At 60.3% G+C, this 54,715-nt stretch carries 57 protein-coding genes, 1 tRNA gene and 2 pseudogenes (1 of these 60 running past the window's edge); 25 read left to right on the top strand and 35 right to left on the bottom strand.

Annotation, left to right across the window (positions count from 1 at the left end; translation table 11 throughout):
- Positions 1-933, bottom strand: partial view of a LysR family transcriptional regulator gene (locus ACK83U_RS00575; RefSeq protein ID WP_112607983.1) — the 5' portion only. It extends 294 nt beyond the left edge of the window; the window shows 933 of its 1,227 coding nt (coding positions 1-933); it begins with the start codon at positions 931-933; the stop codon falls past the left edge of the window.
- 442 nt (positions 934-1,375) lie between these two features.
- Here ACK83U_RS00575 and ACK83U_RS00570 point away from each other — a divergent pair, with 442 nt between their 5' ends.
- From ACK83U_RS00570 to ACK83U_RS00555, 4 genes are all read left to right on the top strand, one after another.
- Positions 1,376-2,284 (top strand): ABC transporter substrate-binding protein, encoded by a 909-nt coding sequence (locus tag ACK83U_RS00570; protein ID WP_112607981.1) that lies wholly within the window; start codon positions 1,376-1,378, stop codon positions 2,282-2,284.
- 121 nt (positions 2,285-2,405) lie between these two features.
- Positions 2,406-3,572, top strand: a complete 1,167-nt coding sequence (locus ACK83U_RS00565) for an ABC transporter permease (protein ID WP_112607979.1) — start codon at positions 2,406-2,408, stop codon at positions 3,570-3,572.
- Positions 3,569-4,516, top strand: a complete 948-nt coding sequence (locus ACK83U_RS00560; RefSeq protein WP_112336612.1) for an ABC transporter ATP-binding protein — start codon at positions 3,569-3,571, stop codon at positions 4,514-4,516. Before ACK83U_RS00565 ends, ACK83U_RS00560 begins: the two co-directional genes overlap by 4 nt.
- Complete coding sequence (locus ACK83U_RS00555) at positions 4,513-5,268, top strand: ABC transporter permease (protein ID WP_112607977.1); 756 nt, start codon at positions 4,513-4,515, stop codon at positions 5,266-5,268. Before ACK83U_RS00560 ends, ACK83U_RS00555 begins: the two co-directional genes overlap by 4 nt.
- Positions 5,269-5,286: 18 nt before the next feature.
- Here ACK83U_RS00555 and ACK83U_RS00550 read toward each other — a convergent pair whose 3' ends face one another.
- Positions 5,287-5,670 (bottom strand): YciI family protein, encoded by a 384-nt coding sequence (locus ACK83U_RS00550; RefSeq protein WP_112607975.1) that lies wholly within the window; start codon positions 5,668-5,670, stop codon positions 5,287-5,289.
- 178 nt (positions 5,671-5,848) lie between these two features.
- Between ACK83U_RS00550 and ACK83U_RS00545 the strand changes: the two genes are divergently transcribed.
- The gene (locus ACK83U_RS00545) at positions 5,849-6,244 is read left to right on the top strand and encodes a VOC family protein (protein ID WP_112607973.1); all 396 of its coding nucleotides are present in this window, start codon (positions 5,849-5,851) and stop codon (positions 6,242-6,244) included.
- 57 nt (positions 6,245-6,301) lie between these two features.
- Here the strand turns inward: ACK83U_RS00545 and ACK83U_RS00540 are convergent, their stop codons facing one another.
- Positions 6,302-6,694, bottom strand: coding sequence for a PRC-barrel domain-containing protein (locus ACK83U_RS00540; protein ID WP_015338697.1), 393 nt, complete (start codon positions 6,692-6,694; stop codon positions 6,302-6,304).
- Between the two features lie 346 nt (positions 6,695-7,040).
- Between ACK83U_RS00540 and ACK83U_RS00535 the strand changes: the two genes are divergently transcribed.
- On the top strand, positions 7,041-8,738 hold the full coding sequence (locus ACK83U_RS00535) for a long-chain fatty acid--CoA ligase (protein WP_112607971.1): 1,698 nt from the start codon (positions 7,041-7,043) through the stop codon (positions 8,736-8,738).
- Between the two features lie 175 nt (positions 8,739-8,913).
- Positions 8,914-10,539 (top strand): glucose-6-phosphate isomerase, encoded by a 1,626-nt coding sequence (gene pgi, locus ACK83U_RS00530; RefSeq protein ID WP_112607969.1) that lies wholly within the window; start codon positions 8,914-8,916, stop codon positions 10,537-10,539.
- A gap of 146 nt (positions 10,540-10,685) precedes the next feature.
- Here the strand turns inward: pgi and ACK83U_RS00525 are convergent, their stop codons facing one another.
- From ACK83U_RS00525 to ACK83U_RS00515, 3 genes are all read right to left on the bottom strand, one after another.
- Complete coding sequence (locus ACK83U_RS00525; protein WP_112336619.1) at positions 10,686-11,612, bottom strand: carbohydrate kinase family protein; 927 nt, start codon at positions 11,610-11,612, stop codon at positions 10,686-10,688.
- 76 nt (positions 11,613-11,688) lie between these two features.
- Positions 11,689-12,387: an orotate phosphoribosyltransferase gene (locus tag ACK83U_RS00520; RefSeq protein WP_112609453.1), complete on the bottom strand. Its 699-nt coding sequence runs from the start codon at positions 12,385-12,387 to the stop codon at positions 11,689-11,691.
- Positions 12,388-12,512: 125 nt separating this feature from the next.
- Positions 12,513-13,163, bottom strand: a complete 651-nt coding sequence (locus ACK83U_RS00515; protein ID WP_112336621.1) for a TetR/AcrR family transcriptional regulator — start codon at positions 13,161-13,163, stop codon at positions 12,513-12,515.
- Between the two features lie 97 nt (positions 13,164-13,260).
- Here ACK83U_RS00515 and ACK83U_RS00510 point away from each other — a divergent pair, with 97 nt between their 5' ends.
- Positions 13,261-13,449 carry a hypothetical protein gene (locus tag ACK83U_RS00510; protein ID WP_112609452.1) on the top strand — a complete coding sequence of 63 codons (189 nt, stop codon included), beginning with the start codon at positions 13,261-13,263 and terminating at the stop codon, positions 13,447-13,449.
- On the top strand, positions 13,446-13,925 hold the full coding sequence (locus tag ACK83U_RS00505; protein ID WP_112609451.1) for an anthrone oxygenase family protein: 480 nt from the start codon (positions 13,446-13,448) through the stop codon (positions 13,923-13,925). Before ACK83U_RS00510 ends, ACK83U_RS00505 begins: the two co-directional genes overlap by 4 nt.
- 38 nt (positions 13,926-13,963) lie before the next feature.
- Here ACK83U_RS00505 and ACK83U_RS00500 read toward each other — a convergent pair.
- From ACK83U_RS00500 to ACK83U_RS00475, 6 genes and pseudogenes are all read right to left on the bottom strand, one after another.
- Positions 13,964-15,114, bottom strand: a pseudogene (locus ACK83U_RS00500) (GGDEF domain-containing protein).
- A 193-nt stretch (positions 15,115-15,307) separates the two neighbouring features.
- On the bottom strand, positions 15,308-16,348 hold the full coding sequence (pyrC, locus tag ACK83U_RS00495; protein ID WP_112609450.1) for a dihydroorotase: 1,041 nt from the start codon (positions 16,346-16,348) through the stop codon (positions 15,308-15,310).
- A 144-nt stretch (positions 16,349-16,492) separates the two neighbouring features.
- Entirely contained in the window at positions 16,493-17,125 is a 633-nt protein-coding gene (locus ACK83U_RS00490; protein ID WP_112609449.1) for a nucleoside triphosphate hydrolase, read from the bottom strand.
- The gene (locus tag ACK83U_RS00485) at positions 17,122-17,931 is read right to left on the bottom strand and encodes an ATP-binding cassette domain-containing protein (RefSeq protein WP_181476231.1); all 810 of its coding nucleotides are present in this window, start codon (positions 17,929-17,931) and stop codon (positions 17,122-17,124) included. Before ACK83U_RS00485 ends, ACK83U_RS00490 begins: the two co-directional genes overlap by 4 nt.
- Complete coding sequence (locus tag ACK83U_RS00480; RefSeq protein WP_015338686.1) at positions 17,907-18,971, bottom strand: ABC transporter permease; 1,065 nt, start codon at positions 18,969-18,971, stop codon at positions 17,907-17,909. The genes ACK83U_RS00485 and ACK83U_RS00480 overlap by 25 nt, the downstream gene beginning before the upstream one ends.
- Before the next feature lie 178 nt (positions 18,972-19,149).
- Positions 19,150-20,175 (bottom strand): sugar ABC transporter substrate-binding protein, encoded by a 1,026-nt coding sequence (locus ACK83U_RS00475; protein ID WP_112609448.1) that lies wholly within the window; start codon positions 20,173-20,175, stop codon positions 19,150-19,152.
- A gap of 251 nt (positions 20,176-20,426) precedes the next feature.
- Here ACK83U_RS00475 and ACK83U_RS00470 point away from each other — a divergent pair, with 251 nt between their 5' ends.
- Both ACK83U_RS00470 and ACK83U_RS00465 read left to right on the top strand, forming a co-directional pair.
- A complete protein-coding gene (locus tag ACK83U_RS00470) occupies positions 20,427-21,674 on the top strand; it encodes an ROK family transcriptional regulator (RefSeq protein WP_112609447.1) in 1,248 nt (415 codons plus the stop codon).
- Entirely contained in the window at positions 21,658-22,092 is a 435-nt protein-coding gene (locus ACK83U_RS00465; RefSeq protein ID WP_112609446.1) for an RbsD/FucU family protein, read from the top strand. The genes ACK83U_RS00470 and ACK83U_RS00465 overlap by 17 nt, the downstream gene beginning before the upstream one ends.
- A gap of 184 nt (positions 22,093-22,276) precedes the next feature.
- Here the strand turns inward: ACK83U_RS00465 and ACK83U_RS00460 are convergent, their stop codons facing one another.
- The 5 genes from ACK83U_RS00460 to ACK83U_RS00440 form a co-directional block, all read right to left on the bottom strand.
- The gene (locus ACK83U_RS00460; protein ID WP_112609445.1) at positions 22,277-23,314 is read right to left on the bottom strand and encodes a 4-hydroxyproline epimerase; all 1,038 of its coding nucleotides are present in this window, start codon (positions 23,312-23,314) and stop codon (positions 22,277-22,279) included.
- Between the two features lie 177 nt (positions 23,315-23,491).
- The gene (locus ACK83U_RS00455) at positions 23,492-24,784 is read right to left on the bottom strand and encodes an alpha/beta hydrolase (protein ID WP_412474874.1); all 1,293 of its coding nucleotides are present in this window, start codon (positions 24,782-24,784) and stop codon (positions 23,492-23,494) included.
- Positions 24,785-25,347: 563 nt separating this feature from the next.
- Positions 25,348-26,229 (bottom strand): aldo/keto reductase, encoded by an 882-nt coding sequence (locus ACK83U_RS00450; protein WP_112609443.1) that lies wholly within the window; start codon positions 26,227-26,229, stop codon positions 25,348-25,350.
- A 196-nt stretch (positions 26,230-26,425) separates the two neighbouring features.
- Positions 26,426-27,070, bottom strand: coding sequence for a TetR/AcrR family transcriptional regulator (locus ACK83U_RS00445; RefSeq protein WP_112609442.1), 645 nt, complete (start codon positions 27,068-27,070; stop codon positions 26,426-26,428).
- Positions 27,071-27,127: 57 nt separating this feature from the next.
- Positions 27,128-27,775 (bottom strand): methyltransferase domain-containing protein, encoded by a 648-nt coding sequence (locus tag ACK83U_RS00440; protein ID WP_112609441.1) that lies wholly within the window; start codon positions 27,773-27,775, stop codon positions 27,128-27,130.
- Positions 27,776-27,989: 214 nt separating this feature from the next.
- Between ACK83U_RS00440 and ACK83U_RS00435 the strand changes: the two genes are divergently transcribed.
- Positions 27,990-28,910, top strand: coding sequence for an oxidoreductase (locus ACK83U_RS00435; RefSeq protein WP_112609440.1), 921 nt, complete (start codon positions 27,990-27,992; stop codon positions 28,908-28,910).
- 74 nt (positions 28,911-28,984) lie between these two features.
- Here ACK83U_RS00435 and ACK83U_RS00430 read toward each other — a convergent pair whose 3' ends face one another.
- Positions 28,985-29,317: a BA14K family protein gene (locus tag ACK83U_RS00430; protein ID WP_246698926.1), complete on the bottom strand. Its 333-nt coding sequence runs from the start codon at positions 29,315-29,317 to the stop codon at positions 28,985-28,987.
- Between the two features lie 286 nt (positions 29,318-29,603).
- Here ACK83U_RS00430 and ACK83U_RS00425 point away from each other — a divergent pair, with 286 nt between their 5' ends.
- Positions 29,604-30,053, top strand: a complete 450-nt coding sequence (locus ACK83U_RS00425; RefSeq protein ID WP_112609438.1) for a MarR family transcriptional regulator — start codon at positions 29,604-29,606, stop codon at positions 30,051-30,053.
- Positions 30,050-31,600, top strand: coding sequence for an MDR family MFS transporter (locus ACK83U_RS00420; protein ID WP_112609437.1), 1,551 nt, complete (start codon positions 30,050-30,052; stop codon positions 31,598-31,600). The genes ACK83U_RS00425 and ACK83U_RS00420 overlap by 4 nt, the downstream gene beginning before the upstream one ends.
- 113 nt (positions 31,601-31,713) lie before the next feature.
- Here ACK83U_RS00420 and ACK83U_RS00415 read toward each other — a convergent pair.
- From ACK83U_RS00415 to ACK83U_RS00405, 3 genes are all read right to left on the bottom strand, one after another.
- Positions 31,714-31,790 (bottom strand) — tRNA-Arg (locus ACK83U_RS00415).
- Between the two features lie 125 nt (positions 31,791-31,915).
- The gene (locus ACK83U_RS00410; RefSeq protein ID WP_112336637.1) at positions 31,916-33,436 is read right to left on the bottom strand and encodes a sensor histidine kinase; all 1,521 of its coding nucleotides are present in this window, start codon (positions 33,434-33,436) and stop codon (positions 31,916-31,918) included.
- A gap of 160 nt (positions 33,437-33,596) precedes the next feature.
- Positions 33,597-35,603: a methyl-accepting chemotaxis protein gene (locus ACK83U_RS00405; protein WP_112609436.1), complete on the bottom strand. Its 2,007-nt coding sequence runs from the start codon at positions 35,601-35,603 to the stop codon at positions 33,597-33,599.
- A 415-nt stretch (positions 35,604-36,018) separates the two neighbouring features.
- On the opposite strand from ACK83U_RS00405, the gene rpmH reads away from it, so the two are divergent.
- Genes rpmH through yidC form a run of 3 tightly spaced genes read left to right on the top strand, consistent with a single transcriptional unit; the run spans position 36,019 to position 38,382 of the window.
- Entirely contained in the window at positions 36,019-36,153 is a 135-nt protein-coding gene (gene rpmH / locus ACK83U_RS00400; protein WP_041677194.1) for a 50S ribosomal protein L34, read from the top strand.
- Between the two features lie 25 nt (positions 36,154-36,178).
- On the top strand, positions 36,179-36,580 hold the full coding sequence (rnpA, locus tag ACK83U_RS00395) for a ribonuclease P protein component (protein WP_015338668.1): 402 nt from the start codon (positions 36,179-36,181) through the stop codon (positions 36,578-36,580).
- Positions 36,580-38,382, top strand: a complete 1,803-nt coding sequence (gene yidC, locus ACK83U_RS00390) for a membrane protein insertase YidC (protein WP_112609435.1) — start codon at positions 36,580-36,582, stop codon at positions 38,380-38,382. Before rnpA ends, yidC begins: the two co-directional genes overlap by 1 nt.
- Before the next feature lie 89 nt (positions 38,383-38,471).
- Here yidC and arsK read toward each other — a convergent pair whose 3' ends face one another.
- Genes arsK through ACK83U_RS00370 form a run of 4 tightly spaced genes read right to left on the bottom strand, consistent with a single transcriptional unit; the run spans position 38,472 to position 41,145 of the window.
- On the bottom strand, positions 38,472-39,683 hold the full coding sequence (gene arsK, locus ACK83U_RS00385; protein ID WP_162708067.1) for an arsenite efflux MFS transporter ArsK: 1,212 nt from the start codon (positions 39,681-39,683) through the stop codon (positions 38,472-38,474).
- Positions 39,640-40,068 carry an arsenate reductase (glutaredoxin) gene (gene arsC / locus ACK83U_RS00380; protein WP_112609434.1) on the bottom strand — a complete coding sequence of 143 codons (429 nt, stop codon included), beginning with the start codon at positions 40,066-40,068 and terminating at the stop codon, positions 39,640-39,642. Before arsC ends, arsK begins: the two co-directional genes overlap by 44 nt.
- The gene (locus ACK83U_RS00375) at positions 40,065-40,766 is read right to left on the bottom strand and encodes an aquaporin (RefSeq protein WP_112609433.1); all 702 of its coding nucleotides are present in this window, start codon (positions 40,764-40,766) and stop codon (positions 40,065-40,067) included. Before ACK83U_RS00375 ends, arsC begins: the two co-directional genes overlap by 4 nt.
- A gap of 25 nt (positions 40,767-40,791) precedes the next feature.
- Positions 40,792-41,145 (bottom strand): metalloregulator ArsR/SmtB family transcription factor, encoded by a 354-nt coding sequence (locus ACK83U_RS00370; RefSeq protein WP_112609432.1) that lies wholly within the window; start codon positions 41,143-41,145, stop codon positions 40,792-40,794.
- Positions 41,146-41,187: 42 nt separating this feature from the next.
- Between ACK83U_RS00370 and ACK83U_RS00365 the strand changes: the two genes are divergently transcribed.
- Together ACK83U_RS00365 and yihA are read left to right on the top strand one after the other, a co-directional pair.
- Positions 41,188-41,700, top strand: a complete 513-nt coding sequence (locus tag ACK83U_RS00365) for a DUF6428 family protein (RefSeq protein WP_112609431.1) — start codon at positions 41,188-41,190, stop codon at positions 41,698-41,700.
- A 122-nt stretch (positions 41,701-41,822) separates the two neighbouring features.
- Positions 41,823-42,482, top strand: coding sequence for a ribosome biogenesis GTP-binding protein YihA/YsxC (gene yihA / locus ACK83U_RS00360; RefSeq protein WP_015338661.1), 660 nt, complete (start codon positions 41,823-41,825; stop codon positions 42,480-42,482).
- Positions 42,483-42,555: 73 nt separating this feature from the next.
- Here yihA and ACK83U_RS00355 read toward each other — a convergent pair whose 3' ends face one another.
- From ACK83U_RS00355 to ACK83U_RS00340, 4 genes are all read right to left on the bottom strand, one after another.
- Positions 42,556-43,113: a fasciclin domain-containing protein gene (locus ACK83U_RS00355; protein WP_112609430.1), complete on the bottom strand. Its 558-nt coding sequence runs from the start codon at positions 43,111-43,113 to the stop codon at positions 42,556-42,558.
- 109 nt (positions 43,114-43,222) lie between these two features.
- On the bottom strand, positions 43,223-43,936 hold the full coding sequence (locus ACK83U_RS00350) for an anti-sigma factor domain-containing protein (protein ID WP_112336646.1): 714 nt from the start codon (positions 43,934-43,936) through the stop codon (positions 43,223-43,225).
- The gene (locus ACK83U_RS00345; RefSeq protein WP_112609429.1) at positions 43,933-44,472 is read right to left on the bottom strand and encodes a sigma-70 family RNA polymerase sigma factor; all 540 of its coding nucleotides are present in this window, start codon (positions 44,470-44,472) and stop codon (positions 43,933-43,935) included. Before ACK83U_RS00345 ends, ACK83U_RS00350 begins: the two co-directional genes overlap by 4 nt.
- The gene (locus tag ACK83U_RS00340; RefSeq protein WP_162708066.1) at positions 44,445-44,678 is read right to left on the bottom strand and encodes a hypothetical protein; all 234 of its coding nucleotides are present in this window, start codon (positions 44,676-44,678) and stop codon (positions 44,445-44,447) included. The genes ACK83U_RS00345 and ACK83U_RS00340 overlap by 28 nt, the downstream gene beginning before the upstream one ends.
- 78 nt (positions 44,679-44,756) lie before the next feature.
- Here ACK83U_RS00340 and argB point away from each other — a divergent pair, with 78 nt between their 5' ends.
- On the top strand, positions 44,757-45,644 hold the full coding sequence (gene argB, locus ACK83U_RS00335; RefSeq protein WP_095433831.1) for an acetylglutamate kinase: 888 nt from the start codon (positions 44,757-44,759) through the stop codon (positions 45,642-45,644).
- 66 nt (positions 45,645-45,710) lie between these two features.
- On the opposite strand, the gene ACK83U_RS00330 is transcribed toward argB, so the two are convergent.
- Positions 45,711-46,481: an isocitrate lyase/PEP mutase family protein gene (locus tag ACK83U_RS00330; RefSeq protein WP_112609428.1), complete on the bottom strand. Its 771-nt coding sequence runs from the start codon at positions 46,479-46,481 to the stop codon at positions 45,711-45,713.
- Between the two features lie 216 nt (positions 46,482-46,697).
- Between ACK83U_RS00330 and ACK83U_RS00325 the strand changes: the two are divergent.
- Both ACK83U_RS00325 and ACK83U_RS00320 read left to right on the top strand, forming a co-directional pair.
- Positions 46,698-47,401: pseudogene (locus ACK83U_RS00325) on the top strand (pyrimidine 5'-nucleotidase).
- 113 nt (positions 47,402-47,514) lie between these two features.
- The gene (locus ACK83U_RS00320; RefSeq protein ID WP_112609427.1) at positions 47,515-48,195 is read left to right on the top strand and encodes a calcium-binding protein; all 681 of its coding nucleotides are present in this window, start codon (positions 47,515-47,517) and stop codon (positions 48,193-48,195) included.
- Positions 48,196-48,266: 71 nt separating this feature from the next.
- Here ACK83U_RS00320 and ACK83U_RS00315 read toward each other — a convergent pair whose 3' ends face one another.
- Positions 48,267-49,154: an LOG family protein gene (locus tag ACK83U_RS00315; protein WP_112336651.1), complete on the bottom strand. Its 888-nt coding sequence runs from the start codon at positions 49,152-49,154 to the stop codon at positions 48,267-48,269.
- A gap of 216 nt (positions 49,155-49,370) precedes the next feature.
- On the opposite strand from ACK83U_RS00315, the gene dapD reads away from it, so the two are divergent.
- The 3 genes from dapD (at position 49,371) to ACK83U_RS00300 (ending at position 52,166) form a co-directional block, all read left to right on the top strand.
- Positions 49,371-50,228, top strand: a complete 858-nt coding sequence (gene dapD, locus ACK83U_RS00310; protein ID WP_112336652.1) for a 2,3,4,5-tetrahydropyridine-2,6-dicarboxylate N-succinyltransferase — start codon at positions 49,371-49,373, stop codon at positions 50,226-50,228.
- A 158-nt stretch (positions 50,229-50,386) separates the two neighbouring features.
- Positions 50,387-51,580: a succinyl-diaminopimelate desuccinylase gene (gene dapE, locus ACK83U_RS00305; protein WP_112609426.1), complete on the top strand. Its 1,194-nt coding sequence runs from the start codon at positions 50,387-50,389 to the stop codon at positions 51,578-51,580.
- Complete coding sequence (locus ACK83U_RS00300; protein WP_112609424.1) at positions 51,567-52,166, top strand: hypothetical protein; 600 nt, start codon at positions 51,567-51,569, stop codon at positions 52,164-52,166. The genes dapE and ACK83U_RS00300 overlap by 14 nt, the downstream gene beginning before the upstream one ends.
- 16 nt (positions 52,167-52,182) lie before the next feature.
- Here ACK83U_RS00300 and truA read toward each other — a convergent pair whose 3' ends face one another.
- From truA to ACK83U_RS00280, 4 genes are all read right to left on the bottom strand, one after another.
- Positions 52,183-52,986 (bottom strand): tRNA pseudouridine(38-40) synthase TruA, encoded by an 804-nt coding sequence (truA, locus tag ACK83U_RS00295; protein ID WP_112609422.1) that lies wholly within the window; start codon positions 52,984-52,986, stop codon positions 52,183-52,185.
- On the bottom strand, positions 52,986-53,933 hold the full coding sequence (gene fmt, locus ACK83U_RS00290; RefSeq protein WP_112609421.1) for a methionyl-tRNA formyltransferase: 948 nt from the start codon (positions 53,931-53,933) through the stop codon (positions 52,986-52,988). The genes truA and fmt overlap by 1 nt, the downstream gene beginning before the upstream one ends.
- A gap of 71 nt (positions 53,934-54,004) precedes the next feature.
- On the bottom strand, positions 54,005-54,427 hold the full coding sequence (locus ACK83U_RS00285) for a type II toxin-antitoxin system VapC family toxin (protein WP_112609419.1): 423 nt from the start codon (positions 54,425-54,427) through the stop codon (positions 54,005-54,007).
- Entirely contained in the window at positions 54,424-54,705 is a 282-nt protein-coding gene (locus ACK83U_RS00280) for a hypothetical protein (protein WP_112609417.1), read from the bottom strand. Before ACK83U_RS00280 ends, ACK83U_RS00285 begins: the two co-directional genes overlap by 4 nt.
- Between the last annotated feature and the right edge of the window lie 10 nt (positions 54,706-54,715).

The raw sequence follows: 54,715 nt of genomic DNA, 5'->3' as shown, positions 1-54,715 counted from the left end.
GCTGTCGTAACCGAAGGCTGTCGCGGCATTGCCAATGCCGGTGCGCGGGCTTGGCACGCAGAGCGGATGGTTTTCCATGAGCGCGGCGAAGGTCTGCTCAGTGCTACCCGGCGGGGCGATCGCCACCATGTCCGTGGCGACCAGTTCCACATGTTCGAAGGCGTCGAGGCCGAAGACGGAATCGACAATGGCGACATCGATGCGGCCGGAACGGAGCGCCTCGCGCAGATCATCCGCCGTCATCAGCAGCAGCGATAGCATGTTGCTGTTACCGCCGATGTTCCAGCGCGATACCAGGCTTGCAAGCGAGCGCGCAACCCAGCTTTCCGAACCGGTTGGAATGATCGAGCCGATGCGCACGGCGCGGGCGGTTCGCTGGAAGCGCTCGTCGGCTGCCGCTTTCATCTCGTCCCAGGCCTGCGCTATGGCGGAGAGGATAGCATGAACCTCTTGTCCGGCCGCCGTCAGCACGGAACCCTGCGCCTGCCGGGCGAACAGGCGGCAGCCGAACAGTTCCTCCAGATTGGCAATCTGCAAGGAGAGTTGCGGCTGGCCCAGCCTAAGACGGCGGGCGGCGCGATTGATGCTGCCTTGATCGGCAACCTCAAGGAAGCGTTCGATGGTGGCGATCTTCAGCGGCAGGCGTGCGGCCCATTGGTCGTAGTCCTTTGGAGCCGGCGGTTCCTTCATCAGGGTCGAAAGCTGGCGCATGCCACTGAGAATGGGCTGCAGCCCCTTCTGAACCTTGGAACTCGCCAGAAGGGTCGCAAGCTCACCGGAGGCACGCTCGACAAGCTTCATGGCAAGCTCCGTTTCGAGCCGGCGCAGGGCACCGGAGACGGTCGACGCGGAAAAAGACAGCCGCCGCGCGGTCTCCCTCACCGAGCCGACGGAGAACACCATGTCGGCTACGAACAAAGCACCGAGATACAAAACCCATCCCCTTATCCGCAGCACGCATCCTGGCGCGGCCGCAAGAAGATCAATGATATCCCGACGATATGCCGTGTTCTCGAAAAAAGATATCCCTAAGCTGAAAAGCGGCGACTATCGTTTCCTTGCCGCCTCACCGACCCAGCCGCAAAAATGAGATCGGAATAGCGTCAAACGGGTAAGGGGAACAAAAACAAACGCACTTGCCCTCGAAAAAAGAAATCCAATTTCGCGCGAATGTCGAGTACGCTCATCATAATCGCGCGACTGCAACGGGTATCCGAAGCGCATCGACTTTTCCGCGATGAGCGCTACGTCCCTGAAGCAGCCACGAATTCGCCGTGGGCCGCCGGCCCGCTCCAAGCGGCCTGTCCGGACTGCGGCCCTTTAAGGCGGCGCGGGCAAGCCGAAGAACGATTTAACGGGGTACGAAGGAAACATCATGTTCAAGAAGCTTGCACTTGCCGCCACGCTGACGGCTCTCCTTGCCAGTGGCGCCAGCGCCGCCGACGTCGTCGTCTCCTCCAAGATCGATACCGAAGGCACTCTGCTCGGCAACATCATCCTCGCAGCACTCAATGCCAACGGCATCAAGGCGCAGGATCGCATCGCTCTCGGTACGACGCCTGTCGTGCGCAAGGCGATTACCGCGGGCGAAATCGACATCTATGCCGAATATACCGGCAATGCCGGCTTCTTCTTCAACAAGGCCGACGATGCCGCCTGGAAGAACCTGCAGCAGGGCTACGATCTGGCCAAGAAGCTCGATTATGACGCCAACAAGATCGTCTGGCTGACACCCTCGCCCGCCAACAATACCTGGGCGATTGCTGTGCGCAACGATGTCGCCGGCCCAGCCAAGCTGAAGACCATGTCGGACTTCGGCAAGTGGGTCGCCGGCGGCGGCCCGATCAAGATCGCGGCTTCTTCGGAGTTCGTCAATTCGCCGGCGGCCCTGCCTGCCTTCGAAACCACCTACAGCTTCAAGCTGAAGCCGGATCAGGAAGTCGTACTTTCGGGCGGCGATACGGCGGCGACCATCAAAGCTGCGGCCGACCAGACCAACGGCGTCAACACGGCGATGGTCTACGGTACCGACGGCGCCATCGAAGCCGCCGAACTGACTGTCCTTGAGGACGACAAGAGCGTGCAGCCAGTCTACGCGCCGACGCCGATCATCCGTGAGGCCGTGCTGAAGGCCAATCCGAAGATCGAAGAAGTACTGGCACCGATCTTCAAGGGCCTGACTGCCGACGTGCTGCGCAAGCTCAACGGCCGCATCCAGGTCGATGGTGAGCCGGCGAAGGCTGTTGCCGAATCCTACCTCAAGGACAATGGCTTTCTGAAGTAAGGCATTGACGCTGCTCTGGCGGCTCCATTTTGATAAAGTGGAGCCACGGGGTTTCAATTGGGCATGATCTTGTCCGAACCCGCCTTGAATTCTGGGCTCATGCGCTGACGGAGCTTGCCTGATGGAAGATGCGCTAGCGGTCCGCAGAGTGGACCGTCTCGGAGTGGTATTGGTGGCCGGCGGCGGGCTGGCAATGGCCTGGATGCCGTTCATCATCGTCAAGGCAAACCGCATCGCCGCCGGCAAGCCGCAACTGCTGACGCAGCTCATTGCCCAGCCGGCAGCATTGGTGCTGATCGCCCTTCTCGCTGCGGCGGCGCTTTCCGCACTCTTCCTCCACAATCAGCTCATTCGTCTCGGCGTGGCGACCCTTGCGATCGCTGCATTGATCGTCACGCTTGGCCTCGTCTCGACGGCTGCAACGCCGGCAGGCAGCACCGTGGCACGAATTACGCCCGGCGGTTCCTTCTGGGTGCTGCTCGGGGTCGTCGGGTTGATGATTTCGGACGCGCTGGTCAAGCTGCGGCTGACGCCCTGGCTACGGGTGGCGGCGCTTGCTGCCTATGCCGTACTGCTCGTCCTCGTCCTGCGCTCCGGCCTGCTCAACAATCTCTCAATCATGAAGGAATACGCCAACAACGCCGACAAGTTCTGGCATGAAGCGCTGCGTCACGTCTTCCTTTCTCTCGGCTCCGTCGCCATCGCCATCGTGCTTGCATTGCCGCTCGGTATCTTTTGCTATTGGCAGCCGCGCCTCCGCGCCGTGGTGCTGCGGGCACTGAGCCTGGTGCAGACCATCCCCAGCCTGGCGCTGTTTGGCATTCTCATGCTGCCGCTCGGCTATATCGCCGCCCACGTGCCGCTTGCTGCCGCGATCGGTATCCAGGGAATCGGCGTGGCGCCGGCGCTGGTGGCGCTTATCATCTATTCGCTGCTGCCGATCGTCGCCAATACCGTCGTCGGCCTTGCCGGCGTCGATCCTTCCGTGCGCGATTCCGCCGCCGGCATGGGGCTAACGCGCCGGCAGATCCTGACCGGCATCGACCTGCCGCTTGCCTTTCCAGTCATCCTCACCGGCATCCGGATAGTGCTGGTGCAGGCGATCGGGCTGGTGACGGTCGCAGCCCTCATCGGCGGCGGCGGCTTCGGCCTCTTCATCTTCCAGGGCATCGGCCAGACGGCCAATGACCTCGTTCTGCTCGGCGCCGTGCCGACGGTCTTTCTCGCCTTCTCATCGGCCGTCATCCTCGATGCGGTCATCGACAGCATCCGGGGACAACGCGCATGACCAGCATGATCGAGCTCAAGGGCGTCACCAAGCGGTATGGCAACGCCACCGTGGTCGATAATGTCAGCATGAACATAGAGAAGGGCACGATCACCGTCATCGTCGGTACGTCCGGCTCCGGCAAATCGACCTTGATGCGGATGATCAACCGGCTGGTGCCGATATCGGCAGGTCACATCTCCGTTGCCGGTGAGGACATCATGAATGTGCCGGCGACCGAGCTTCGCCGCCGCATCGGCTATGCCATCCAGGGGCACGGGCTCTTTCCGCATCGCACAGTCGCGCAGAATATCGCCACGGTCCCTGAGCTGCTGAGCTGGGAAAAGACGCGCATTGACAGCCGTGTCGAAGAACTCCTCAACCTCTTCCATCTCGACCCCGGCACCTTTGCAGGCAAATATCCAAGCCAGCTTTCCGGTGGCCAGCAGCAGCGCGTCGGCGTCGCGCGGGCTCTTGCTGCCGAACCGGAATTGCTGCTGATGGACGAGCCCTTCGGGGCGCTCGACCCTGTCATCCGCGGCAAGGCACAGGACGACCTGCTTGCCATTCAGAAGCAGTTCGGAACGACCATCGTCCTCGTCACCCACGATATGGACGAAGCCTTCCATCTCGGCGACCAGATCGCCGTCATGAGCGAAGGCAAGCTTCTGCAATGCTCCGAGCCCGAGAAGATCCTGACCGAGCCGGCCGATCCCTTCGTGCAGCAGCTGACCGGCACCTCCGACCGCGCCTTGAAGCTGATGTCGCTGCTGCCGCTGAAGGAAAGCATGCAGCCGCCGCGGCCTGGCCTCGGGCACCGCCTGCCGCAGACCCTCAATCTGCGCGACGCCTTGGCGGAATTGATCTGGCAGGGTGCGGACGAGGCGACGGTCGAAGACGAGCGCAAGGTGCCTGTCGGCTCGATCTCGATCCAGCACCTGATCGAGCTGGGCCGCAAGGCATGAGATTTCTCGCCGCCAATCTCTTTCGCCTCCTGGCGCTGGCATTGCTGCTGGTGATGCTCTTCAGTCCGGAATGGCTGACGCCCGTTCTGACGCCGCTGACCAAATTCGGTGCGTCGCCGATCTATACGCAAAACAGCCTGCCGAGCCTGGCGCTCAGCCATCTCGAGCTGATCCTCGTCTCGATCGCGGCAAGCGGCATCCTGGCGGTGCTCGGCGGGATCTTCGTCACGCGGCCGATCGGCGCCGACTTCCTGCCGCTGTCGCGGGCAATCGCCAATGCCGGCCAGACCTTTCCGCCGGTTGCCGTGCTGGCGCTAGCCATCTCGACCACGGGCTTCGGCGCTGTCCCGACGTTCATCGCGCTGTTTCTCTACGCGCTGCTGCCAATCTTCGAGAACACGGTTGCCGGTCTGCAGCAGGTGCCCGCCTCCGTGCTCGATGCCGCCGACGGCATGGGCATGAACGGCTGGCAGCGGCTCTTCCGCGTCGAGCTACCGCTCGCCCTGCCGCTCATCATCGAAGGGCTGAAGATCGCAACCGTCATCAATATCGGCACGGCGACGATCGGCTCCACCGTCGCCGCCAAGGGGCTTGGCGAAGTCATCATCGCCGGGCTTATCAACGACAACACCGCTTTCATCCTCCAAGGCGGCCTGATCGTCGGCTTGATGGCGGTGCTGATCTATGACGGCATGGAGATGATCGAGCGGTCAGTCACCGGCAGGATCGGCCTCCAATCCCATGGAGATTGAGGCGATCACAGCCTGCCATCAATTGCCTTTGCCTGGCGGCAAGGATGCACCGGGCAGGTAAAGCGAAATCGGCCTGACTTCATAAACGGCGGTAGGATTGACGCGACGCAATTCGCGCGCTGCCGCAACTGCCTCCTCAATCGTCGGAAAATCGACGATGTAGAAGCCGAGCAGCTGTTCCTTGGTTTCTGCAAATGGCCCGTCGATGACCATGCCCACACCCGTCCCCCGCAAGGTGACGGCGTTTTGGGTCGATCCGAGACGTGCAGCCGGCCCCAGCGATTTCTGCGCGACCAGGCGGTCATTGATCTCCAAAAGGTCCGTCATGAGTGCGGCATCCTCCTCCTTGCTCCAGGATTCGACGATATCTTCCTCGTGATAGGCCAGAATGGCGTAGTACATGGATTCTCCCCCTTGAGCCGTATACTTGAGCGCCGGGGAGTTAAGCAGACCGATCGCAATTCGGGAACCCTGGATCTATACTCGACTGGAGATATGGCGAGTTTCCCCATGCTTGCCTTCACCGGCTGCCGATGGCATTGGCTGCAATGACATGCCCTGACCATTTATGGAGACGCCGATGGCCAAGATGATCCACTCGATGATCCGCGTGCTGGACGAGGCGCGCTCGATCGAATTCTACGACAAGGCTTTCGGCCTGAAAGTTGCCGACCGGGTTTCCTTCGAGACCTTCACCCTGATCTATCTGAGCAATGCCGAGATCGGATTCGAACTGGAGTTGACTATCAATCAAGGCCGCATCGAGCCCTATGCGCAAGGAGACGCCTATGGCCACCTCGCGGTTTCGGTTTCAGAACTGAAGGACGAGCATGCGCGCATGATCCAACTCGGGCTCAACCCGGGCAAGATCATCGAACTCAATCGTGATGGGAAGCTTTTTGCATTGCTGTTCTTCGTCACCGACCCCGATGGTTACAAGATCGAGGTCGTGCAAAGGCTTGGGCGGTTCAAATAGCCCAAACAAGACACCGGCCCCGCCTCGGCGGGGCATCCGGCAGTTCCGCCAGCACGTTCACATCCAATAGGGCGGCACGCCAAAATAATCGTGGCTCTTGTGGCCATGATTCTTATGGTCGTGATCGTCCTTGGCCGCGAAGCGGCACGCCTTTTCGATGTCGTTCTTGGTCATGCTGACGCGATAGCCGTCAATGCGGGCATCGTAGCGCAGCTTCTCCCATGGCAGCCGGTAGTGCTCCTGGCCGATGCCGAAGAAACCGCCGAAGCTCAGAATGACGAAAGCGATGCGTCCATCACTTTTTTCCATCATCAGCCGCTCGATATGACCAATCTGCTTGCCGTCCGAGCCGTATACCCTGGACCCTTCGACGCGGTCGCAAGCGACCAGCATCGACATGTCCTTGATGTAAAGGTCACGACCCGAGAAATCGGCACTCTCTTTATGCATATGCGCACCTCCTTTTGGATACGCGTCACATAAACTATGGAGCGTCCGATCTGCTGTTAAGGCAGCACGATGCTCCGATGGGTTTAAACCCATGGCGCTATTAACGCTCCGTTGTCATAAAAGTTCCAGTACTTTTTTCAGGATTGTAAAAAAACGTGAGTGCGGGACAAATGTTGACGTTTACGTCAAGGTTATTGTAGCTTCGGTTGTGCTCTGGTGATTTATCTGAGAGCAAGATTACGGCGATGCGAAAAGCGGGAGACTTTTTGATCGTCCAATGACACTCTGCATAGCCGCCGCATATGACGGCCGGGCGTGGTGATGGTGCGTAGAGGAGGAAATGCGCATGAATTCAGTCTCCGCTCCTTCGGATAAACCGCAGGTCAAGAAAATATGGCTCGCTTCTTACCCGGATATCGTACCGGCAGAGCTGCCGCCGCTGGAGCATGCCTCGCTCGCCGAACTGCTGGAGGAGAGCTGCGCGCGCTACGCCGACAGACCCGCCTTCACCAGCATGGGCAAATCCATCACCTATCGCGATCTCGACCTGCAGACGCGCAAGATCGCCGCCTGGCTGCAGAGCCTCGACCTGCAGAAGGGCGATCGCGTTGCCGTCATGATGCCGAACGTGCTGCAAAACCCGATCGCGGTTTACGGCATTCTTCGCGCGGGGCTCGTCGTGGTCAACGTCAACCCGCTCTACACGCCGCGCGAACTCGAACATCAGCTGCGCGATTGCGGCGCCAAGGCGATCTTCGTTCTGGAAAATTTCGCCCATACGGTCGAGCAGGTCCTGGCCCATACGGATGTGCGCCATGTGGTCGTCACCGCGCTTGGCGACATGCTCGGCGTCAAGGGCCACATCGTCAACCTGATCGTCCGTAAGGTGAAGAAGCTCGTGCCAGCCTGGTCCATTCCCGGCCACCGCAGCTTCAAGAGCGTGATCGCCGAGGGCTCGCGTCTGCCCCTGAAGCTATCGGAGCTGACAGGCAGCGACATTGCCTTCCTGCAATATACCGGCGGCACGACCGGCGTTGCCAAGGGCGCGATCCTCACGCATTCCAATCTGCTCGCCAACCAGCTGCAATTGCTGCTCTGGCTGCAATCCGCCTATATCAACAAGCCGCGACCGGAACAGCTGACCTTCGTCTGCGCGCTGCCGCTCTATCATATCTTCGCGCTGACGGTGAATTCGCTGATGGGCATGTCGCTCGGCGGCCACAATGTGCTCATCGCCAATCCGCGCGACATACCCGCCTTCATCAAGGAATTGGGCAAATACAAGTTCGACATGTTCCCCGGCCTGAACACGCTGTTCAACGCGCTGATGAACAATCCGGAGTTCACCAAGCTTGACCTGTCCAATACTGCAACGCTTGCCGGCGGCATGGCGGTGCAGCGGCCTGTCGCCGAGCGGTGGCAGAAGATGACTGGCGCCTGGATCACCGAAGGCTATGGCCTTTCCGAGACCTCGCCGGTCGCAAGCGCCAATCGTTTCGACAGTTCCGAATTCTCCGGCACGATCGGCCTGCCGATCACGGGCACCGATTTCGATATTCGCGACGAGAACGGTAATTCCCTGCCGCTCGGCGAAGTCGGCGAAATCTGCATCCGTGGACCCCAGGTCATGGCAGGCTATTGGAAGCAGCCGGCCGAAACTGCACGCGTCATGACGGAGGACGGCTTCTTCCGCAGCGGCGACATGGGCTTCATGGACGAGCGCGGCTACACAAAGATCGTCGACCGCAAGAAGGACATGATCCTGGTCTCGGGCTTCAACGTCTATCCGAACGAGATCGAGGAAGTCGCCGTCATGCATCCGGGCGTTCTGGAAGCAGCTGCGATCGGCGTAGCCGATCCGCATTCCGGCGAGGCGGTGAAGCTCTTCATCGTCAAGAAGGACCCGGCTTTGACCGAGGCCGACGTCAAGGCTCACTGCGCGGAAAATCTTACTAACTACAAGCGCCCGCGCTTCATCGAGTTCCGCACCGAATTGCCGAAATCGAATGTCGGCAAGATCCTGCGCAAGGAGTTGCGCGGCTGACATAATTCCGTGTCATTCAGGAAGCCGCTCGTGCTTGTTTCACGAGCGGCTTTTTTCGTTTTGGGCGATAGGTGAACTTGATTTACGCCCTACATAGGGAATAGTTTTCGCGACCAAACTCAAAGCGCTTGGCCCGGTTTTGAAGGCCAGCAGCGCGAACCGCAAGGAGCCTCCCATGAACGCCCTCGTCGATCAACTGAAGAGCACCGCATCGGCAACGAAGGCCACGGATATTCGCGCCGCCTTCGCCGCCGATCCGAAACGCTTTTCTCGCTTCAGCGCCTCGTTCGACGACCTGCTGATGGATTACTCCAAGACAGCTGTTAACGACGATATCCTCGCCCTTCTCGAGAAGCTCGCAGCCGAAGGCGGCGTCGCCGCCAAGCGCGAGGAAATGTTCTCCGGTGTCGCCATCAACTTCACCGAAAACCGCGCCGTTCTGCACACCGCGCTGCGCAACCGCTCGAACAAGCCCGTGCTGGTCGATGGCAAGGATGTCATGCCTGACGTCAACGCTGTTCTCGCCGCCATGGGCAAATTTGCCGACGGCATCCGCTCGGGCGCGCTGAAGGGCTCGACGGGCAAGGCGATCACCGATGTCATCAACATCGGCATCGGCGGCTCCGATCTCGGCCCGGTCATGGCGACGCTGGCGCTGGCGCCTTTCCACGACGGCCCGCGCTCGCACTTCATCTCCAATATCGACGGCGCCCATATCGCCGATATCCTGAAACTCGTTAAGCCGGAAACGACGCTCTTCATCGTGGCTTCCAAGACCTTCACGACGATCGAAACGATGACCAATGCCCAGACGGCGCGCAAGTTTATCGCCGATGCGCTCGGCGAAGCTGCCGTACAGCACCACTTCGCGGCCGTTTCGACGGCGCTCGACAAGGTCGCCGCCTTCGGCATCGACAGCGAGCGCGTCTTCGGCTTCTGGGATTGGGTCGGTGGCCGCTACTCGATCTGGTCTGCCATCGGCCTGCCGCTGATGATCGCGATCGGCCCGGAAAACTTCGGCGAGTTCCTCGATGGCGCGCATGCGATGGACAACCATTTCCGGCAGGCGCCCTTCAAGGAAAACCTGCCGATGCTGCTCGGCCTCATCGGCTTCTATCATCGCAACGTGCTCGGCTATCCCACGCGCGCGATCCTGCCCTATGACCAGCGCCTGTCGCGCTTCCCGGCCTATCTGCAGCAGCTGGATATGGAATCGAACGGCAAGGGCGTGACCATCGACGGCACGCCGGTCGAAGGCAATTCCGGCCCGGTCGTCTGGGGCGAGCCCGGCACCAACGGCCAGCACGCCTTCTACCAGCTCATCCACCAGGGCACGAGCATCATCCCGGCCGAATTCATGATCGCCGCCAACGGCTTCGAACCGGAGCTGCGCCACCAGCACGACCTGCTGATGGCCAATTGCCTGGCGCAGTCGGAAGCACTGATGAAGGGCCGCACCTTCGAGGAAGCCAAGGCTCAGCTCACCTCCAAGGGCATGGACGACAAGAAGGCCGATTTCATCGCGCCGCACCGCGTCTTCACCGGCAATCGTCCGTCGATCACCTTCGTCTACGACAAGCTGACGCCCTTTGCGCTCGGCCGCCTGATCGCGCTCTACGAACACCGCGTCTTCGTCGAAGGCGTGCTCTTCCGCATCAACTCCTTCGACCAGTGGGGCGTCGAACTCGGCAAGGAACTGGCAACCGGCCTGCTCCCGGTCATCGAAGGCAAGGAAAGCGCTGCCGGCCACGATTCCTCGACACAGGGGCTGGTGGCTGCGCTGGCAAGCCGCGCGAAGTAAAGCATTTCATCTACCTCCCCCTTGAGGGGGAGGTCGCCGCGAAGCGGCGGGTGGGGGGTGATTAAGCTCTCCCGCATTGGAAGGAATAAAGGATCACCCCACCCCGGCACTGCGTGCCCACCCTCCCCCTCAAGGGGAGGGTTGGGTCAAAGCCCGATCTCATGCGCCCAGGGCGGATTGGCTCCAGCGCGGGAGACCGTGACCGCCGCAGCCTTCGCGCCCAGAGCCAGCGCATCCTGCAGCGCCTTTTCGTTCAGCGATGCCACCTGCGCCTTGGTCAGCAGGTTGTTCATCTTCAGCGATGCCAGAATGCCGGCATCGAAGGTATCGCCCGCGCCGACCGTATCGACAACCGTGACACGCTCGCTCGGCACCGAGACTTTCAGCGACTTGGTATAGCCGGTTGCGCCTTCCGCACCCTTGGTGATGACGACGAGTTTGGCGCCCTGGTTCAGCCAATGAGTGGCGAGTTCGTCGTGATTGCCCGCAATGCCGAACCATTCCAGATCCTCATCGGAGAATTTGAGAATGTCGGACATGGCGGCCATCCGGCTGATGCGGCCCATGTGAGCTGTTTTGTCCTTGATGAATCCCGGGCGGATGTTCGGGTCGAGCGAGATGACCCGGCGCTGGTACTCGCGCTTCATCAGCGCCTCGTAGGTTCCGCCACACGGATTGGGGATCAGGCTGATCGCACCGAAGTGCAGCGCCTCGCAATCATCGCCGAGCGTCGGGAGATCCGCTTCGGTGATCATGCGGCCAGCCGTGCCTTCGTCATAGAAGGCATAGGTTGCCTGGCCGTTGACGAGCTTGACGAAGGCGATCGTGCTCGGACGGGGGGTGATGGCGCAATAGCTGAAATCGACCTTGGAGGCCGATAGCGTATCGCGCAGGATTTCACCCATCATGTCGTCGGCGATGCCGGTGAAGAAGCCCGTGGGAATGCCGAGACGGCCGAGCGCGATCGCGGTGTTGAAGATCGCGCCGCCGGCGTAGGGGGCAAAGCCCTTTTCACCCAGCGTCGTATCCCGCGGCAGCATGTCGATCAAAGCTTCGCCACAGCACAAAATCATTCCGGCCTCCCAAAGAGCGCGTCCATCGTGTCCATTACATAAATCGATTAGATAGATTCAGTGCAAAAGCAAAGCGTCAGTTTGTTGGCAGCTCCGAAATACCACCGTTCCGGCCGGACCAGGCGAGCGGCGCATTGAGAAAGGCTTCGACTTCCTCCAGCGTCTTGTCGTCGAACAGCTTCTGTTCCTTGGCAACGGCGAGCACTTCGCGCCAGGTCGTAATGTATTGCAGGCTCACCTTCCGATTGGCAAAGCGTTCGACCGCCTCGGGGAAGATGCCGTAATAGAACAGCGCCATGCCATGATCGACAATGCCGCCGGCTGCTCGGATCGCGTCGATGAAGGTGAACATGCTGCCGCCGGCCGTCGTCAGATCCTCGATGACGAGCACGCGGGCGCCGTCTTTCATATCGCCTTCGATCTGGGCGTTGCGGCCATGGCCCTTCGGTTGCTTGCGTACATAGATCATCGGCAGGTTCAGGCGCTCGGCCAGGAAGGCGGCGAAAGGAATGCCCGCCGTCTCGCCGCCGGCGACGCAATCGAACTGCTCGAAGCCGACATTGCGCACGATGATGCTGGCGGCGAAGTCCATGACCGTCGAGCGGATGCGCGGATAGGAGATCAGCTTTCGGCAATCGATATAGACCGGGCTCGCCATGCCGGACGCGAACTTGTAGGGCTTGTCGGCATTGAAGTGGACCGCCTTGATCTCCCAAAGCATCCTAGCCATCAGCTCAGCCATGACGGTGCGATCGGTGAATATCATCTGGGTCATGCAAGGCCTCCTTGGCGAGCGCTAATGTTCCAGCGGCAATAGCAGCAAGCGGGCCGAGTTTCCAGACATATGAAAGCTTTTGCGGGCATCCCCTCGGTCGCCCTCTGCAGGGCGACCGGAAGCAATCAGTGCAGTGCTCCAAGATCGGCAGGGAGCATCGCCTTGAACAGTTCGATGACCTTGTCGCCTTCTTCCCGTTCGATCGAAATCGCATAGCGCACCGCAGCCGCGACAAGCTGCATAGTCAACCGGGCTGTTCTCGCAAGTTCGGAGTCGTCGCGCGCCGGCCATAGGCGTTTTAGAACGGTCAGAAACGCCTGCGAATGCCATTCCATATCCTCGGCATCGACCTGCTGCAGCAGTTTGTCGGCATGGGTCGCGTGCCATATGTCGCGCATGACAGGCTCTTCCAGAAACATAGCGTAGTAGCCATCGACAATGCGGCCGAGAGCGGACTGCAGCTGATCGCGGCTTTTGATCGCCACCAGTTCGTCTTCGACGCATTGCCGGCCCTGCTCGTTGAAGCGCTCGGCCAGCACGCGGATGATCGCCGTCTTGTCAGGGAAATATTGGTAGAGCGAGCCGAAGGAAACGCCCGCCTTTTCGACGATCTCGCCCATGCGCAGCGCATCGCTGCCGTTTTTCGCAATCAGCTCGGATGCCACCGAAAGGATCAGATCCACGCGTTCGCGACCGCGTTGCTGACTGGGTATGCGCCGCGGCGTCCCCGCCTCGTCCTTGCTGCGCCTGCGTCTCGCGATCGGTTCCCGTGCCATTCCATTCCCTGCCTACACTTGTTGACAAGCAATATAAGAGAGTTTATCACATTTGCAAATGAGAGAATTTATCACATTTGTGCTGGAGGAGCTTGAAATGCAGATCTCGACAATTGCCGTCATCGGCGGATTGGGAAAAATTGGCGACCGCGTCGTCGAGCGTCTCGACGGCCGCAACTCGCCTGTCATGAACGGCATTAGCCGGATCCTCTGCAGGCAGCCGAAAGATTTTTTCGATTATGCCCGACAAACCGCCGCAACCGGCATCTGGAGTTTCCAGTCATGACCTTTCCGATCACGAATATCGCTCTCATCATTGCCGCGCTCAGCAGCGGGCTTCTCGCCGGCGTCTATTTCGCCTTCTCGACGTTCATCATGCAGGCTTTCGCTCGCCTCCCCGTCGATCAGGGGATTGCCGCGATGCAATCGATCAACACGACGATCGTGCGCTCGCCCTTCATCGTGCTGTTCCTGCTGACGGCGGCGCTCTCGATCTTCATCGCAGTGATGGCCATCCTTTATTGGCGAGGCGGCACCAGCGTTCTGATGCTGGCGGGTGCCGCGCTCTATATCGTCGCGAGCTTTCTTTCGACCATGGTCTTCAATGTGCCCCTGAACGACGCACTCGATAAAGTGAACGGCCATTCCGCTGAGTCGGTGCAGCTATGGTCCACCTATATCAGCGACTGGACGCGCTGGAACCATGTGCGCACGGTCGCCTCGCTACTGGCCGCATGCGCCTTCGTGAAGGCCCTGTTCTGACGGCCTGTGACGAGAGATGGTCAGCCGAAAACGCCCGGCTAGACAGCCCGCAGATAGGCCGCGACCTCTACACGGTTGCGGCCGTTTCGCTTTGCCTCATAAAGCGCTTTGTCGGCGGCGCGAAGCACATCATCGAAGCCGAGCCCTTTGGCAGTACCGGTCGCAATGCCGGCGCTGACGGTGCGGCGAAAGATTTGCCTTCGATGCTGATCGCCCGTGCCGCAAAGGCATCACGCACCCGCTCTGCGACCTGCTCCGCGCGACCCGGCAGCGCGTTGTCGAGAACAAGCGCAAATTCCTCGCCTCCCAGACGCGCCACCGTGTCGGAAGGCCGCAAACCGAAGGCGAGTTCCTGGCCGAAAAGCTTGAGCACGAGATCGCCGGCGGCATGGCCGTGCTGATCGTTGATCGCCTTGAAACGGTCGATGTCGAAGATGATGACGGCCATCGAAGGGCCGAAGGACCGGCGGCCGTAAAGATCGAACAGCGCGCGGCGATTAAGCAGCCCGGTCAGGGCGTCGGTGATCGCCTCCTGACGATGAAACGCGGCTTGGCGCCACTGGTGCAAAGCAAGGGACAGTGCCCCGATCCCGGTCATTCCGGCGATGCAGACGGCGAGGCTGACATCCTCCGCCCAGTTGTCCGGCGCATGACCGAGTACGAGTTTGCCATCGGCGATCAGCACGGCCGCGCATAAGGCAAAGGAAATGGCCGTCAGCGTGTAAAGCGCCGTAATGCCATAGAGCGGCGTCGGTGCCTCGCGCCGGCTGAGCCAATATTCGCGCGCCGTCAGAAGCAGGAGCACGCAGATGACAAGGTTATCGGCGATGAAAGCCAGCCCGTCGTAGCCGGCAAGCATCGGTCCGATCGATGCTGACATGCCCGGCAAGCAGCCGAGGGCAAAGCGGATCCTGGAGAGGCGACCCGTGCGAAACTGATAACCGGCCACCCAGATCGTCGCGAAGCCAAGGAAAAATAAGACGAACGTCAAAATGGCAAAAATCGGCTTGGGATGGTCGACATAGGCGCCGTAGACGAAGATGCCGCCGACGATAGGCACAAGACCGGCAGAACACGTCAGCAGGAAGGTATCGGGCCGGCGCGAAAACCAGCTTCCGACCAACGTGACCGCAAGGCATGATGCGGAAACACCGAGGGCGAGAAGCAGGGAGTTGTAATCGACCAGCATCATGCTCTTTCTACGGTTTGATTTCTACCGCAAGGTGTCTCCGGGCACACTAGGTCCTTAGGGGTATCGAATTAGTTACGGCAAATAATAAAGAAAATATATATCAACAAAATATACGTTTCATATTGCGGCAAACACCCATGGGTTGCCGCAATATGGTTTTTGTATTTGGCTTTACTTATGTATGATTCCGCTAAATCTCGACGTCCCAATGCAAGGCGAACATGGGATCGAAAACAGTGACCGGGCCGGCGCCGGTCTCGATCTTGGCAGGGAAAGTCACAGCCTCAGCCCGGCGTACCAGGGTGATGCTATCCTCGTTGACAGGCAGGCCATACCAGGCCGGGCCGTTCAGCGACGCAAAAGCCTCAAGCCTGTCCAATGCGCCTTCCTGCTCGAAGACATGGGCAAGGCAGCTCATGGTGTTGATCGACGTATAGATGCCGGCGCAGCCGCAGGCGCATTCCTTCAGCGGATCGACATGCGGAGCCGAATCCGTGCCGAGGAAGAACCTGGCGTCGCCGCTGGTTGCGGCCGCACGCAAGGCCAGACGATGGTTTTCGCGCTTGGCGACCGGAAGGCAGTAATAATGCGGGCGAATGCCGCCGACGAGGATGGAATTGCGGTTGATGATCAGGTGATGCGTCGTGATGGAGCCGGCGAGATTGGCCTTTGCCGACTTGATGTAGTCTACGCCGTCCGCGGTGGTCACATGCTCCATCGTGACTTTCAGTTCAGGCAGGCGTTGGCGCAACGGATCAAGTACGGTTTCGATGAACACGGCCTCGCGATCGAAAATATCGACTTCCGGCGTCGTGACCTCGCCATGAACGCAGAGCGGCAGGCCGATCTTCGCCATGCGCTCCAGCACCGGCATTGCCTTGTTCAGATCGCGCACGCCGCCATGTGAGTTGGTTGTCGCACCCGCCGGATAGAGTTTGACAGCGGTGATGAGGCCGCTCTTCTTGCCTTCTTCGACGTCGTCAGGATTGGTGTGTTCGGTGAGATAAAGCGTCATCAGCGGCAGGAAGCGATCACCCGCCGGCAGCGCTTTCAGGATGCGCTCGCGATAGGCGGTCGCATCCGCCGTTGTTACCACAGGCGGCACGAGATTGGGCATGATGATGGCGCGGGCGAAATGCCTGGAGGTATCGGCTATCACGCCTTCCAGCATGGCTCCGTCCCGCAAATGCAGATGCCAGTCGTCAGGACGGCGGATGGTGAGCTTTTGCATGGGCGCGACCTCTGGAAATGTGAGCGCGATCCTACCCGAAAGCTGCTTCAGCCTTTTCGAGATCGCACTTTCTGCTATCGCGCTTCGATAGCACCATCCGCCCTCGCAAAACAATCCGCGACGGCGGTTAAATGATGGGCGAGGTCAATCCTGCACGATATCTATGGTGACGTCCGCACGGCGCCGGTTCTCCAGAATCAGCCGGCCGTTCGGCAGATCGTTGCCGTAAACCTTGGCCCGGGCGGCTTCTTCATCGAGATCGTAGCCCCTCCAGCGCGCCCAAAGTCGCTCTTCCAGCACTTCCATCGGCGGCGCGAGCATGATCGAATAGTCGAACATGCCTTCCAGCTCCGCCCATTTGCCCTGGTTGAACAGCAGATAATTGCCCTCGATGACGATGAAGCGATGATCTGCCGAGACGATGCGGGCCGAGGCGATGGCAATCTCCCGCGAACGGTCGAAGACCGGCACCAGGACCTCCTGGTCGGCGGCGCGCACGGCCCTGACGATATCGAGGAAGGCGCGCACATCGAAACTGTCAGGCACGCCCTTCCGTTTCAGAAGTCCCTTCTCGATGAGGACGGCGTTATCCATGTGGAAGCCGTCCATGGGCAGGACTTCGGCGCTTTCGCCCCTCGCCTTCAACGCCTTGGCGACATTATCGGCCAGGGTGGATTTGCCGGCACCGGGCGGGCCGGCAATCGCGACCAGGAAGCGTTTCGTGTTGCCGGCGCGCGCGATGATCTCGCCGGCAACATCGTCAAGAGAAGCACTCATGCAGCGACGTTCTCGACCGGCGGAGCCTTGGCGCCGGTCATGAAGGCAACCGCGTCGGACATGGTGTATTCCTTCGGATTGATGACGGTCAGGCGTCGTCCAAGGCGGTGGATATGGATACGGTCCGCAACCTCGAAGACGTGCGGCATATTGTGGGAGATCAGAACGATCGGCAAGCCGCGCGCACGCACGTCGAGGATGAGTTCAAGGACCTTGCGGCTTTCCTTGACGCCTAGGGCTGCCGTCGGCTCGTCCATGATGACGACCTTGGAACCGAAGGCGGCGGCGCGTGCCACGGCAACGCCCTGGCGCTGACCGCCGGAGAGCGTTTCCACCGCCTGGTTGATGTTCTGGATCGTCATCAAGCCGAGTTCGCTGAGCTTGTCGCGGGCGCGCTTTTCCATGGCCGGCCGATCGAGCATGCGGAAGACGGAACCGAGGAAACCGGGCTTGCGGATCTCGCGACCGAGAAACATGTTGTCGGCGATTGAGAGCGCCGGCGACAGCGCCAGGTTCTGGTAGACCGTTTCGATGCCGGCATCGCGCGCTTCCATCGGCGACCTGAAATGAACAGGTTTGCCTTCCAGCTTGATCTCGCCTTCATCGGGTGTCACCGCGCCGGAAATCGCCTTGATCAGCGAGGATTTTCCGGCGCCGTTGTCGCCGATGACCGCAAGGATTTCGCCGGGATAGAGATCGAAATCGGCGTTGTCGAGCGCGGTGACGCGTCCATAGCGCTTGACGAGACCGCGGGCAGTGAGGATGGGTTCGACGGTCGTGGTCATGCCGATACCTTTCTGATCCATTGATCGATCGCGACGGCGCCGATGATGAGCACGCCGGTCAGAAGCACCTTCCACTGCGGATCGGCGCCGAGCATGTTGAGGCCCATGGAAACGACGCCGACGATCATGGCGCCAAAGAGCGTGCCGAGGATCGAGCCGCGGCCGCCGAAGAGCGAGATGCCGCCAATCACGGTTGCGGTAATCGCCTGAAGGTTGAAGTCCGTCACGGCCGAAGACGGTGAGACAGAGCCGTTGCGGCCGATCGAAACCCAGGCAGCAAAGGCCGCGATCAGTCCCGAAACGCCATAGACGGCAAGCAGTACCTTCTTGGTCTGGATGCCCGACAATTTCGCCGCTTCCGGATCATCGCCGACGGCATAGACATGCCGGCCCCAGGCGGTATGATTGAGAATATACCATAGGCCCAGCACCAGCAGCACCATGGCGATGACGCCGAGGGTCAGCACCGCACCGCCAAGCCGGAAGCTGATCGCGAAGAGATGCAGGAGCGGCGCCTTTTCATCGACATCGGTATCGCGGATGGTTTCATTGGCGGAATAGATGAAGTTCGTCGCCATGACGATGTTCCACGTGCCGAGCGTCACGATGAACGGCGGCAGCTTCATGTTGGCGACGAGGAAACCGTTGAGCAGCCCACAGAGGCCGCCAGCGGCCATGCCGGCGATGATGGCGACCGGCGCCGGCAGACCGTAAGTGACGGCGACGTTGCCCATGACGACGGAGGAAATGACCATGATCACGCCGATCGAAAGATCGATGCCGGCGGTCAGGATGACCAGCGTCTGGGCAGCACCGAGAATGCCGACGATCGCGATCTGCTGCAGGATCAGTGTCAGCGTATAGGCGGAAAAGAACCGCCCTCCGATCGCGATACCGAAGATCACGATCGCCATTACCAATACGATCAACGGCACGGCGGCCGGCGTCGAATGCAGAAAGTGCTGCACGCGCTTGAGAAAAGAGACATCGTGCTGCTCGAACGACGCGACGTTCTTGTCGCTGCCGTCGAGAACACGTTCGAATTCCTGTGCTCCGGACATAATTATTCCTCCGCCACCGCGCTCATGCGCGGAAACCGCCGGCTGTTAAGGGGTCCGCCGAGGGGATGAACCCCGGCCGACGTGACTGTTGCGATGGTCTGTTCCCTTATAAGGAGAGCCGCGCCAGCAGGCGCATAACGCGGCTCCCGAAGGGATTATATCACATTTCGTAAGGGGCTTAGCCCCAGCACTTTGCCGTGCCTTCCTTGGTGTCGATCGACTTCAGGCCGGAAACCGGCTTGTCGGTGACCAGGGAGACGCCGGTGTCGAAGAAGGACTTGCCTTCGGTCGGCTTCGGCTTCTCGCCGCTATCAGCGAACTTCTTGATCGCCTCGACGCCCAGGGCTGCCATCATCAACGGATACTGCTGCGACGTAGCGCCGATCACGCCTTCCTTGACGGATTTGACGCCCGGGCAACCGCCGTCAACCGACACGATCAGAACCTGCTTTTCCAAGCCGACGGCCTTCAGGGCCTGATAGGCGCCGACAGCGGCCGGTTCGTTGATCGTGTGGATGACGTTGATGCTGGAATCCTTCTGCAGGAGGTTTTCCATGGCCTTGCGGCCACCTTCCTCGTTGCCGTTGGTGACATCATGGCCGACGATGCGCGGATCGGTTTCGTCGCCGATCTTGTTCGGATCCTTCGGGTCGATGCCGAAGCCGATCATGAAGCCCTGGTCGCGCAGGACGTCGACGGAAGGCTGCGACGGCGTCAGGTCGAGGAAGCCGATCTTGGCATCCTTGGCCTTGTCGCCCAGCGTCTTGTTGGCCCATTCGCCGATCAGCTTGCCGGCAAGAAGGTTGTCGGTGGCGAAGGTCGCGTCGGCGGCGTCAGCCGGTTCCAGAGGCGTGTCGAGCGCGATGACCAGCAGGCCGGCATCGCGTGCCTTCTTGACGGAGGAAACAATGCCCTTCGTGTCGGAAGCGGTGATCAGAATACCCTTGGCGCCGCTGGCGATGCAGCTTTCGATCGCGGCAACCTGGCTTTCGCTGTCGCCGTCGATCTTGCCGGCATAGGACTTCAGCGTGACGCCGAGTTCCTTGGCCTTGGCGGTGGCACCTTCCTTCATCTTGACGAAGAAGGGATTGGTATCGGTCTTGGTGATGAGGCAGGCGGATACGCCGGCGGCCTTGGCCGGAGCGGCAAATGCAACGCCGAGCGCCAGGGCGGCAACGGCTGCGGAAATAATGGATTTCTTCATTCAATCCTCCCGATGTTTGAAAAGCCGGACCCTCCGGCTGTCGCGGGTTCGCTTCGAACCCGGTTAAAGATGCGTCAAGCCTGTGGGATTGTTTTCGGTGGACCTCCTCCAAGGCTATGCGCGCATCCTCGACGGTCAATATCAGACCCTAAAGAAATCCGCCTGTCAATAAATAAATCGGATTGAATTATTAATTCGATGTGGCATTCTGGAAAAAAATAGGGCATGGCCATGATGGAAGGAGCAGGCCCATGTCTCTCGTGCATGACCCGGAGGACACACCGACAACACCGGCGATTCTCGACCCCTCCGGGGGCGCGAACCAGCTTGGCGTGCGCGCCCACAACGAACGGCTTGTGCTTTCGCTCGTGCGCCGTCACGGCGCGCTTTCGAAGGCCGATATTGCGCGGCGAAGCGGGCTTTCGGCACAGACGGTGTCCGTCATCATGCGGGAGCTGGAAAAGGACGGGTTGCTGTCCCGCGATGCGCCGGTCCGCGGGCGCGTCGGTCAGCCTTCCACCCCAATGCGGCTCAATCCGGACGCCGTACTCTCCTTTGGCGTCAAGATCGGCCGACGCAGCGCCGATCTCGTGCTGATGGATTTCGTCGGCGGCATCCGGATGCAGCTCCATCAGATCTACCCCTACCCGCTGCCGCAGGACATCATCACCTTCGTCGCGGCCGGCATCAAGGAACTGGAAGGGCGCCTCAGCGAAGAGCAGCGCCGCAAGATCGCGGGAATGGGCGTTGCCGCACCGTTCGAGCTCTGGAATTGGGCCGAGCAGGTGGGCGCGCCGCCGGGAGCGATGGATGCCTGGCGAGGCTTCGATCTACGAGCCGAAATTGCCTCGCGTGTGTCTTACCCGGTCTTTCTGCAAAACGACGCTACCAGCGCTTGCGGTGCCGAACTGGTCTTCGGGATCGGCCCGCATTATCCGGATTTCGTCTATTTCTTCATAGGCTCGTTCCTCGGCGGCGGCATCGTCCTGAATTCGTCCGTCTTCGTTGGCCGAACGGGTACCGCGGGCGCACTCGGCCCCCTGCCCGTGCGCGGCCGCAACGGCGAGAATCGCCAGCTTCTCGAGATCGCCTCGATCTTCGTGTTGGAAAATCTATTGCGGGATCATGGTTTCGACCCCCGCCCACTTTGGTATTCGGCGGATAATTGGATCGATTTCGGCGAGCCGCTGGAAATCTGGATCCAGGACACGGCCAAGGCACTGGCACAAGCGATCGTCGCCGCCGCCTCCGTTCTTGATTTCAGCGCCGCGGTCATCGATGGCGGCTTTCCCGGCTGGGTGCGAGAACGCGTGGTGCGCGCAACCATCAAGGCAGCGGCGGAACTGGATCTTCAGGGCGTCGTCATGCCCGAGATCATCGAGGGCGCCGTGGGGCCGCAGGCACGCGCCATCGGCGGCGCCAGCCTGCCGATCTTCGCGCGCTACCTCATCGACCAGAACGTTCTTTTCAAGGAGATAGAGCATGCTGAAGGGCATTGACCCGCTGTTGAGCCCGGAGCTTCTGGCGACGCTACGCGCCATGGGCCATGGCGACGAGATCGCCCTCGTGGACGGCAATTATCCCGGTCTCGAACATGGACGCCGCCTCATCCGCCTCGACGGCCATGGCGTCGTTCGCGTGCTCGATGCCGTGCTGAGCGTGCTGCCGATCGACGATTTCGTGCCGCAGGCGATATTCCGGGCGACCGTCAAGCAGGACCGCGATGCCATCGACCCCGTCCATGCGGAGATGATCGAATGCTGCGCCCGGCATGTGCCCGAGATCAAGGTCGTGCCGTTACTGCCAGCGGAATTCTATGAACGGGTACAGCGTGCGCATGCGCTGATACAGACCAGCGAGCCGCGGCTCTATGGGAACATCATTTTGCGCAAGGGTGTGATTTATCCCAAGGGGTAGTGAGGACGGCTTGCCCCAAAGCCCCTCATCCGGCCTTCGGCCACCTTCTCCCCGCAAGCGGGGAGAAGGAGCTAGATGCGACCACAGCCTCCCATCCAGCCAATTGCTCAGACGAAAATGAGAGGGTTAGGGTGAGGGGCAAAACTCTCGAAGAGACAGGTGGGAACTGTTTGCTCGGCCACCCTCAAATATCTCCCGCCGAAGGCCCCCAGACATCCGTCATGGCAAAACCTTCCGCCATCGGGTCGAAGGGATCGAGTGCCACCTGGCTCAAGCCGAAGGTGAAGCCGCGGCCGGTAATCGTCGGGATGATAGCCGGCTTTCCGGCAACTTCGGTCTCTGCCTGCAGCCCCACTTCGAACTCCGAACCGATGATCGAGCGGGACTTGAAGATATCGCCGACCTTGGCCTTTCCGCGCGCGTGCAGCGTCGCCAGATTGGCCGAATTGCCGGTGCCGCAGGGCGAGCGGTCGGTGCGGCCGGGCCACATGGTCGTGCAGGTGCGGATGGCGCCATCGGCGTCGATATCGCGGAACATCACATAGGCAACGCCCGAGATGGCCGAGATTTCCGGATGAACTACGGTCATCGCACGGTTGATCGCTTCCTTGATGACCATGCCGGCATGGACGAGGGCGGCCGCATTGGCCTTTTCGATCTTCAAGCCGATCTGGCCGACATCGACGAGCGCGTAGAAGATGCCGCCATAGCAGAGATCGAGCTTGATCCTGCCCCATTGCTGCGTGTCGAGCCCGACATCCAGCTCATGCACGAAGGACGGCACCATGGTCAGCCGCACTTTTTCGCAGCGGCCGTCGCGGCAGGTCGCAGTGGCGCGCACGAGGCCGGCGGCGGTATCGAGCGTGACGACCGTTTCCGGCTCCTTCATCTCGACGATGCCGGATTCCAGCAGCGCCGTGGTCACACAGATGGAATTCGAGCCCGAACTCGCATGCGCCTGATCGGGCTGCAGAATGATGAAACCGGCATCGGCCTCAGAATGCTTGGCCGGCAGCAGCAGGTTCACCGATCCGATCGGCGCGCCGCGCGGCTCCAGCACGAGGAAACGGCGCAGCTCCTGGCCCTTTGGGTCCGTGTTCAGCCAATGGAGCTGCTCGGCAATGCTGTTGCCGGGGATCTTCGGCACGCCGCCGATGGCAACCTTGCCGATCTCACCCTCGCAGTGAACGTCCAGCAACTGGATCGTGCGCTTCCATCTCATCTCATCCACTCCAATCACACACCGCAGATCGTGCAGCCGTCGACACCGATATCGGGCCAACGAATTGGCCGGCGCCATCTGACTGCTTGCATCTCTGATATATCAGATGGCGAAACATGACTATCGCGTTTCGCAGCAACGATGAAGGCGGCCGCTCCGGATCGGATCATGATAGCATTATTGACGCAATGCTTCGCCGACATTGCTGCCGGTCGCCTCGACGCTATCGCCCAGAGATCCCACCGTATTGCCGGCCGATGCGCCGACGCGACGCCATTGCTCGCCGTAATTCGCCCGCGTCCGAGGATCGAAAATGGCAATCGGAGCGCTGACGGCAGCACCCGCCACGCTGCCGACCGTCTGGGCAGCACCCATGGCAACTGCTCCGACGGCATCGCCGATGCCGACATCGGAATCGGTGATCGTCTGGCCGGCAATCAACCGCGCACCGATCAGTTTCACCACTTCCGGGCTTTCGGCGAACTTGCCGTGATTGAGACCATCGCCGGTTTTGAGCTTCGTGAGATCGAGCACGGTAATCCCCTGCTTTTCCAGCTCACTGCGATAGGGCTCGGCTGTCGGGTCGATCTGACCGAGCCGGTCGATATTGCCAGAAATGCGACGTGAGAGTGAAAGCGCGCGATCGTCCCGTGAGACAAATAGCGTGAAATGCGGCTTGTCCTTGCCGAGTGCTGCGAACTGTCTTCCGAAGACATCGACGTCGAGATCGGGCGAGGCCAGGATGACATTCTTGATCTTCGGCGCAACGCGACCGTTGCGGATCGCCATCTGTCGCAGCGATTCGACTGCGAGCCAGCTGCCCATCGAATGCGCCATGACGGTGATATCGCCGACGGCCGGATCAGCGGCGACGCGGCGCAGCAATTCCTCGAGCGAGTCACGGGAATAGTTCGTGCTTTCCTTGTCATAGGCATAGTCGAAGATGCTGGCGCGCGACGGCCAGGTAAACACGATCGGTGCGACATCGGCATGCGAATCGTGAACGATCTGCGCAAAGCGGTAGACGGCATCCTCATAGCGGTTGTTGAACCCATGCACGAAGATCAGCACCCGTTTGTTTTTCGGCAATTCCGCATGCACCCAGGCTCGCCCATCCGCCTCCGTCGCCAAAGGCTTGACGGCGGTGGTGACGAAATTTTTCAGCGGATCGCCTGGCAAGCGGCTCGGCCACTGCACCTGGCCGACCTTGCGATTGGCCTCTGGCGGAATAGAGACGCTGACGGCATCCACCTTGAGCCCCGGCCCGCGCTCACCCGAAAACAGGATGGCCGGATCTTTGTCCGGCAGGCGTGTCGTCGCGACGAGGAGATCGACCTTGGACGTGCCAGGCACGTTTTCACTGATGGGCTGCATAACCCCGATAGGGCGGCCGCAAGCGGCGAGCGACAATGTCGCAACCACGGCCATAGTTCGGAGAAACAGCTTTCCCCACCGGCCCGAACCCGCCATGCGCTGCATCATGCAACCCTTCCTCAATGCCGTAACGTCGCGCCACTCTACGCATGCATGTCCACGGCGCAAGCTGCTCCCGCGGTTCTTTGGCTCATGACGCAATGCTAATTCGCGACAGCATTGCAAAGGCGCAACGCAATCGTCCAACACCGCTAACTGATGATCTGGCTGAAAATAAAAAAAGAGCCCGACGCGGGAGGAGGATGCATCGGGCTCTTGATCCGGATTGGCAACTGGGAGGAGGAGGAGTGTTGCCAATCATTGAAGGAGCGCTGGGAGGAGGAGTGCGCTGCCTTCGAGGGATTAGATATAACGCCTGCGACAGCATGAACAGATCGGCTTTCGCAATGCAGCAATGCATACAGCGCATTGCTTTCTTTGCAGATACCGGAAATATCGCATAATACGGGCATTTTAGGGCTTGCCAGCGCCTATTTTGCAGTCGTTATTGACCCAAATCCCAGGATTCACATGATCGTGATCGGCGTTTCTGCATGGGAAAGGGCCTTCGCCGACGCTTGTCCGGTCAGCAACCGCCCACCGGACAAACGAATTTCGACTTATACAGCCTTGAAGGCCTTTTTGCCTTCCGCGTCCAATGCTGCAAACTCCTCGTCGGAGAGGGCGATGTTCACGGCGGCGATGTTTTCCTCGAGATGCTTGACCTTGCCCGTTCCGGGGATCGGCAGCATCACAGGGCTGCGCTTCAGCACCCATGCAAGCGCGATCTGGCTCGGAGCGGCATCGTGCTTTTTCGCGATAGTATCGAGCAGCGAGCCTTCCTTGGCGAGATCACCGGCGGCAAGCGGAAACCACGGGATGAAGCCGATGCCGTGCTTTTCGCAATAGTCGAGTACATCTTCGCTGGTACGATCGACCAGATTGTAGCGGTTCTGCACCGTCACCACCTTGAAATGCTTCGAAGCCGCCTTGATGTCGGCAACCGAGACTTCGCTCAAGCCCGCATGACGGATGATGCCGTCGCTCTGCAGCGACTTCACGGCATCGAACTGCTCGGCCGCCGGCACCTTGGAATCGATGCGATGCAACTGCCAGAGATCGATGCGATCGACGCCGAGATTACGCAGGCTTTTGTGCGCCTGCTGGATCAGATATTCGGGGCGGCCCACCGGCACCCAGACATTCGGTCCGGTTCGGGTAAGACCACCCTTGGTCGCGACCACAAGACCATGGCCATAGGGATGGAGCGCTTCCTTGATAAGACGTTCGGAAACGTCCGGACCATAGGAATCGGCGGTATCGATGAAATTGATGCCAAGTTCCGGAAGGCGCCTCAGCGTGCGGACGGCTTCGTCACGGTCCTCTGGCTCACCCCATATACCGGCACCGGTAATGCGCATGGCACCGAAACCGAGACGATGAACGGGGAGATCACCGCCGATCTTGAACTGGCCGGACTTGGCTGCGTCGAGTTCTGACATGATTATAGTCCCTTTTGCTGATCTGAAATGTATCTGGCATGAGCGGCATCCGGGAGGGATGCCGAGATTTTAAGGGCAAATCTGGGTTTCGCGAGGGAGAATGCGGTCGCGACCCGGTACTAGATGGGTCTGCATCGCGGCATATGCAATGCGTCGAGGCCGATCAGGCGGCTTCGCCTGCTCTAATCTCGCGCCGTCATATGTGCCGCTGCGCCTGCTTCCCGAGATCGGCAAGCGCGGCCCAAAGCTCGTCGAACAGATTGCGGGCGAACTGCTCTACCGAGATATCCTGTGGAGATCGCATCCATCGCTCGCTGCCGATGCGCAGCATCGTTCCGACGGCGGCCGCAAGCATGCCAAAGCGGAGACGCTCCTCCTCGCCGCCGCTGCCACGGGCAGACAGCGCATCCGCGAGCTTCTTCTCCAGCTTGGCATATTTCAGTTGATCGCGAGCCTGAAGCGTCGGCGTATTGTGAATGAGGGCGGCCAGAGCAAGGCTTTGCGGATCTGCAACCGCCGTACGAAGGGCAGAATTGACAGCCGCCTCGATGACTTCGACGACCGAAGCATCCTCGGGCTGCGCGGCAACCGCACCGATCAGCTCGCGGGCAAAACCATCCTGCCAGGCAGCAACGACCTCTTCCTTACTGGGAAAGTAATCGAAGAAACTGCGCTTGGAAACATCGGCCGCTTCGGTGATGTCTTCAATCGTGGTAGCGTCAAAGCCGCGCTCGAGGAAAAGCTTCAGGGCGGCGGCTTGGATGCGTTCGCGGGTTTGACGGCGCTTGCGCTCGCGCCGGCCTTCCTTTACCGCGCTATCGACATCCGGCTTTTTTGCCATCCGCTACCCCCGGCACTCACTTCGGCCGCCCCAAATCGGCCTTGCCGGCATTCGCTCCTAGGCGCTGATTCCGGCTTTCCCTCCGGTGCTACGATATTTGGCGCCGATGATCGAGAGCTCCAGCGGATTTTGCCGCGATATCCTGTAAACGCAGGCCGGCGGAATGTTGCGCACTGTGCCGCCGATGCGCTTTGCAGTGAGACCAAGGCTTTCAAGGATAGCTTTCTGCACGGGACAGCGCGGGCCGTAGGTGAACTGATAGAAAGCCCCGCCCGGCTTCATCGTTTCAAAAGCGCCGCCAACAATGGCCGCGACCTTCGAGGGCGGCATGGAGAGTAGCGGCAGGCCGCTGATGACAGCGCCGAAAGGCGCGTCATCGAAAAGACCGCATTGGCCGAGCTTGGCGGCATCCATATGCACCACTCGCGCTTCGGGGAAGCGCCCCCGCAGGCGGACGGCAAACTCCTCGCCGAATTCGACGAGCGTCAGCGCGTTTTCGGGAATGCCTCGCGCCAGCAGCGCCCGGGTGAATACGCCGGTGCCTGGACCGAGCTCAAGGATCGGACCATCGACCGGCCCGATCTCCTGGGTCATCAGTCTTGCCAGCCGCTCGCCCGAGGGCGCGACGGCCGCAACGCGCATCGGATTGCTCACCCAGGAGCGGAAGAACTGCACAAAATCAGCGCATGAGGTCTTTGTCGTCATTCCGCAAATCCAATCTTCGGCCATAAGGCATGATGAGTGCCGAACAGCATGGCAATTCAAAGGCATGCCGGCCATCCGGCTGCTGAAAGTCCCTGATACGCAAGTGTTGTCGCGCATTTTTCGCTTCTATATTTTCATTCAATGTAAACTTGCATTTAGTATATGAATTACCAGATACAACGGGCAATGCCAAATCTCTTCACAGGAGCCCGCAATGCCAGACTGGACAGTGAAAGATATTCCGCCGCAGACAGATCGTATCGCAGTCGTTACCGGCGCCAACAGCGGTATCGGCTACGAGGCGGCGAAGGCTCTGGCAGGCGCCGGCGCCAAGGTCGTCATTGCCTCCCGGAACGAGGCTAGGGCCCAAGAGGCGATCGCCAAGATCCGTGCAGCAACACCGGGAGCAGACGTGACCTTCGAGGCACTCGATCTAACCAGCCTCAAATCCGTCGGCCGCGCGGCCCATCGCATTGCCGATACGGTGCCGCATATCGATCTACTTATTAACAATGCCGGCGTCATGGCCATTCCGGACCGGCACGAGACCGAAGATGGTTTCGAGATGCAGATGGGCGCCAATTATATCGGCCATTTCGCCTGGACGATGCGGCTGTTGCCGAAGGTTTCAGCGGCCGAAAATCCGCGCGTTGTCACGGTCAGCAGCCTGGCGCATCGCAGCGGCAGGATCAATTTCGACGATCTGCAGTGGCGCAAGCGCTATCGGCCCTGGCCCGCCTATTGCCAATCGAAGCTGGCAACGCTGCTCTTCAGCCTGGAGCTCGATCGCATTGCACGCGCTGAAGGCTGGAAGCTTAAGAGCATTGCCGCCCACCCGGGCTATGCCGTCACCGGACTTCAGACGACAGGACCTCGCATGGGCAGAGACCGGCCAAGCCTGTTTGAACTTACCATGAAGTGGATGGAGCCGCTTGCTTCGCAATCGGCAGCAGCCGGCGCCCTGCCGACGCTCTTCGCCGCTACCGCGCCGGAGGCGGAAGGCGGCGCCATGTATGGCCCGAACGGTTTCTATGAACTCAAAGGTCCGCCGGTGCGTGCCAAGATTGTCGCTCACGCCCATGATCGGGCGATCTGGCGACGGCTGTGGGACATTTCCGAGCAAATGACCGGTTGAAGGCACCCCTTCCCGCAACAGTCTGAAAGAAATCCCCCTCAGCGGAACGAAGAGGGATTTCGATCTGTTTCACATTACGGGCTGACGCACTGGCGCCGCGGACCGTTGGTCGGCTGATAGGTATTGTCCGATGCACGATAGGTCTTGTAGCGGCTTGCACACCAGCGGACATGCGCGCCGCCGCGCGGAGGCTGTGATACGGCCCCGCCGATGATTGCTCCGGCTGTGAATGCAGCCATCGGATACCACCAGCCGTCATGACGCCGATAGCCAGGGCGATGATAGCGATAGCCGCGATGGCCGTGCCAGTAGCCGGGGCGATGATGCGGACGGTAGTGCGGACGATAATGGGGGCGATGCCGCCCGCGATAGTGCCTGTTGTGATGACGGTATTGAACTTCCGTCAGGCCGGGGGGCTGCTCACCCGTCTGCTGGATGGCCGGCTGGGTCAGCGGCTGGATTGGGGCGGCTGCCACCGGATCGAAAGATGTAACGGCAAGCAGGGCACTCAAGGTAGTTACTGTTACGGTTGTCAGAAATCGTTTCACAGCTCTTCTCCTCCCGTCGAGTCGTAATACTGATGAACAACGCGCAATGATTGAAAATCTTTCACAATATTATTGCTTGCGCAAGTACGTGCCACGCGATAGGCATATAGATAGGAAGCCTATCTATCTATCAGTGAGAGACGTAATGGGTAAAGCCGATCGCCGTCAGGGCCGCGAGGACGCCTACGCGCTGGCCGAGGCTTTGCGCCCTGCACTCCATCGACTCTATCGACAATTGCGGCGCGAGAGCGACGAGGCCGACCTGTCGCCGCTGCATGCCCTGCTGCTCGTCGCCATCATCCAACAGCCAGGCATCGGCGTTGCCGAACTAGCTCGGCTGGAGAGACTGAGAGGACCGACGATTTCAGGCCATGTGAAGGCGATGGAGCGGGATGGCCTCATTGCCCGTTCGGAACCGGACCCGAGCGACCGCCGCCGCAATGGCCTGGTGGCGACCGAGAAAGGTGAGGAAATCATCCGCAGCCTGAAACGACGGAGAACGGACTGGCTCGCCTCAGAACTCGCCAAACTGTCGCCACAGCAGCGCGACGCCATTCGCGCCGCCATCGAACCGCTCATGGAGATCGGGCAATGAATGCGACTCTTCCGGATAGTGCCACGCCATTGGCTTCGGCAGCAGACGTCCCGCCCGATCGCCGCGAGATCCGCGCCGTCATCCTCGGGTTGATGATCGTTCTCGGCCTCGGCGCCATTGACCAGAGCATCGTTGCGACGGCGCTGCCACGCATCGTCAGCGATCTCGGGGGCCTGACGCATCTCTCCTGGGTGGTCAGCGCCTATGTGCTCGCCTCGACCAGCACCATGCCGCTCTACGGCAAGCTCAGCGACCAGTACGGACGCAAGCCGATGATCTATGCGGCAATCCTCATCTTTCTTCTCGGCTCGGTGCTGAGCGGCATGGCGCAGACGCTGATGCAGCTCATCATCTTCCGAGCGATCCAGGGGATCGGCGCAGGCGGATTGCTGCCGCTGGCGCAGATCATCATCGGCGACATCGTGCCGCCGGCGAGACGCGGGCGCAATCAAGGCTCGATCGCGGCCGTCTTCGCCGTCTGCAGCGTCGTCGGCCCGATCGCCGGCGGGGTCATCACCGATCTCCTGTCATGGCACTGGATCTTCTACGTCAACCTGCCGATCGGCGCCGTTGCGCTCGTCATGATCGGCCGTGCACTCAAGCGCCCGCATCAGGCGCGCAGCCGCCGCATCGACTATCTCGGCGCGGCGCTGCTGACGAGCTGCACGACGAGCTTCCTGCTGGTGCTCGCGCTCGGCGGCAATGAATGGGCCTGGAACTCGCCCGAGATTTTCGGGCTTTCTGCGCTTGCACTCGTTCTCTTCGTCTTTTTCATCCTGCATATCCGGCGTGAGCCTGAGCCGGTGCTGCCGCCCGATCTCTTCCGCAACCGGCTCTTCGTCGTCGCCTGCATCGTGCTCGCCCTCACCTTCATGGGCATGCTGGGAGCAAGCCTCTTCTTTCCGCTGTTCTTCCAGATGGTCATGGGGGTCAGCGCCTCGCATTCCGGCCTGCTCACCGGCCCACTGATGATCGGCGTCGTGATCTCCTCCATGGTCAACGGGCGTGTGCTGCTACATCGCTTCGGGCGCTACAAGCCGGCTCAGCTCTGCGGCCTGAGCCTCGCAACCATCGCCTTTGCCGTGCTCGCCTGGGCTGCCGCCACCAGCCAGGGCTTCTGGATCATTGAGCCGACGGTCTTTGCGCTCGGCCTCGGCCTTGGCCTCGTCATGCCCACAATGACGATCGCGGTACAGAATGCCCTCCCCCCGGTCCATCGTGGCGTGGGGACGGCGACACTCGCCTTCTTCCGCTCGCTCGGCGGCCTCATCGGCGTCACCGGCTCGGGGGCCATTCTCGCCTATCGCGTTCAGAAAGCCGGCGGCGTCCTCCACGCGATGCATGGTTCCTCACTGACCGAAGCCGGCATGAAACAGTTCGCCACCGCCTCCCCCGAAGCGCATGACGCCGCGATAGCGCTCTATCGTCACGCTATCGCCATGACCTTCGCGACGGGCACGGCGATTGTAGCCCTGGCGCTGATCGTGCTGTTGTTCTTGCCGGAATTGCCGCTGGCGACGGATCACAGGCCGGGGGCCACGCAATGAAACTGAATCGGCGTGAAGAACAGTCAGAATGCGCATGCGCCGGACATCGAATATCTCGAAGACGCAGTACGTCCACACCTGATAGATATAAAACTCAAATCTTTATGAAGAAATGGCGCACCCGAAGAGATTCGAACTCCTGACCCCCAGATTCGTAGTCTGGTGCTCTATCCAGCTGAGCTACGGGTGCGTGGCCGAAACGGAAGAAACCGTTGGCGTGGGCGGTTCTCTAAAGCGTCCCTTGAGGGAATGCAAGTGGATTTCTGAAAAAGATCGCAATTTTCGTGCATAGCGACGTCAAATAACTGAAAACAATCAGTTTTCTTGCAGGCTTCTGCTGCGGTAATCATCAAGGGATACCGGGCGGTCGGGAATTTCGATGCGGAACTGCGTGCCGGCGGCCGGTTTTTCGACGAGCGCAATCGTGCCGCCATGGGCAAGGACGAGTTCCCGGGCGATCGCCAGGCCAAGGCCGGTGCCGCCCGAGCGGGCGGAACCGCGAAAGGCCGTAAACAGGTTCTCTCTTGCCTTTTGCGGCATGCCCGGCCCGGTATCGTCGACGGTGATGCTGACGACACTGCCGATTCGATGCGCCGAAACCGTGATTCGCCTGACGCTATCGGGTTCCGCCTCGCCGAAAGCGATCAGCGCCTGATAGGCATTTCGGCAGAGATTATGAATGACGCGGAAGAGCTGCTCGCTGTCGGCATCGACCTCCAGATCCGGGCTGAGCTGCACGATGAACTCGATGCCGCTGTCCGGATCGATCGCCAGGATATCACGCACCTCTTCAATGAGTTCGAATATGCGAATCTTGCGCCGGCGTGGGGCCGACTCGGAGGTCTGGCCAAAGGAGAGAACCTCGGTCGTGTAGCCGACGGCGCGATCGATGGTGCGCAACAGCTTCGGAGCAAAGCGCTTGACCATCGGGTCGTCGACATCGACCAGGCGATCCGACATCAGCTGCGCGGCCGAGAGGATATTGCGCATGTCGTGATTGATCTTCGACACGGCGAGGCCCAGCGCTGCCAGGTTCTTCTGCTGCTTCAGGGTCTTCTGCAGTTGCGACTGCATGGAGGCGAGATGGCGGCCGGCCACGGCAAGCTCGTCGCCCCCCCTGTCGGGAACAAGGATGCGGCCTGGATCCTCCGGATCGTCCGAATAGGCCTGCATGCTGTCCGTCAGGCGGCGGATGGGGCGGATCATCATGCGGTTGATCGCAAAGAAGATCAGCGTTGCGGTGAACAGCGAGATGAGGATGGAGACGAAGAAGACGCTGGTCGAATAGGCAAGCATCGCATTGCGCAGCCGGGTATCCTTCAGCACCACCTCGATGCCCGTATTGGCATCACCGCCAACCGGACCGAACACGCGGATGATGCGATTGCCGCCGAAGAGCAGCGTATCGAGCGCATCCTTGATGGCGGTGAGCTGGGACACGTCGCTGAGATCATACTTCTCATCGACGGCGGCCGGCATCTCGGCTGTAGCCAGCAGGCGCGACGTGCCGTCCTTGCGCAGAACGATGGCCCGTGTGCCCGTCGCCATCAGCGTCTCCTTTTGCAGAGCACGCGGCAGTTCAGCCGGCTGCAGACCGTCGATGACGATGGCAGCGGCAGCGGCGGTGTTCAGCCGATCCTGCAGCCACCGCAGCCGCATATTGGCGACCGACGGCACGAAAATCAGCACTTCCGCCATCGAAATGAAAACGACGGTGAGGATGAGGAGCTTGCCGGAGAGGCCGCCGAAAATACCTGTGGGACGACAAAGCTGGGACAGGCGGCCTTTCTCGACCTTGCCGTCCTTTACGGCATCCTTGTCCTGCCCACTGTCCATTTCAATTGTCCCGCTTCGCTTAAAAAGCGATCTGATGCGACCTGATCGAAACTAGATAATAGGCGATTGTGGAGCTTTTTCCAATCGGCTCGGGATTTTGACAGAAGGCGAAAGCCGGCAGCGACGCTCGGGCGCCGCAGCCGGCCTCATATCTGACGGATCAGAACTCTTCCCAGCCTGGCGCCGCTGCGGCCGGAGCAAGCGCCCCGCCGCCAAAGGCGGTCGCGACCCTGTCGATCATGCGGCGTGCCGGCGAAGCGGCCGGGCGATGCGTCTCGGCGCGTGCTGGAACGGGAGCGGAAACATTGGCTGCGTCCACCTTGAAGCGCGAGACAAGCTGGACAAGGCCATCCGCTTCGGCCGCCAGCCGATGGGTCGCGGCCGAAGTCTCCTCGACCATGGCGGCATTGCGCTGAGTGACCTCATCCATCTGATTGACGGCCTTGTTCACCTCCGACAGGCCCGTTGCCTGTTCGCGTGCCGCTGTCGCTATCGAGTGAATGTGATCGTTGATCTTCAGCACGCGGGCCTCGATGGACGACAGCGCCTCACCGGTTGCCTGCACGAGCTTGACGCCGACCTGCACCTCGCCGCCGGACTTGCCGATCAGCGCCTTGATATCCTTCGCCGCGGTGGCGGAGCGCTGAGCGAGCTCACGCACTTCCTGGGCAACGACGGCAAAGCCCTTGCCCGCATCGCCGGCGCGTGCGGCCTCTACGCCGGCATTGAGCGCCAATAGATTGGTCTGGAAGGCGATGTCGTCGATCACACCGATGATCTGGCTGATCTCGCGCGATGCCTGCTCGATGCGTCCCATGGCGTCGATCGCGTTGCGAACCACCGTGCCGGAGCGAGCCGCGTCGTCCTTGGCTTCGCTCACCATGACGCTCGCCTCGCGCGCCCGTTCCGTCGAATTCTGAACGACGGAGGTGATCTCGTCGAGCGCTGCCGAGGTCTCTTCCAGAGCAGCCGCCTGCTGTTCCGTGCGCTTGGAAAGGTCATCGCTGGCGTGACGGAGCTCGTTGGTATTGGAATTGATGGAACCGGTGGTGCCGCGCACTTCGCTCATGGTGCTTTTGAGCGTCTCGAATGTCGCGTTGACGTTCTGCTGCAGCTCGGCGAAGGCGCCCTGGAAATTGCCCTTCATCGCCTGGGTCAAGTCTCCCTCGGCCAAGCTCGCGATGACGCGGCGGACTTCGCCGATACCCGTGTCGACGCTCACAAGCAACTCGTTCACATTGCCGGCGAAACGATTGAGGTTGACGTCGCCATAGTCCTTCTCGATGCGGTGGCTGAAATCGCCGGCCGCGGCGGCAGAGACTGCGAGAGACATGCTCGACTGAAGCTCGTCGCTTTTTGCGCGCAAGGCCGCCTCCTCGGCATTCATGCGGCGCACGGCCTTGCCGTTTTCCTTGAAGACGTCGACGGCCGCCGCCATCTCGCCGATTTCGTCGTTGCGGCCGGCAAATGGCACCTCGATATCGAAATGACCATTGGCGACATTCTTTATCGCATCGGTCACCTTGCGGATCGGATGGCTCAGATGGACGGTTCCAATATAGGCGCCAAGGCCGACGCCCGCCGCAATACCGGCAGTCATGATTCCGAGGACGACCCACAGGACGCTGCTATGAAAGGCTGCGATCTCGGTCTCTGCCTTTGCAAGCTCGGCCTTGTCGGTCTGGACGATCGCATCGATCTCAGCCTGAAAAGCCTTGCGGTTGGCGCGGTTCGCCTCGTTGTTGCCCTGCTTGCCGGCGGCATCCGGGCCATCGGTCACGCCGAGCCTGGCCGTTTCCGTTCGAAAGACGCGAAACTCCTGGGCACGGGCCTGCAGCTTGGCGAATTCCGGCCGCTGCGTCTCCGGCACTAGGGGCGCCCAGCTTGCCAGCACCTTGTCGATTTCGTCGAGGTCGGCCATCAACCCATCGGCAAAGGGTTTGGAATCCTTCGCGGCAGTAGCGGCATAAATGCCGCGCGCTTCCATCACCACCGCGGTCACGTAACGATTCAGGCGCTCGCCCATGTAAGCGCGGCTCGCCGTCTGCTCGTAGCTCTGTAATTTCTGGTCATATTGATGCAACGCATAGAGCGCAGTGACGCCGATCATAAGCGCCGCCCCGGCCATGACAGATACAAGCAGATTGATTTTGCCGCGAATTTTCACAATACCCCTCCGGCGCAGATCCCATCCCCCATAAATCGATGGGTTTTACCGCACAAAGCTAGATATCGGCTAAAATCATTAATGTTATATTGAGTTATCTTTAATCCAAGCGCCCAACATTCTTCACTATACTATCCGTATTTTTTAGAATTTATGCAATTTATATTTAAGGTTGCACGCACTCCCGAGGAGCAGCAGCCAGACGGCAATCAGCCGCCACCGATCGCTCAAAATTGCCTGTCTTAAAGGAATCTGCACCCATATAATTGACTTCCGGAGGCTTGATCCGTATAAGCCCGCGCACGTCCGGTCATGGAGCCTGCATTTGCGGGCCAAGTCCGTTCGCCATAATCAACAACGCTCCTTGCTGTAAAGCAAAGCTCAAGAAGGGCCGCACTCCGCGGTGTTTAAATAAATGAAGCGTACCTACCAACCATCCAAGCTTGTCCGCAAGCGTCGCCACGGCTTCCGTGCGCGCATGGCCACCAAGGGCGGCCGTGCGGTTCTTTCCGCTCGCCGTAACCGCGGCCGCAAGCGTCTTTCGGCCTAAGGGCCGAAGTGCCCGATAATCCAGGATGGCGGGCAAATTGACGAATGAACGACCAAAAAAGACTGTCGGGCGGCTGAAAAGCCGGCCGCAGTTTCTTGCAGTCCGCGAAGGCGAGAAGCGCAGAGGCAGCTTCTTCCTCATCGAAATGCTGGACCGCAAGACCGCCGACGCCGAACCCCGCGTCGGTTTTACCGTTACCAAAAAACATGGCAACGCGGTGGAGCGCAACCGCATGCGGCGCAGGCTGAAAGAAGCCGTGCGGCTTCACGCCGGATTTGCAATGCAGCCCGGACACGACTATGTGGTTGTCGCGCGACGCGAGGTGCTGACCGCGCCTTTCGAAAAACTGGCGAGCGAACTCGTAAGCCGCATCGAAACCAGGCCGAAACACCGGCGGTCGGAAAAGGACCGCTCCAGGAAAGTATGATGGAAAACAACCGCAATTACTTCATTGCAATTGCACTGTCTGTGCTGATTGTTCTCGGCTGGCAGTTTTTCTATATGAACCCACGCCTCGAAGCGCAGCGTCAGGCCGAGCAGGCCGCCAAGCAGCACCAGCAGGCGCAGCAAGCCCAGACGACGCAGTCGCCCGCAACGGGTGCCGCCGTGAACGGTTCGCTGCCCGCAGGTGGTCAGACGGCGCCGACGGTTCTCACTCTCGAGCAGTCCGTCGCCAAGACGGCTTCGTCGCGCGTCACCATCGACACACCCGCGCTTGCCGGCTCCATCAATCTGGAAGGCGCCCGCTTCGACGACCTCCAGCTCAAGGCCTACCACGAGACCGTCAGCAAGAGCAGCCCGATCATCACGCTCTTCAGCCCGGCCGACACCAAGGACGGCTATTTCACAGAACTCGGCTATGTCGGCAGCGACGCGACGGGCGCAGTCCCCGGCCCCTCGACCATGTGGAAGCTTACCAGCGGCGACAAGCTAACCGACAAGACGCCGGTGACGCTCTCCTACACCAATGACAAGGGCATCACCTTCAGCCGCACGATCTCCGTCGACGATCGCTATATGTTCACGATCACAGACAAGATCGCCAACGCCAGCCAGGCTCCAGTTTCTCTGTCGAGCTACGGCCGCGTCACGCGCTACAACAAGCCTGAGACGCCTTCCGCCTACGTCCTGCATGAAGGTTTTATCGGCGTCATCGGCGATGACGGTTTGATCGAAACCAAATACGCCTCGACCGAAAAGGAAGCCACGACGCCCGCGAAGGCGACCGGCGGCTGGCTCGGCATGACGGATAAGTACTGGGCTGCGACCATCGTGCCGCCGCAGTCGACGGCCTATGACGCCCGCTTCTCGCATTTTACCGATGGCACTCCGCGCTATCAGGCCGATTACAAGCAGGATGCGGTCACCATCGCTCCCGGCCAGTCGCAGGATCTGAAGAACCTGGTCTTCGCCGGCGCCAAGGAAGTCCCGGTCATCGACCGCTATGAGACCAGCTACTCGATCCCGCGCTTCGACCGCCTGATCGACTGGGGCTGGTTCTATTTCATCACCAAGCCGATGTTCAAGCTGATGGATTTCTTCTTCCGCTACTTCGGCAATTTCGGCGTCGCCATCCTCTGCACCACCATCGTGGTCAAGGCGCTCTTCTTCCCGCTCGCCAGCCGGCAATATGCCTCCATGGCGAATATGAAGCGCGTGCAGCCTAAGATGGAGGAGCTGAAGGCCAAGTTCGGCGACGACCGCATGGCCCTGCAACAGGCGACCATGCAGCTTTACAAGGAAGAGAAGATCAACCCGATCGCGGGCTGCTGGCCGGTGCTTCTGCAGATCCCGATCTTCTTCTCGCTCTACAAGGTGATCTACATCACCATCGAGATGCGCCATGCGCCGTTCTTCGGCTGGATCCAGGATCTTTCGGCCCCGGATCCGACCTCGATCGTCAACCTCTTCGGCCTGCTGCCGTTTGCGGCTCCGACCTTTCTGCATCTCGGCGTCTGGCCGCTGATCATGGGTGTCACCATGTTCTTCCAGATGCGCATGAACCCGACGCCGCCGGACCCGACCCAGGCGATGATCTTCAACTGGATGCCGCTGGTATTCATGTTCATGCTGGCGAGCTTCCCGGCCGGTCTCGTGATCTACTGGGCCTGGAACAATACCCTCTCGGTCATCCAGCAGTCGATCATCATGAAGCGCCATGGCGTGAAGGTGGAGCTCTTCGACAATCTGAAGGGCCTCTTCAAACGAAAACCGGCGCCATCGAAATGACGACAAAAGCCCTGCTTCGGTGGGGCTTTTTCTTTTGTGGCGACAGGTGCCATCGGCGAACTCCGGCACCGATGTGCCGCCAATAACGGTCATCGCAATGCTGCGATGGAAGATAGAGCAGCGATTGAAAGCCCACCCAGAGCGGCCGCGATGGCGAGTGACGGCGTGATACCGATATTCTGCATCGCGAAGGCCAGGACGAACGGGGCGAGAGCTGAAAGGATCAGCCGTGCCGCCATCATCTTCCCCTGTAGCTTTCCGTAGCCATCGCTGCCGAAAAGATGCAGAGGCAGCGTGCCGGTGACGATGCTGAGGAGGCCGTTGCCCATGCCGAAGATCATCGCGAAGGCCATGGCGCCGGGTACGGAGGGGGCAGAAAGCAGAAGCGCCAGCACTCCGCCCGGGATCAGCATCGAGGCGATCACGGCCAGATGGAGTGCGGGCAGGTTCTTGCCGAACACCATGTTGATGAGGCGGCTGCCGACCTGCGACGGGCCGAAGAATGTCCCCACGAGAGCGGCGGTCGCGCCGAGACCGAGACCGGACAACAGCGGCACCAGATGCACCAGAATGGCCGAACTGACGAGCGACATCAGCGAAAAACCCATAACCATGACCGCAAAGCCAAGGCGGCGGCGGGCAGGTGGCAACACCCCCTCGACGCGCGCGGCGACAGTCGACGCCTTCGCGCCCTGCGTGGATCCCTGACGCGACAACCATGCGTGGATTGGCAGGCAGATACAGAGGTTGAGGGCGGCGAAAACCAGATAGACGTTCTGCCAGGCGAGATGCGCATGGAGTGCCGTGGTTGTCGGCCAGAAGATTGTCGAGGCGAACCCGGCAATCAGCGTCAGATAGGTGATGCTGCGGGAAGCGACCTGTGGTCGGAGTTGCACAAGCAGCGCAAAGGCCGCGCCATACTGGACCAGATTGGCGGAAACTTCGATCGCAATGAGTGCGACGACGTAGACCGCCTTGTTAGGCGCTAGGGCACACGCGGCCAGAGCTGCGGCCGCCACGAAGGAGCCGATCGTCATCACCCGTGCGGCACCGATCCTGTCGAACAGCCCACCCAACCACGGCGCGGTAAGGCCGCCTGCCAGAAGCGCGACCGACAGTGCGCCAAAGACCCATTCGCTCGACCATGCGAACTGCATGGCCATATCGGGCGCAAGTATGCTGAAACTGTAATAGAGGGTGCCGTAACCGATGATTTGTGTAACGCCGAGCGCAAACACGGCATGAAGCGGCACGCGTTCAGACAAGGCGCTTGCCGTCGGCGTCGAGAACCTGCTCGCCATCTTCCTTGGTGAACGGGCCTTTATGCGTATCGGGCAGGATATCCAGGACGACTTCCGAAGGACGAGCCAAACGCGTGCCCATGGGCGTGACGACGAACGGCCGGTTGATCAGGATCGGATCCTTCAGCATAGCATCTAGCAACTGGGCATCGGTCAGGTCTGGATTGTCGAGGCCGAGCTCGGCATACGGTGTGCCCTTTTCGCGAATCGCCTGCCTGATGGTCAAACCCGCATCGGCAATCATCTTGATGAGATCATCGCGGCTCGGCGGATTGCTCAGATATTCGATGACGGTCGGCTCGATGCCGGCATTGCGGATTATCGCCAGCGCGTTGCGCGAAGTGCCGCAGTCGGGATTGTGATAGATCGTAACATCCATGGTCATGGGACGGTTTCCGTTTCAGCGAGAGTTTGAGGATTGTGGGCATCTATCAGCAGCCAGTTCGCAAGCGTCAGTGCCAGCAATGCGCCGAGGATTTCCGCGACGATAAAACCCGGCAGATCGACAGGACGGATGCCGGCGAAGGTGTTCGTCAGCGAGCGGGCGATTGCGACAGCCGGATTGGCGAAAGAGGTGGAAGCGGTAAACCAGTATGCAGCCGTGATGTAGAGGCCGACCAGCCATGATACGGCGTCGGCGCGAAACCGCAGGCCGGAGAGGATGACGAAGACGAGGCCGAAGGTGGCCGTCACCTCGGCCAGCCATTGCGCGCCACCACTGCGGATGGTTGTCGAGGCCTGTAGCAACGGCAGTTCGAACATGGCATGCGCGAGGATCGTCCCCGCAATTCCGCCAAGGATCTGCGCGACGACATAGCCCAAAGCCGACATCGCGGTGAGCTCGCGGCGTATCGCAAAGACGAGCGATACCACCGGGTTGAAGTGAGCGCCGGATATCGGACCGAGGACGATGATCAACACGGCGAGGATCGCGCCCGTGGGCAGCGTATTGGCGAGCAGCGCAAGCGCCGCATCGCTCGTCAGCCTGTCCGCCATGATACCCGAACCGACGACTGTCGCGACCAGAAGGCCCGTGCCCAGAGCCTCCGAGACAAGGCGGCGCGAAAGCGGAAAAGATGTCATGGTTTCGGTCCCCGGCTCAGCATATTCATGGAACGTTTCTCACAGCCGGCGCACAGCAGGCGGCGACTTGCGCCGCCTGCGCGCAGACCTCCGGATGCCCCGCGCAGCAGTCTTCCATCAAGAAGCGGACAAGGCCTCCGAGCACATCGTAATTGGCGGTGTAGACGATGGAGCGGGATTCCCGCTGCTGGCCAATGAGGCCGGCTCGATCCAGTTCTTTCAGATGGAACGAAACATTCGAGGGCGATACTTCGAGCTTCTCTGCAATCATGCCCGCAGCCATCCCATCAGGACCGGCAACGACGAGCATGCGGACGATCTGCAGGCGGGTCTCTTGAGAGAGTGCGCCGAACGAAGCGAGGGCTTGACCTTCATCCATATTTCAATAATCCTTTAAGTGTTGAAATATGGAGTACATCAAATGAATGCGATCGACAAGAGCCGGTCTTCGGATATCAACCTCGGCCTTTTGCTTGAGACTCTGGCCGTTGCCGGCGATCTGCCCCTTGTATTCCGCTATGACGGTCGGCCGGTGAGGCCGGGCTATCACGTCACAGAAGTTAAGGCCGGGCAGTTTTCGGCATTGGACTGCGGGGCCAACCCGGAAGCATGGGCTGAGATTTTCGTGCAGCTTTGGGATATCGATGAAGGCAACCGCACGCATATGCCGGCGGGCAAATTCGCCCCTATCATCCGCAAAGTTTCCGAGCACGTGCAGCTCGACGGCTCCGCGAGGCTGACCTTTGAGGTGAGCGACGGGGTGCAGCCGATGCAGCTCTACTGCGCATCAACTCCTGTTATCGGCGACGATGCCGTCTATATCGAGCTCATTGCCCGCGCAGCCAGCTGCAAACCACTTGACCGGTGGCTGGCAGAACAGACCCAAGCGGCAGCCTGCTGTGGATCAGCGAATGCTGCCAAGTGCTGTGGCTAGCCATTACCGGCTCCTTGGCCGACACCGAAGCTCGGCGGCATGAAGCCAAATGCCGATCCAAACTTGACTTTCGCGGACAAAAGCTTGAAGCCAATCCACGGAACCAAGCAAAGATCGAGAGAATGGCAGACCAGACGACAAAAGACGACAAGCCGCTTTTCGGGCGTCCGTGGATTTTCATTCGCGGCGTGCCGTCGATGAAATTTCTGCCGCCGGAAGGACCGCCGGAAATCGCCTTTGCCGGCCGCTCCAACGTCGGCAAGTCTTCGCTGATCAATGCTCTGGTCGGGCATAAGGGACTGGCGCGCACGTCGAATACGCCAGGACGCACACAGGAGCTCAACTATTTCGTTCCCGACGGCTTTTCCGGCGAGGCTGGCGATCTGCCGCCGATGGCTCTGGTTGACATGCCCGGCTACGGCTATGCCGAAGCGCCGAAGGATCAAGTCGACGCCTGGACGAAGCTGGTCTTCGACTATCTGCGCGGGCGCACGACGCTGAAGCGCGTCTATGTGTTGATCGACAGCCGCCACGGTATCAAGAAGAACGATGCGGAGGTTCTGGACCTTCTCGACAAGGCCGCCGTTTCCTATCAGATCGTGCTGACCAAGACCGACAAGATCAAGGAGGCGGGCATACCGAAGCTGCTCGCTGATACCGCCGAAAAAATCCGCAAGCGCCCGGCCGCCTATCCCGGCATTCTTGCGACGTCTTCGGAAAAGGGCCTTGGGCTTCAGGAATTGCGCGAAGCCATTGGCCTGACGGTCGGCATCCAGGTTTGAAGACCGCATCGATACAATGAGGCCGCCGCCCCTGACCTCGTATCAGGAGACGACGGCCTGTTGCCGATGAGGATCACATCTTCGGCAACAATACCTTGTCGACGACATGGATTACGCCATTCGACTGCTTGACGTCGGCGATTGTGATGTGAGCGGTGCCGCCCGCTTCATCGGTGAGCGTCAGCTTGCCGCCCTTGGCCATAGCCTTGATCGTGCAGCCGCCGACAGTCTTCAGATCGTACTCACCGCCTTTGCTCTTTGCCCATTTCTGGATGGCCGCCGCCATGTCATCACCAGCCACGACATGGCAGGTCAGGATTTTGACCAGCTTCTCCTTGTTCTGCGGCTTCAGCAACGTCTCGACGGTGCCGGCCGGCAGCTGGTTGAACGCTTCATTCGTCGGTGCGAAGACGGTGAACGGGCCTTTGCCTTCAAGCGTATCAACGAGACCGGCCGCCTTCACGGCAGCGACCAGGGTCGTGTGGTCCTTGGAGTTCACGGCATTCTGGATGATGTTTTTGCTGGCATACATCGCAGCACCACCGACCATCGGGTCCTTGGCATAGGCAAGGCTGCTCGCAACTGACAACATTGCGGCTGCGGCAGCAATGCGAAATACGGTCTTGATCATAACGTCTCCTCTTCCTCTCTATTGCCCCTATCGGGTGGGGTCGGAAGAAGATACGGAGCGGGCTTTCAAACAGTTTCAGCTTGGATCGCTTTTTGCGAGCAGAAATTCGTCAGGGCAAATGGATCGTGCCGGAAGCGACCACATCGCCCGTCGGCTTGCCGGTCGGCGAACCGCCAAAGGGCTCGACGCTGACGGCGATGATTGCGCCCTCCGTCAATTTACTGTGAAGCTCGGGCGGGAGGACGATTTCACCATCGCCGCCCTGCGGCAGAACGCCAAGCGCCTCGGCGGGATCGCTGCCACGAATCAGCCAGAGCTCCAGCGACTTTTCTTCCGGTTTGCCCGCAGCCACCGGCGTCACCTTCAAACGCCCATTGGCAACGTCATAATTGGCGAGGAGCGTGATCGGGCTATTCTGACCGGAAAGCGATGCCGTCAATTGCTTGCCCGATGTTCCGCGCAGGGCACCTTCATTGGTTATGGCAAAGACGAGAACGCCGGCCGCCAAGAACAGCGAACCGAAGGCCATCGAGCGCCAGACCAAAAGGGAGTTCCAGAGCTGGGCACCGAATGCCACGTCACCGAAAATCCGCTTCTCGATCTTCGGATAGACCGAAGAAGACGGCGTCACCGTTTCATATTCCTCATTGAATTCCGAGAGGTTCTGTTCCCAGCGGCTGACGATGGCGGCAAACTGGCGATCGCTGCGCATCCGGCGCTCGACCTTCTGCCGGTCCTCCAGGGAGAGCACGCCAAGCACATATTCTCCGGCCAGGACTTCGTCGCGGGAGCGGCCTCCCTTGCTTTGATCGGGCGTACTCATCGGTCCATGCACTCTCTCAGTCTGATCAGGCTTCGACGCAGCCAGGTGCGCATCGTGTTCAATGGTACAGCGTGTTGGTCGGCGAGCTCCTGATAGCTCAAGCCCTCGACATAGGCGCTGCGGACAGCCCGCGCGCGATCAGCTTCCAACTCTTCCATGCACCTGTCAATCCGCCTTCCCTCCCCCTTCACGATTGCTTGCTCTTCGGGGCCGGGTTCCAGGTCGGCGAGATCGTAGGCGTTATCTATTTCATCGGCTACCGGCTTGCGTGCACGCACGAAATCGATGGCTCGATTGCGCGCTATTGCCGTCAGCCAAGGCATCGCGGGCCCTTCCGCAACAGCAAATTGTTCGGCTCGCTGCCAGACCTTGATATAGACCTCCTGCAAAACCTCTTCCGCATCTGTCTTGTTGCCGACGATACGCAGGCAAACACCGAGAAGTTTCGGGCTGGTACGCTTGTAGAGCGCGGCAAAGGCTTTCTGATCGCGCATGGCAACGCGGCCGATCAGCGCTTCCGTCTCCTCATTCGCCATCCAAATCCCCAGGGTACAACGCCTGCACCATCTTTAGAAGAAAACATCACTTCGGCAAATGCGTCTGCACCATCAATTTCGGCGACGCTGATGTGACATAGCGTCAACGAAAGCACAGCGCGATCTTTCAGATAGGCATTCGCGTTCAGGTAATTGATTTTATGTATGTCATCGCCGCAAAACCGCTGCGCACTTTCGCGCGACATGTTTTATTGCCGAGATCATTATTCCCTCTGTCAAAAACTTGAGATAAAAGGCCCGCGAACAATTTCGAAGGGTGCACCATGTCCGAAGCCCAAAGCGAACTCCAAGCCAACCTGCTCGCACAGGCGCTGCCCTATATGCAGCGTTACGAAAACAAGACCATCGTCGTGAAATACGGTGGCCATGCCATGGGCAATGTCGAGCTTGGCAAGGCCTTTGCGGCCGATATCGCGCTCCTGAAGCAGTCCGGCGTCAACCCGATCGTCGTCCATGGCGGCGGCCCGCAGATCGGCGCCATGCTGACGAAGATGGGCATTGAATCGAAATTCGAAGGCGGGTTGCGCGTCACCGACCAGAAGACGGTCGAGATCGTGGAAATGGTACTCGCCGGCTCGATCAACAAGGAAATCGTCGCGCTGATCAACCAGACCGGCGAATGGGCGATCGGCCTTTGCGGCAAGGACGGCAACATGGTTTTTGCCGAAAAGGCGCGCAAGACTATCAAAGACCCGGACTCCAACATCGAGCGCGTGCTCGATCTCGGCTTCGTCGGCGAAGTGGTCGAAGTCGACCGTACGCTGCTCGACCTGCTTGCCAAGTCCGAGATGATACCGGTCATTGCCCCTGTTGCCCCCGGCCGCGACGGCGCGACCTACAACATCAATGCCGATACCTTTGCCGGCGCGATCGCCGGAGCGCTGAGCGCGACCCGCCTGCTGTTCCTGACGGATGTTCCCGGCGTGCTCGACAAGCAGGGCCAGCTCATCAAGGAATTGTCCGTCGCCCAGGCCCATGCCCTGATCGCCGACGGCACAATTTCCGGCGGTATGATCCCGAAGGTGGAGACCTGCATCGACGCCATCAAGGCCGGTGTTCAGGGCGTCGTCATCCTCAACGGCAAGACGGCCCATTCCGTACTGCTCGAAATCTTCACCGAGCACGGTGCGGGAACGCTTATCGTTCCGTGATAGGGCGCACTCATCGAGAAAATTCAGGCGCTCCGCAAATGTGATTGCGAAGTGCCGACAGCCGTATCAGGACGGCCGGTAGATCGCTTCGGCCTCGCTTTTCAGCATTCCCATGACTGAACGATAGGGAGCCGGCCCATAGCTGATGCGGCTGACGCCGAGTTTTGCCATCGTCTCGTTATCAGGCGTCGCCGGGCGCACCATGATGTTGACCGGCAAGGGCGAGCGCTCGCAAAGAGCGCCGATCAGATCCGGTTCGACCAGGCCCGGCGCGAAGAAACCACTGGCACCGGCCTCGGCAAAAGCGTCGGCGCGCTGAAAGGCGTCGTCCAGCAGGAGCTGATGATGTGCCGTATCGCTTTCCTGCAGGAAAAGATCGGTGCGGGCGTTGATGAACAAGGGCATTTCCCGGCGATTGGCCATTTCGCGGATGGCGCGGATGCGTGCCGCCTGTACCTCGATAGGATGAACGCCTTGACCGCCGATCACCTGATCCTCGAAATTGATACCGATGGCGCCGTGATCCATGATCTTTTCGACATTGGCGGCGACCTCCTCGGGTTCGACGGCGTAACCGCCCTCGAAATCGACCGACAGCGGCAACGGGCTCGTCACCGAAATCAGCCTGGCGGTGACCGCCAGCAATGATAGCGGAATGGCCTGGCCATCGCCGAAGCCGTTGGCGGCGGCAACCGACCAGCTACCCGTCGCCAGCGCCTTCGCGCCAGCCTCTGTGACGGCCTTGGCAGAGCCGGCATCCCAAATATTGAAAAGGATCAGCGGCTCGCCCTTCTTGTGCAGCCGCGCAAATTCCTGCGCCTTTTCCACTTGACCCATCGCATCCCCTCCGAAAAGCCCAGTCGGGCGATTTCCCCTCCGCGACCATAAAGAGCGTCAGCTCTCCCTCACATGGCAAATAGCGTAAAACCCCGGAAATCAATAGTAAAATCATAGCCGGCATTGGATCGCACGGCAATCTCCCCCATGGCCGGGGATGCAGCAGCATGAATATTTTCCTTCCCCCGTGCCGACCGTGCGTGCCATAAGACGGGCATGAACCAGACAAAAACGCTATCCGAACCTTCAGATTTTGCCGGCATCCGCGATTGGGTGTTCGATCTCGACAACACGCTTTATCCGCATCATGTCGATCTCTTCGCGCAGATCGACAAGAACATGACCGCCTATGTCGCCGCTCTCTTGCAGATGGAGCGTGAAGACGCCGCAAGCTGCAGAAGCAATATTATCTCGAGCACGGCACGACCCTGCAGGGATTGATGATCCATCACGGCATCGACCCCAACGATTTCCTGGAAAAGGCGCATGCGATCGACTATTCGGCGCTGACACCGCAGCCGGAGCTGGCCGCTGCCATCAAGGCGTTGCCGGGACGCAAGTTCATCTTCACCAACGGCAGCGTCAAACACGCCCAGGCGACGGCCGGCGCACTCGGCATCCTCGACGGCTTCGACGACATTTTCGATATCGTCGCTGCCGACTACGTGCCGAAGCCTGCCGGCAGCACCTATGACAAGTTCATGAGCCTCCATCGCGTCGATACGAAGAAGGCGGTCATGTTCGAGGACCTACCGCGCAACCTCACCGTGCCCAAGGCGCTCGGCATGAAGACCGTGCTTCTCGTACCGCAAAATCTCGAGACGACGATCGTCGAATGGTGGGAACGAACGACTGGCGAAGACGATCACATCGATTACGTGACCGACGACCTCACCGCTTTCCTGAAGGCGCTGGTTTAACCATTCATTAGAACGGGGTTACGAAAGTTTCATGCGCCTTACAGAGGTTTAATTGGCCGTTTTTGACCGCCAACCGTATCGTTTGCCCATTCCTCGACACGAAAGGAAAAGCGATGAACGGGAAAAAACTTCTTCTGGCCGGACTTTCTGCAACCCTGCTTCTCAGCGGTGCCGCACAGGTGGCGCTCGCCGCTTCGCATGATAGCGACCGTGGGGGCAGACATCATCACGGCCGCTGGCACAAACCGCATATTTCGCCCGAAGTCCTTTACGTGCGCATGCTGAAGGAATTCGGCAATCCCGGTGACACGAAGCTCACCAAGGATGAGGTCAAGGCAGGCGTCGACAAGATCTTCGACCAGATCGACGTCAACCACGACGGCGAAATCACACCCGGCGAATATCGCGCCTACCGCCAGGAGCAGATGAAGCAGTGGCGGGTCGAACACGCCAAGGCGGATGGCGATCAGGCCCAAAATGGCCAGGCGCAAGGCGGCGACCAGGCACAAAGCAATCAGGCGCAGGGTAATCAGGCGCAGGGCAACCAGGCGCCGGCCGACCAGGCTCAAAACGACAATGACAACGACAAGGGCGGCGAAGGCCATCGCCATCACAGACCGTATGGCCGCTTCATGCATGAAGCGATGATCTTCCGCTTTGCCGATACCGATCAAAGCGGCCAGATCAGCAAGAAGGAAGCCGAAGACGCCATGAGCAAGGTCTTCGACCGGCTGGACCGCAACCACGATGGCGTCGTCAACCTTGACGACATGCCGGGCCGACCGCTGCTCTAAGCCGATAGCGCCGGCAACAAACCCATGAACGAAAGCCCGCCCTCGCCTCTGCGACGGCGGGCTTTCCGTTTTCAGTGGCCGTTATCGTGGTGGCCGTTGTCGTGTTCGTAGAAATCGGCAACGATCTTCCAGGCTTCGTCGGCGGTATCGACGAAGCTGATGAGGTTCACATCGTCGGGCGCAATAGTGCCGAACTCGGCCAGCGCCTCGAAATTGATGATGTTGCGCCAGAATTTTTCGCCGAAGAGAATAAGCGGCAGGCGCTCCATGCGGCCGGTCTGAATGAGCGTCAGGCATTCGAACAGCTCGTCGAGCGTGCCGAAGCCGCCGGGGAACACCGCGATCGCCTTGGCGCGCACCATGAAGTGCATCTTGCGGATCGCGAAATAATGGAAGTTGAAGCTGAGTTCCGGCGTCACATAGGCGTTGGGCGCCTGCTCATGCGGCAACACGATGTTGAGGCCGATCGAGGGAGCCCCTTCTTCGGCCGCGCCGCGATTGCCCGCTTCCATCACGCCGGGACCACCGCCGGTGACGACGACATATTCATGGAAGTCGAAGCCGGCTGAATAGCGGGAGCAAAGCCGAGCGAACTTGCGAGCCTCTTCGTAGTAGACCGATGCGGCTTCCAGGTTGGCGCGCTGCACATCGTTGCGGGCAGCCCAGGCATTGGCGCCGGGGGCGGGAATGCGCGCGCCGCCGAACATGACCACGGTCGATTTGATGCCACGCTCGGCCAAAGACATTTCGGTCTTCAGCAACTCCAGCTGCAGGCGGATCGGCCGCAGCTCCTCGCGGCAAAGGAAATCCTCATCGGCATAGGCAAGACGGTAGGACGGCGACATCGACTGCGGCGTGCGCGGCACCGACTCGGCTCGCTGCTTGTCCGCCGAGCTCGTCTTCAACGGGTCCCAGACCCCGTCCTTGCGCCTCAGCCTGCCGTTCTTCCCCTTGCTCATCTATTCATGCCTTTCAAATCGATCATGACGGCCCGTTTTCCGTCCGAGAACGGAAATAGCCAAGCTCTTGCATATGCCCCTACAACGCCTTGAATCCAAGCTCAATCGGCGCGGAAAAGACATTCCATTTTCGGCATCCATGCTATAGGACCAATCGACCGCTTCCGGACCCTTATCCGGAAATCACGATAGGCCCTGACGTTGTAAGGAATTCCCATGAGCGCTAACGACCTCGCTTCCCTCGAAAAGTCCATCGAGGCTGCCTTCGACAATCGCGACAATGTGAACACGTCGACGCGCGGCGAAGTCCGCGACGCCGTCGAGACGGCGCTCAATCTCCTCGATAGCGGCAAGGTTCGCGTGGCCGAACGTGGTGCCGACGGCAACTGGACCGTCAACCAGTGGCTCAAGAAAGCGGTTCTGCTCTCCTTCCGCCTGAACGACATGAAGATCGTCGAAGGCGGCTCCGGCGGCGCCACCTGGTGGGACAAGGTTCCCTCGAAGTTCGAAGGCTGGGGTGAAAACCGCTTCCGCGAAGCCGGCTTCCGCGCCGTGCCGAACGCCGTCGTGCGTCATTCCGCCTATATCGCCCCCAACGCCATCCTGATGCCGTCCTTCGTCAATCTCGGCGCCTATGTGGGCGAAGGCACCATGGTCGACACCTGGGCGACAGTCGGCTCGTGCGCCCAGATCGGCAAGCATGTGCATCTTTCCGGCGGCGTCGGCATCGGCGGCGTGCTGGAGCCGATGCAGGCCGGCCCGACCATCATCGAAGACAATTGCTTCATCGGCGCCCGCTCCGAAGTCGTCGAAGGCTGCATCGTCCGCGAAGGTTCCGTACTCGGCATGGGCGTCTTCATCGGCAAGTCCACCAAGATCGTCGATCGCGCCACCGGCGAGATCACCTATGGCGAAGTGCCGCCTTACTCGGTCGTCGTCGCCGGCGCGCTGCCGAGCGGCAACACCATGGCGAACGGCCAGCCGGCTCCAAGCCTCTATTGCGCGGTCATCGTCAAGCGAGTCGACGAAAAGACCCGTTCAAAGACCGGCATCAACGAGCTGCTGCGCGACTGATCTGCAAGATTTTGGAAGCGCGGTCGCCATATCGCGCTTCCCTCATGCTTGCCGGGTGAGCATGCCTGTGCGATTGCTGGAATCGCGGCAAAGATTTTCGAGTCGTCACCGACCCTTTGCCATCGCTTTGCCATTTCCCGCCGGATAAGTTGCCTCCGATGACCGTTACGAATCCCATCACGAACCTGCAGACCCTGATCCGTTGCGCTTCCGTCACGCCTGCCGAGGGCGGCGCACTGACAGCGCTTGCCGACATGTTGCAGCCACTCGGCTTCAGGATCGAGCGCATGACGGCAAGCGAGCCGGGAACGCCCGATATCGAAAACCTCTATGCGCGGCTCGGCACGGACGGGCCGCATCTGATGTTTGCCGGCCATACGGATGTCGTGCCGGTCGGCGATGCCGCTTCCTGGAGCCATCCGCCCTTTGCCGCCGAAATCGCCGATGGCGAACTCTTTGGCCGTGGCGCGGTCGACATGAAAGGCGGCATTGCCTGCTTCGTGGCAGCGGTTGCGCGTCATATCGAGAAGCATGGCAAGCCCGCCGGCTCGATCTCCTTCCTGATTACCGGCGACGAAGAGGGACCGGCGATCAACGGCACGGTAAAGCTGCTGCAATGGGCGGCCGAGCGCGGCGAGACATGGGACGCATCGCTCGTCGGCGAACCAACCAACCCCGACCGGCTCGGCGACATGATCAAGATCGGCCGCCGCGGCTCGGTCTCCGGCACCATCACCGTCCACGGGGTTCAAGGCCACGCCGCCTATCCACACCTTGCCGACAACCCAGTGCGCAGCATCATCAAACTGACGGAAGCGCTGCTCGATCCGCCCTTTGACGCCGGCACGGACAATTTCCAGCCGTCGAACCTCGAAGTGACGACGATCGACGTCGGCAATACCGCGACCAACGTCATTCCCGCCAAGGCAACCGCTGCCTTCAACATCCGCTTCAACGACACCTGGACGGCCGATACGCTGAAGGCCGAAATCCTGGCGCGCCTGAATGCCGCCGCCGCCGACCAGACGCTGCGGCCCGGACGTCCGCCGGCGAAATACGACATCGTCTGGTCGGAGCGTCCGAGCCAGGTCTTCCTGACGCGCAACAACGCGCTGATCGCCTCGCTCTCCTCCGCCATCGAAAACATCACCGGTCAAAGGCCGGCGATGTCGACCACCGGCGGCACGTCGGATGCCCGCTTCATCAAGGACTACTGCCCCGTCGTGGAATTCGGGCTTGTCGGCCAGACCATGCATATGGTCGACGAGCGTGTGGCGCTCTCGGATCTCGAAACGCTGACCGGGATCTACCAGACCTTCATCCAGCGCTGGTTCGAGAATGCCGAGCTTTAAGGAAGTCCAGTATTACCTGTCCGGCCTGTGGCTGCTGATCCGGATGGATGCGCGCGGATTCCAGTATCTGGATATTTCAGACCGCGGCATGCTGCGCTCCTTCTGGGCGATTTTCTGGAGCCTCCCCTCGATCGGCATTTCCTGGCTGTGGTGGCAGCAGGCCTATCTGCGTGCCATGCCGCCCGAAACATCGACGGGCCTCGCCTTTTTCCTAAGGCTGGCGCTGGTCGAGGCGGCGAATTGGCTGATCCCGCTGGTTCTTGCCGGCGTATTGCTGCTGTTTTTCCGTGTCGGTGACAAGTTCACGCCGATCGTCGTGGTGGTGAACTGGCTTGGGGTGCCGACATCCTATCTCAATGCGCTGCTTATCGCCCTAATCGCCTTCGTGCCTGGCTCCAGTGGATTGGCGGCGCTGCTGTGGCTTGTCCTGATGGGGACGATCATCTTTTCGCTGGCACGCATGCTTCGAATGATCTGCGGCACGCATCCGCTCTTTATCGGCACACTGACGCTGGTGCTGCTGATCCCGACCATGCTGCTGACGGATTTTCTGCAACGCTTCCTCGGCGTCTATCCGCCTGTTTGAGGCAATCGCAGAGGGACTACGACAGATCCTCGCCATCATCGGCATTTTCGCCCTCGCCAGGCAAACCGGCGCCATCGCGATAATCCACATGCATGAAATATAGCCCATCCGGTGGGGCGACAGGGCCGCAGGCCTTGCGATCCTTTGCCTCGAGCGCAGCGCGCACATCGTCGGGCGTCCATTTACCCTCACCCGCAAGCTTCAGCGTGCCGGCGAAAGAACGGATCTGATTGTGCAGGAAGCTTTGCGCCGTGGCACGGATTTCGATGAGCTCGCCGCTGCGCGTCACATCCAGCCGGTCGAGCGTGCGCACCGGACTGTTTGCCTGGCAATGCGCCGAGCGAAAGGTGGTGAAATCATGCCGCCCCACAAGGGTCTGGGCCGCGGCATGCATGACCTCGTGATCCATATCCTTCGGCACCCACCAGGCGCGCCCGGCTTCCAAAGCCAGAGGCGCACGGCGGGCGATGATGCGATAGAGATAGTGGCGGCGGATGGCAGAAAAGCGCGCGTCGAAGCTTTGGTCGACCTCGACGATATCGAGAATGGCAATACGGTTACCGGCAAGCCTCAGATGGGCATTGAGCGCATTGCGCAGCGTATAGACCTTCCATTCCTTCGAGAGATCTGCATGCATGACCTGCCCCATGGCATGCACGCCGGAATCGGTACGCCCTGCACCGCGGATCGAAACGGTCTCGCCGGTCAAGGACAGGATGGCGCCTTCGATTGCGCCCTGCACGGAGGGGCCGTTGTCCTGACGCTGCCAGCCGACATAGGGAATGCCGTCGTATTCGACGGTCATCTTGTAACGCGGCATCAGGCTTGCTCCGAGGCGAGCACGGTGCCCGGCGCGATCGGCGTGCCACGCAGGAAGTCGGCTGCCGCCAAGGGCTTGCCGCCGGCCTTCTGCAGCTTCGTCAGCCTGATGGCGCTGGAGGCGCAGGCAATGACGAGATCATCTGTCAGGATCTGACCGGAAGCTCCGTTGCCTTCTGCCAATTCCGAACCCAGCACCTTGATACGCTCAGGGCGGCCAGCAATTTCGGCCTCGAACCAGGCGCCGGGAAAGGGCGACAGGCCGCGAATATGATTATGGACATCGGCTGCGGGCTTGCCGAAATCGATACGGGTTTCACCCTTATCGATTTTGGCGGCATAAAGAACGCCTTCGGACGGCTGCGCGGTCAACGGCAACTCGTCATGTTCCAAATTGTTCATCGCCTCGGCCATGGCTTTTGCGCCGACAAGCATCAGCCTGTCATGCAACTCGCCCGCTGTCATGGTGTCGCCGATTTCGACTTCACGTGTCAAAGCGACCGGGCCGGTATCCAGCCCCTTGTCCATCTTCATCACCATCATGCCGGTTTTTTTGTCGCCGGCCATGATCGCCCGCTGGATAGGAGCAGCCCCGCGCCAGCGCGGCAGCAGGGAGGCATGACCGTTGTAGCAGCCGAGACGTGTCCCGGTGAGAATCGCTTCCGGCAACAACAGGCCATAGGCCACGACGACGGCAACATCGGCATCCAGATCGCGAAAGCGCTGGCGCTCCTCGGGGTCCTTGAAATTAATCGGCGTGAAAACCGGCAGGCCGAGCAACTCGGCCGCCTGATGCACCGGCGATTTCTGCAGGTCGAGCCCTCGCCGCCCGCCGGGACGCGGCGGCTGCGTATAAACGGCACGAATCTTGTGGCCGGCATCGATCAGGGACCGCAATGTCGGCACGGAGAATTCGGGCGTTCCCATAAAGATGATGTTGAGCGACATGTGATCCATCCGGCGAAGATATCAGATTTAGAATGACCCGGCGGCCGCGGCGCATGCCATTGGGTCCAATGCTAGCCGCCTTCAAACGGGTTTACGAGCCTGAGATCAAGCCCCTCGAAGTCTTTTGTATTGCGCGTCGCCAATGTCGCACCATTCGCAAGGCAGATGGCGGCGATCATGGCGTCCTGTACGGAAATCTGATGTCCCGAGCGCTCGCGACGGGCGCGAATGCGGCCCGTTAACAGCGCGCTGTCTTGATCCAGTTGCAAGATACGCCCCATAAAGTGATGTCCCATGAGAGAGTCGAGGCCTTCGAAAAATCGTTTTGATCGATCCCCCAGCAGCACCTTTTCTGCGCCATAGGACAGCTCCATTAGAACGGGAGAGCAGAGATACAGGGTCTCCATCTCCTGCCGCTCAAACCATTCACCGACGTTTGGAGATAAATTCGCCTTTGTGATTTCCGAAACCACGTTCGTATCGAGAACAATCATTCAGAGCTACGGCGCTCCGCCTCTCTACGGCGGGCCTCATCTGTGGCAGACATGAAGTCGCGATGTTCTTCGTCGCTCAATGCAAGGCCGACGAACGCAGAACGCAGCTGGCAGAGCGTCGAGCCAGCCTTGGCAGCATTCTCCGATCGCGTAGCATTGAGGCCCTTTCGAACCTGAATCTTAATTTCCTCCGAGAGACTGTGACCAGAGCGCTTCGCCTCGTCGCTAAGCTCTCGCTTCAAGCTTTCGGACATGTCTCTGACCAATATATCAGCCATTCGCGCCTCC

This window comes from Rhizobium sp. WW22 (assembly GCF_047041135.1).
Lineage (GTDB): Bacteria > Pseudomonadota > Alphaproteobacteria > Rhizobiales > Rhizobiaceae > Rhizobium.
This window is presented reverse-complemented; position numbering and strand designations above follow the sequence as displayed.

Bases quoted from the DNA above. Each gene is read 5' to 3' on its own strand.
- ACK83U_RS00570 (WP_112607981.1), top strand. From the start codon at position 1,376: ATGTTCAAGAAGCTTGCACTTGCCGCCACGCTGACGGCTCTCCTTGCC.
- ACK83U_RS00565 (WP_112607979.1), top strand. From the start codon at position 2,406: ATGGAAGATGCGCTAGCGGTCCGCAGAGTGGACCGTCTCGGAGTGGTA.
- ACK83U_RS00560 (WP_112336612.1), top strand. From the start codon at position 3,569: ATGACCAGCATGATCGAGCTCAAGGGCGTCACCAAGCGGTATGGCAAC.
- ACK83U_RS00555 (WP_112607977.1), top strand. From the start codon at position 4,513: ATGAGATTTCTCGCCGCCAATCTCTTTCGCCTCCTGGCGCTGGCATTG.
- ACK83U_RS00550 (WP_112607975.1), bottom strand. From the start codon at position 5,670: ATGTACTACGCCATTCTGGCCTATCACGAGGAAGATATCGTCGAATCC.
- ACK83U_RS00545 (WP_112607973.1), top strand. From the start codon at position 5,849: ATGGCCAAGATGATCCACTCGATGATCCGCGTGCTGGACGAGGCGCGC.
- ACK83U_RS00540 (WP_015338697.1), bottom strand. From the start codon at position 6,694: ATGCATAAAGAGAGTGCCGATTTCTCGGGTCGTGACCTTTACATCAAG.
- ACK83U_RS00535 (WP_112607971.1), top strand. From the start codon at position 7,041: ATGAATTCAGTCTCCGCTCCTTCGGATAAACCGCAGGTCAAGAAAATA.
- pgi (WP_112607969.1), top strand. From the start codon at position 8,914: ATGAACGCCCTCGTCGATCAACTGAAGAGCACCGCATCGGCAACGAAG.
- ACK83U_RS00525 (WP_112336619.1), bottom strand. From the start codon at position 11,612: ATGATTTTGTGCTGTGGCGAAGCTTTGATCGACATGCTGCCGCGGGAT.
- ACK83U_RS00520 (WP_112609453.1), bottom strand. From the start codon at position 12,387: ATGACCCAGATGATATTCACCGATCGCACCGTCATGGCTGAGCTGATG.
- ACK83U_RS00515 (WP_112336621.1), bottom strand. From the start codon at position 13,163: ATGGCACGGGAACCGATCGCGAGACGCAGGCGCAGCAAGGACGAGGCG.
- ACK83U_RS00510 (WP_112609452.1), top strand. From the start codon at position 13,261: ATGCAGATCTCGACAATTGCCGTCATCGGCGGATTGGGAAAAATTGGC.
- ACK83U_RS00505 (WP_112609451.1), top strand. From the start codon at position 13,446: ATGACCTTTCCGATCACGAATATCGCTCTCATCATTGCCGCGCTCAGC.
- pyrC (WP_112609450.1), bottom strand. From the start codon at position 16,348: ATGCAAAAGCTCACCATCCGCCGTCCTGACGACTGGCATCTGCATTTG.
- ACK83U_RS00490 (WP_112609449.1), bottom strand. From the start codon at position 17,125: ATGAGTGCTTCTCTTGACGATGTTGCCGGCGAGATCATCGCGCGCGCC.
- ACK83U_RS00485 (WP_181476231.1), bottom strand. From the start codon at position 17,931: ATGGATCAGAAAGGTATCGGCATGACCACGACCGTCGAACCCATCCTC.
- ACK83U_RS00480 (WP_015338686.1), bottom strand. From the start codon at position 18,971: ATGTCCGGAGCACAGGAATTCGAACGTGTTCTCGACGGCAGCGACAAG.
- ACK83U_RS00475 (WP_112609448.1), bottom strand. From the start codon at position 20,175: ATGAAGAAATCCATTATTTCCGCAGCCGTTGCCGCCCTGGCGCTCGGC.
- ACK83U_RS00470 (WP_112609447.1), top strand. From the start codon at position 20,427: ATGTCTCTCGTGCATGACCCGGAGGACACACCGACAACACCGGCGATT.
- ACK83U_RS00465 (WP_112609446.1), top strand. From the start codon at position 21,658: ATGCTGAAGGGCATTGACCCGCTGTTGAGCCCGGAGCTTCTGGCGACG.
- ACK83U_RS00460 (WP_112609445.1), bottom strand. From the start codon at position 23,314: ATGAGATGGAAGCGCACGATCCAGTTGCTGGACGTTCACTGCGAGGGT.
- ACK83U_RS00455 (WP_412474874.1), bottom strand. From the start codon at position 24,784: ATGGCGGGTTCGGGCCGGTGGGGAAAGCTGTTTCTCCGAACTATGGCC.
- ACK83U_RS00450 (WP_112609443.1), bottom strand. From the start codon at position 26,229: ATGTCAGAACTCGACGCAGCCAAGTCCGGCCAGTTCAAGATCGGCGGT.
- ACK83U_RS00445 (WP_112609442.1), bottom strand. From the start codon at position 27,070: ATGGCAAAAAAGCCGGATGTCGATAGCGCGGTAAAGGAAGGCCGGCGC.
- ACK83U_RS00440 (WP_112609441.1), bottom strand. From the start codon at position 27,775: ATGACGACAAAGACCTCATGCGCTGATTTTGTGCAGTTCTTCCGCTCC.
- ACK83U_RS00435 (WP_112609440.1), top strand. From the start codon at position 27,990: ATGCCAGACTGGACAGTGAAAGATATTCCGCCGCAGACAGATCGTATC.
- ACK83U_RS00425 (WP_112609438.1), top strand. From the start codon at position 29,604: ATGGGTAAAGCCGATCGCCGTCAGGGCCGCGAGGACGCCTACGCGCTG.
- ACK83U_RS00420 (WP_112609437.1), top strand. From the start codon at position 30,050: ATGAATGCGACTCTTCCGGATAGTGCCACGCCATTGGCTTCGGCAGCA.
- ACK83U_RS00410 (WP_112336637.1), bottom strand. From the start codon at position 33,436: ATGGACAGTGGGCAGGACAAGGATGCCGTAAAGGACGGCAAGGTCGAG.
- rpmH (WP_041677194.1), top strand. From the start codon at position 36,019: ATGAAGCGTACCTACCAACCATCCAAGCTTGTCCGCAAGCGTCGCCAC.
- rnpA (WP_015338668.1), top strand. From the start codon at position 36,179: ATGGCGGGCAAATTGACGAATGAACGACCAAAAAAGACTGTCGGGCGG.
- yidC (WP_112609435.1), top strand. From the start codon at position 36,580: ATGGAAAACAACCGCAATTACTTCATTGCAATTGCACTGTCTGTGCTG.
- arsK (WP_162708067.1), bottom strand. From the start codon at position 39,683: ATGGCGAGCAGGTTCTCGACGCCGACGGCAAGCGCCTTGTCTGAACGC.
- arsC (WP_112609434.1), bottom strand. From the start codon at position 40,068: ATGACCATGGATGTTACGATCTATCACAATCCCGACTGCGGCACTTCG.
- ACK83U_RS00375 (WP_112609433.1), bottom strand. From the start codon at position 40,766: ATGACATCTTTTCCGCTTTCGCGCCGCCTTGTCTCGGAGGCTCTGGGC.
- ACK83U_RS00370 (WP_112609432.1), bottom strand. From the start codon at position 41,145: ATGGATGAAGGTCAAGCCCTCGCTTCGTTCGGCGCACTCTCTCAAGAG.
- ACK83U_RS00365 (WP_112609431.1), top strand. From the start codon at position 41,188: ATGAATGCGATCGACAAGAGCCGGTCTTCGGATATCAACCTCGGCCTT.
- yihA (WP_015338661.1), top strand. From the start codon at position 41,823: ATGGCAGACCAGACGACAAAAGACGACAAGCCGCTTTTCGGGCGTCCG.
- ACK83U_RS00355 (WP_112609430.1), bottom strand. From the start codon at position 43,113: ATGATCAAGACCGTATTTCGCATTGCTGCCGCAGCCGCAATGTTGTCA.
- ACK83U_RS00350 (WP_112336646.1), bottom strand. From the start codon at position 43,936: ATGAGTACGCCCGATCAAAGCAAGGGAGGCCGCTCCCGCGACGAAGTC.
- ACK83U_RS00345 (WP_112609429.1), bottom strand. From the start codon at position 44,472: ATGGCGAATGAGGAGACGGAAGCGCTGATCGGCCGCGTTGCCATGCGC.
- ACK83U_RS00340 (WP_162708066.1), bottom strand. From the start codon at position 44,678: ATGTCGCGCGAAAGTGCGCAGCGGTTTTGCGGCGATGACATACATAAA.
- argB (WP_095433831.1), top strand. From the start codon at position 44,757: ATGTCCGAAGCCCAAAGCGAACTCCAAGCCAACCTGCTCGCACAGGCG.
- ACK83U_RS00330 (WP_112609428.1), bottom strand. From the start codon at position 46,481: ATGGGTCAAGTGGAAAAGGCGCAGGAATTTGCGCGGCTGCACAAGAAG.
- ACK83U_RS00320 (WP_112609427.1), top strand. From the start codon at position 47,515: ATGAACGGGAAAAAACTTCTTCTGGCCGGACTTTCTGCAACCCTGCTT.
- ACK83U_RS00315 (WP_112336651.1), bottom strand. From the start codon at position 49,154: ATGAGCAAGGGGAAGAACGGCAGGCTGAGGCGCAAGGACGGGGTCTGG.
- dapD (WP_112336652.1), top strand. From the start codon at position 49,371: ATGAGCGCTAACGACCTCGCTTCCCTCGAAAAGTCCATCGAGGCTGCC.
- dapE (WP_112609426.1), top strand. From the start codon at position 50,387: ATGACCGTTACGAATCCCATCACGAACCTGCAGACCCTGATCCGTTGC.
- ACK83U_RS00300 (WP_112609424.1), top strand. From the start codon at position 51,567: ATGCCGAGCTTTAAGGAAGTCCAGTATTACCTGTCCGGCCTGTGGCTG.
- truA (WP_112609422.1), bottom strand. From the start codon at position 52,986: ATGCCGCGTTACAAGATGACCGTCGAATACGACGGCATTCCCTATGTC.
- fmt (WP_112609421.1), bottom strand. From the start codon at position 53,933: ATGTCGCTCAACATCATCTTTATGGGAACGCCCGAATTCTCCGTGCCG.
- ACK83U_RS00285 (WP_112609419.1), bottom strand. From the start codon at position 54,427: ATGATTGTTCTCGATACGAACGTGGTTTCGGAAATCACAAAGGCGAAT.
- ACK83U_RS00280 (WP_112609417.1), bottom strand. From the start codon at position 54,705: ATGGCTGATATATTGGTCAGAGACATGTCCGAAAGCTTGAAGCGAGAG.